The organism is Parasphingomonas caseinilytica, from assembly GCF_036663755.1.
GTDB lineage: Bacteria > Pseudomonadota > Alphaproteobacteria > Sphingomonadales > Sphingomonadaceae > Sphingomonas.
The window spans coordinates 1-57,671 of sequence record NZ_JAXOJL010000011.1 but is presented as its reverse complement, the minus strand read 5'-3'; the positions used below and the strand labels follow the sequence as shown (position 1 = coordinate 57,671).

General features: G+C 63.2%; 45 protein-coding genes and 4 pseudogenes. 33 read left to right on the top strand and 16 right to left on the bottom strand.

Going from position 1 to position 57,671, the window contains the following annotated elements:
* Positions 1–94: 94 nt before the first annotated feature.
* The 9 genes and pseudogenes from U1738_RS18815 to U1738_RS18775 all read left to right on the top strand — a co-directional run.
* Entirely contained in the window at positions 95–1,138 is a 1,044-nt protein-coding gene (locus tag U1738_RS18815) for a cytochrome P450 (RefSeq protein ID WP_332790569.1), read from the top strand.
* Complete coding sequence (locus U1738_RS18810; protein WP_332790568.1) at positions 1,138–2,628, top strand: bifunctional 3-(3-hydroxy-phenyl)propionate/3-hydroxycinnamic acid hydroxylase; 1,491 nt, start codon at positions 1,138–1,140, stop codon at positions 2,626–2,628. The genes U1738_RS18815 and U1738_RS18810 overlap by 1 nt, the downstream gene beginning before the upstream one ends.
* Entirely contained in the window at positions 2,625–3,329 is a 705-nt protein-coding gene (locus U1738_RS18805) for a 3-oxoacid CoA-transferase subunit A (protein WP_332790567.1), read from the top strand. Before U1738_RS18810 ends, U1738_RS18805 begins: the two co-directional genes overlap by 4 nt.
* Positions 3,326–3,973 (top strand): 3-oxoacid CoA-transferase subunit B, encoded by a 648-nt coding sequence (locus U1738_RS18800; RefSeq protein WP_332790566.1) that lies wholly within the window; start codon positions 3,326–3,328, stop codon positions 3,971–3,973. Before U1738_RS18805 ends, U1738_RS18800 begins: the two co-directional genes overlap by 4 nt.
* Positions 3,974–4,171: 198 nt before the next feature.
* Entirely contained in the window at positions 4,172–5,008 is an 837-nt protein-coding gene (locus tag U1738_RS18795; protein ID WP_332790565.1) for a fumarylacetoacetate hydrolase family protein, read from the top strand.
* 36 nt (positions 5,009–5,044) lie between these two features.
* The gene (locus U1738_RS18790) at positions 5,045–7,411 is read left to right on the top strand and encodes a TonB-dependent receptor (RefSeq protein WP_332790564.1); all 2,367 of its coding nucleotides are present in this window, start codon (positions 5,045–5,047) and stop codon (positions 7,409–7,411) included.
* Positions 7,411–8,673 carry an MFS transporter gene (locus U1738_RS18785; protein ID WP_332790563.1) on the top strand — a complete coding sequence of 421 codons (1,263 nt, stop codon included), beginning with the start codon at positions 7,411–7,413 and terminating at the stop codon, positions 8,671–8,673. Before U1738_RS18790 ends, U1738_RS18785 begins: the two co-directional genes overlap by 1 nt.
* Positions 8,670–9,854 (top strand): acyl-CoA dehydrogenase, encoded by a 1,185-nt coding sequence (locus U1738_RS18780; RefSeq protein WP_332790589.1) that lies wholly within the window; start codon positions 8,670–8,672, stop codon positions 9,852–9,854. Before U1738_RS18785 ends, U1738_RS18780 begins: the two co-directional genes overlap by 4 nt.
* A gap of 13 nt (positions 9,855–9,867) precedes the next feature.
* Positions 9,868–10,689: pseudogene (locus U1738_RS18775) on the top strand (thiolase family protein); the annotation flags it as partial.
* A gap of 602 nt (positions 10,690–11,291) precedes the next feature.
* Here the strand turns inward: U1738_RS18775 and U1738_RS18770 are convergent.
* Complete coding sequence (locus U1738_RS18770; protein ID WP_332790562.1) at positions 11,292–11,849, bottom strand: sigma-70 family RNA polymerase sigma factor; 558 nt, start codon at positions 11,847–11,849, stop codon at positions 11,292–11,294.
* A 229-nt stretch (positions 11,850–12,078) separates the two neighbouring features.
* Positions 12,079–13,026, bottom strand: a complete 948-nt coding sequence (locus U1738_RS18765) for a fumarylacetoacetate hydrolase family protein (RefSeq protein WP_332790561.1) — start codon at positions 13,024–13,026, stop codon at positions 12,079–12,081.
* A 282-nt stretch (positions 13,027–13,308) separates the two neighbouring features.
* Between U1738_RS18765 and U1738_RS18760 the strand changes: the two genes are divergently transcribed.
* The 5 genes from U1738_RS18760 to U1738_RS18740 all read left to right on the top strand — a co-directional run bounded on the left by U1738_RS18760 (position 13,309) and on the right by U1738_RS18740 (position 21,754).
* A complete protein-coding gene (locus U1738_RS18760) occupies positions 13,309–14,997 on the top strand; it encodes a bifunctional 3-(3-hydroxy-phenyl)propionate/3-hydroxycinnamic acid hydroxylase (protein ID WP_332790560.1) in 1,689 nt (562 codons plus the stop codon).
* Complete coding sequence (locus tag U1738_RS18755; protein ID WP_332790559.1) at positions 14,994–16,070, top strand: VOC family protein; 1,077 nt, start codon at positions 14,994–14,996, stop codon at positions 16,068–16,070. Before U1738_RS18760 ends, U1738_RS18755 begins: the two co-directional genes overlap by 4 nt.
* Positions 16,071–16,558: 488 nt before the next feature.
* Entirely contained in the window at positions 16,559–17,311 is a 753-nt protein-coding gene (locus U1738_RS18750) for an efflux RND transporter periplasmic adaptor subunit (protein ID WP_332790558.1), read from the top strand.
* Positions 17,308–20,412 (top strand): efflux RND transporter permease subunit, encoded by a 3,105-nt coding sequence (locus U1738_RS18745; protein WP_332790557.1) that lies wholly within the window; start codon positions 17,308–17,310, stop codon positions 20,410–20,412. Before U1738_RS18750 ends, U1738_RS18745 begins: the two co-directional genes overlap by 4 nt.
* On the top strand, positions 20,405–21,754 hold the full coding sequence (locus U1738_RS18740; protein ID WP_332790556.1) for a TolC family outer membrane protein: 1,350 nt from the start codon (positions 20,405–20,407) through the stop codon (positions 21,752–21,754). Before U1738_RS18745 ends, U1738_RS18740 begins: the two co-directional genes overlap by 8 nt.
* Before the next feature lie 23 nt (positions 21,755–21,777).
* Here the strand turns inward: U1738_RS18740 and U1738_RS18735 are convergent, their stop codons facing one another.
* Positions 21,778–22,110 carry a hypothetical protein gene (locus U1738_RS18735; protein ID WP_332790555.1) on the bottom strand — a complete coding sequence of 111 codons (333 nt, stop codon included), beginning with the start codon at positions 22,108–22,110 and terminating at the stop codon, positions 21,778–21,780.
* A gap of 254 nt (positions 22,111–22,364) precedes the next feature.
* On the opposite strand from U1738_RS18735, the pseudogene U1738_RS18730 reads away from it, so the two are divergent.
* A pseudogene (locus tag U1738_RS18730) lies at positions 22,365–23,325 on the top strand (integrase core domain-containing protein); the annotation flags it as partial.
* A gap of 10 nt (positions 23,326–23,335) precedes the next feature.
* On the opposite strand, the gene U1738_RS18725 reads toward U1738_RS18730, so the two are convergent.
* The 3 genes from U1738_RS18725 to U1738_RS18715 are packed head-to-tail and all read right to left on the bottom strand — an operon-like array spanning position 23,336 to position 26,551.
* Positions 23,336–24,862 (bottom strand): class I adenylate-forming enzyme family protein, encoded by a 1,527-nt coding sequence (locus U1738_RS18725; RefSeq protein ID WP_332790554.1) that lies wholly within the window; start codon positions 24,860–24,862, stop codon positions 23,336–23,338.
* Positions 24,859–25,662 carry a crotonase/enoyl-CoA hydratase family protein gene (locus U1738_RS18720; protein WP_332790553.1) on the bottom strand — a complete coding sequence of 268 codons (804 nt, stop codon included), beginning with the start codon at positions 25,660–25,662 and terminating at the stop codon, positions 24,859–24,861. Before U1738_RS18720 ends, U1738_RS18725 begins: the two co-directional genes overlap by 4 nt.
* 4 nt (positions 25,663–25,666) lie before the next feature.
* Positions 25,667–26,551 (bottom strand): fatty acid desaturase family protein, encoded by an 885-nt coding sequence (locus U1738_RS18715; RefSeq protein ID WP_332790552.1) that lies wholly within the window; start codon positions 26,549–26,551, stop codon positions 25,667–25,669.
* 54 nt (positions 26,552–26,605) lie between these two features.
* Here U1738_RS18715 and U1738_RS18710 point away from each other — a divergent pair, with 54 nt between their 5' ends.
* Both U1738_RS18710 and U1738_RS18705 read left to right on the top strand, forming a co-directional pair.
* Positions 26,606–27,397 (top strand): hypothetical protein, encoded by a 792-nt coding sequence (locus tag U1738_RS18710; RefSeq protein WP_332790551.1) that lies wholly within the window; start codon positions 26,606–26,608, stop codon positions 27,395–27,397.
* A 602-nt stretch (positions 27,398–27,999) separates the two neighbouring features.
* Positions 28,000–28,161: a hypothetical protein gene (locus U1738_RS18705; protein ID WP_332790550.1), complete on the top strand. Its 162-nt coding sequence runs from the start codon at positions 28,000–28,002 to the stop codon at positions 28,159–28,161.
* 494 nt (positions 28,162–28,655) lie between these two features.
* Here the strand turns inward: U1738_RS18705 and U1738_RS18700 are convergent, their stop codons facing one another.
* The gene (locus U1738_RS18700; RefSeq protein ID WP_332790549.1) at positions 28,656–30,266 is read right to left on the bottom strand and encodes a tyrosine-type recombinase/integrase; all 1,611 of its coding nucleotides are present in this window, start codon (positions 30,264–30,266) and stop codon (positions 28,656–28,658) included.
* 274 nt (positions 30,267–30,540) lie between these two features.
* On the opposite strand from U1738_RS18700, the pseudogene U1738_RS18695 reads away from it, so the two are divergent.
* Positions 30,541–30,747 (top strand): annotated as a pseudogene (locus U1738_RS18695) (response regulator); the annotation flags it as partial.
* A gap of 166 nt (positions 30,748–30,913) precedes the next feature.
* Here the strand turns inward: U1738_RS18695 and U1738_RS18690 are convergent.
* A complete protein-coding gene (locus U1738_RS18690) occupies positions 30,914–31,921 on the bottom strand; it encodes a class 1 fructose-bisphosphatase (protein WP_332790548.1) in 1,008 nt (335 codons plus the stop codon).
* Positions 31,918–32,910 carry a LacI family DNA-binding transcriptional regulator gene (locus U1738_RS18685; RefSeq protein WP_332790547.1) on the bottom strand — a complete coding sequence of 331 codons (993 nt, stop codon included), beginning with the start codon at positions 32,908–32,910 and terminating at the stop codon, positions 31,918–31,920. Before U1738_RS18685 ends, U1738_RS18690 begins: the two co-directional genes overlap by 4 nt.
* A 159-nt stretch (positions 32,911–33,069) precedes the next feature.
* Here U1738_RS18685 and ptsP point away from each other — a divergent pair, with 159 nt between their 5' ends.
* Genes ptsP through U1738_RS18665 form a run of 4 tightly spaced genes read left to right on the top strand, consistent with a single transcriptional unit; the run spans position 33,070 to position 39,637 of the window.
* Positions 33,070–35,580 (top strand): phosphoenolpyruvate--protein phosphotransferase, encoded by a 2,511-nt coding sequence (ptsP, locus tag U1738_RS18680; RefSeq protein WP_332790546.1) that lies wholly within the window; start codon positions 33,070–33,072, stop codon positions 35,578–35,580.
* On the top strand, positions 35,580–36,551 hold the full coding sequence (gene pfkB / locus U1738_RS18675) for a 1-phosphofructokinase (RefSeq protein WP_332790545.1): 972 nt from the start codon (positions 35,580–35,582) through the stop codon (positions 36,549–36,551). Before ptsP ends, pfkB begins: the two co-directional genes overlap by 1 nt.
* Entirely contained in the window at positions 36,548–38,227 is a 1,680-nt protein-coding gene (locus tag U1738_RS18670; RefSeq protein WP_332790544.1) for a PTS fructose transporter subunit IIC, read from the top strand. The genes pfkB and U1738_RS18670 overlap by 4 nt, the downstream gene beginning before the upstream one ends.
* Positions 38,228–38,272: 45 nt before the next feature.
* Complete coding sequence (locus U1738_RS18665) at positions 38,273–39,637, top strand: carbohydrate porin (protein WP_332790543.1); 1,365 nt, start codon at positions 38,273–38,275, stop codon at positions 39,635–39,637.
* A gap of 259 nt (positions 39,638–39,896) precedes the next feature.
* Here the strand turns inward: U1738_RS18665 and U1738_RS18660 are convergent, their stop codons facing one another.
* From U1738_RS18660 to U1738_RS18650, 3 genes are read right to left on the bottom strand one after another with little or no spacing between them, the layout of a single operon-like run.
* Complete coding sequence (locus U1738_RS18660; protein WP_332790542.1) at positions 39,897–41,048, bottom strand: ROK family protein; 1,152 nt, start codon at positions 41,046–41,048, stop codon at positions 39,897–39,899.
* Entirely contained in the window at positions 41,045–42,304 is a 1,260-nt protein-coding gene (locus tag U1738_RS18655) for an MFS transporter (RefSeq protein ID WP_332790541.1), read from the bottom strand. Before U1738_RS18655 ends, U1738_RS18660 begins: the two co-directional genes overlap by 4 nt.
* Complete coding sequence (locus U1738_RS18650) at positions 42,205–43,062, bottom strand: DUF6528 family protein (protein WP_332790540.1); 858 nt, start codon at positions 43,060–43,062, stop codon at positions 42,205–42,207. Before U1738_RS18650 ends, U1738_RS18655 begins: the two co-directional genes overlap by 100 nt.
* A 156-nt stretch (positions 43,063–43,218) precedes the next feature.
* Here U1738_RS18650 and U1738_RS18645 point away from each other — a divergent pair, with 156 nt between their 5' ends.
* Both U1738_RS18645 and U1738_RS18640 read left to right on the top strand, forming a co-directional pair.
* Positions 43,219–45,876: a TonB-dependent receptor gene (locus U1738_RS18645; protein WP_332790539.1), complete on the top strand. Its 2,658-nt coding sequence runs from the start codon at positions 43,219–43,221 to the stop codon at positions 45,874–45,876.
* 265 nt (positions 45,877–46,141) lie between these two features.
* On the top strand, positions 46,142–46,315 hold the full coding sequence (locus U1738_RS18640) for a hypothetical protein (protein WP_332790538.1): 174 nt from the start codon (positions 46,142–46,144) through the stop codon (positions 46,313–46,315).
* A 40-nt stretch (positions 46,316–46,355) separates the two neighbouring features.
* Here U1738_RS18640 and U1738_RS18635 read toward each other — a convergent pair whose 3' ends face one another.
* On the bottom strand, positions 46,356–47,249 hold the full coding sequence (locus U1738_RS18635) for a glycoside hydrolase family protein (protein WP_332790537.1): 894 nt from the start codon (positions 47,247–47,249) through the stop codon (positions 46,356–46,358).
* Positions 47,250–47,251: 2 nt separating this feature from the next.
* On the bottom strand, positions 47,252–48,019 hold the full coding sequence (locus U1738_RS18630; RefSeq protein ID WP_332790536.1) for an SDR family NAD(P)-dependent oxidoreductase: 768 nt from the start codon (positions 48,017–48,019) through the stop codon (positions 47,252–47,254).
* A gap of 339 nt (positions 48,020–48,358) precedes the next feature.
* Here U1738_RS18630 and U1738_RS18625 point away from each other — a divergent pair, with 339 nt between their 5' ends.
* The 5 genes from U1738_RS18625 to U1738_RS18605 all read left to right on the top strand — a co-directional run bounded on the left by U1738_RS18625 (position 48,359) and on the right by U1738_RS18605 (position 52,486).
* Complete coding sequence (locus tag U1738_RS18625; protein ID WP_332790535.1) at positions 48,359–49,555, top strand: DUF2252 family protein; 1,197 nt, start codon at positions 48,359–48,361, stop codon at positions 49,553–49,555.
* A 298-nt stretch (positions 49,556–49,853) separates the two neighbouring features.
* Complete coding sequence (locus U1738_RS18620) at positions 49,854–50,768, top strand: alpha/beta hydrolase (RefSeq protein ID WP_332790534.1); 915 nt, start codon at positions 49,854–49,856, stop codon at positions 50,766–50,768.
* A 189-nt stretch (positions 50,769–50,957) separates the two neighbouring features.
* Positions 50,958–51,218: a hypothetical protein gene (locus U1738_RS18615; RefSeq protein ID WP_332790533.1), complete on the top strand. Its 261-nt coding sequence runs from the start codon at positions 50,958–50,960 to the stop codon at positions 51,216–51,218.
* The gene (locus U1738_RS18610) at positions 51,185–51,469 is read left to right on the top strand and encodes a PEPxxWA-CTERM sorting domain-containing protein (protein ID WP_332790588.1); all 285 of its coding nucleotides are present in this window, start codon (positions 51,185–51,187) and stop codon (positions 51,467–51,469) included. Before U1738_RS18615 ends, U1738_RS18610 begins: the two co-directional genes overlap by 34 nt.
* 141 nt (positions 51,470–51,610) lie before the next feature.
* Complete coding sequence (locus U1738_RS18605) at positions 51,611–52,486, top strand: ATP-grasp fold amidoligase family protein (protein WP_332790532.1); 876 nt, start codon at positions 51,611–51,613, stop codon at positions 52,484–52,486.
* Positions 52,487–52,501: 15 nt separating this feature from the next.
* On the opposite strand, the gene U1738_RS18600 is transcribed toward U1738_RS18605, so the two are convergent.
* The gene (locus U1738_RS18600) at positions 52,502–53,095 is read right to left on the bottom strand and encodes a DUF1989 domain-containing protein (protein ID WP_332790531.1); all 594 of its coding nucleotides are present in this window, start codon (positions 53,093–53,095) and stop codon (positions 52,502–52,504) included.
* Positions 53,092–53,799 (bottom strand): guanitoxin biosynthesis heme-dependent pre-guanitoxin N-hydroxylase GntA, encoded by a 708-nt coding sequence (gene gntA / locus U1738_RS18595; RefSeq protein ID WP_332790530.1) that lies wholly within the window; start codon positions 53,797–53,799, stop codon positions 53,092–53,094. Before gntA ends, U1738_RS18600 begins: the two co-directional genes overlap by 4 nt.
* A gap of 376 nt (positions 53,800–54,175) precedes the next feature.
* On the opposite strand from gntA, the gene U1738_RS18590 reads away from it, so the two are divergent.
* The 4 genes and pseudogenes from U1738_RS18590 to U1738_RS18575 form a co-directional block, all read left to right on the top strand.
* Positions 54,176–54,982 (top strand): hypothetical protein, encoded by an 807-nt coding sequence (locus tag U1738_RS18590; RefSeq protein ID WP_332790529.1) that lies wholly within the window; start codon positions 54,176–54,178, stop codon positions 54,980–54,982.
* Entirely contained in the window at positions 54,979–55,845 is an 867-nt protein-coding gene (locus U1738_RS18585) for a metallophosphoesterase family protein (RefSeq protein ID WP_332790528.1), read from the top strand. Before U1738_RS18590 ends, U1738_RS18585 begins: the two co-directional genes overlap by 4 nt.
* Entirely contained in the window at positions 55,845–56,213 is a 369-nt protein-coding gene (locus U1738_RS18580) for a hypothetical protein (RefSeq protein WP_332790527.1), read from the top strand. The genes U1738_RS18585 and U1738_RS18580 overlap by 1 nt, the downstream gene beginning before the upstream one ends.
* Positions 56,214–56,713: 500 nt before the next feature.
* Positions 56,714–57,671 (top strand): annotated as a pseudogene (locus U1738_RS18575) (hypothetical protein); the annotation flags it as partial.

Genomic DNA, 57,671 nt, shown 5'->3' with positions numbered 1-57,671 from the left:
TTCGGATCGCGCTATCGTAAATCCTTACCCGCTATATCGGGATCTGCGAGAAGCGGGGCCCGTCGTATTTCTGCCAAAGCATGACTTGTACGCCTTGTCCCGATACGACGATGTCCGCGACGCGCTCCGTGATCACGCGACCTTCTCGTCAGCGGCAGGGGTTGGTGCGGATGATGCCGCCGCGCGTCAGGCGATCGGAACGTTGATCGCTAGCGACCCGCCCGAACATGACAAGCTGCGCAAGGTAATGATGGTGCCGCTGTCGCCGAGTTCGGTGTCGAAACTGCGTGAGGTGATCGCCCGTACCGCAGACGATGTCGTCGAACGGCTGGTCGAACGCGGCACGTTCGAGATGGTGACCGACGCTGCGCAGGCGCTGCCCCTTGCGGTCGTGTCGCATCTCGTGGGGCTACCCGAAGAGGGGCGCGAGAACATGCTTCGCTGGGCAGCGGCCACGTTCGACGTGCTGGGACCAGCGAATGACCGCGCGGCCGAAGCGCGGCCACATGTCATGGCGATGCGGGCCTACGCGGCGTCGGTCGCCAAGCGCGGGCTCGTAACGCCGGGCGGCTGGGCGGACCGGCTGCTCGACCTTGCGGATGCTGGCGAGATCGAGCCGGAGCGGGTGCCTTCGTTGTTCCGTGACTTCATGGCGCCTTCACTCGACACAACGATTTTGGCTACCGCGTCGCTGTTCTGGCTACTTGGTGAACATCCCGATCAATGGGAGCTTCTGCACGACGACCTGTCGCTGCTCCGAGGCGCGATCAACGAGGCGGTGCGCATCGAGTCTCCAATCCGCGGTTTCACGCGGCTAGCGTCGAAGGACGTAACGGTCGACGGCAGCCCCATCCCGGCCGGCGCGCGCGTGCTGATGCTGTATGCTTCCGCCAATCGCGATGAACGTAAATGGGACGACCCGGATCGCTTCGATATCCGGCGACGCAACGCGGATCAGCTCGGCTTCGGATTTGGTGTCCACAGCTGCGCTGGAATGCATCTCGCACGGTTGGAAATGGAATGCCTGATGACCGCTTTCCTGACGCGCGTACGGCGTTTCACCGTTTCGTCGCCGCAATGGGCGCTCAACAACACGTTACGCGGGCTCGCCAGCCTGCAAGTCTCCGTGGAGGTATAATGGAAGCGCACGATTTGGACTGCGACGTGCTCGTCGTGGGCCTTGGGCCGGTTGGCGCGGTAATGGCTGCCTTGCTTGGCCAGACTGGTCGTAACGTTATAGCGATAGATCCGCAACGCGACGTGTATCCATTGCCGCGGGCGGCGCATATCGATCACGAGATCATGCGGCTGTTTCAGGCGCTGGATATCATCGACGACATCGCGCCGCATGTCCGCGTAGCGCCCAATTATGAGTTTCGTACAGCGGACGGGCGGACGCTGATGCGAATGGAACGCGAAGGCGTTATGGGCGCGTCGGGCTGGCCGGTCGGCTTCAACTTCTATCAACCCGGCGTCGAGCGTGCAGTCCGCAAGCGGCTCGATGCATTGCCCGTGGTCAAGTCGATGTTCGGATCAAAATTCGTCAGCATCGAAGCAATAGATGCCGACGCGCTGACGACGTTGATCGCCAGCGAGGATGTCGGCGAGCGCCGCATCCGGTCCCGGTTGGTCATCGGTTGTGACGGTGCATGGAGCCCGGTGCGCGAAGCGTGCGGCATCGGGCTCGACGATTACGGGTTCGACGAGCCTTGGCTGGTGCTCGATGCACTGGTCGACGACGAGACGTTGTTCCCACCAATGAACTTGCAACTTTGCGATCCGCAGCGGCCCACGACCTACGTCCACATGGGGCCGGGCCGGTTGCGATGGGAGTTCATGCTTAAGCCCGGCGAGGATCCGGACACCATGCGTACGGCCGCGAGCTTAGACGCGTTGCTGGCCCCATGGCGCAAGGCCGGCACCATCACTGTCGAGCGTACCGCGGTGTATCGCTTCCACGGGCTGGTGGCGCGCGAATGGCGACAGGGACGTGTTCTGCTGGCGGGGGACGCGGCGCATCAGATGCCCCCGTTCATGGGACAGGGGCTGTGCTCGGGTCTGCGCGACGCAGCCAACCTTGCCTGGAAGATCGATGCCGCGCTGTCGTCAGCCGATCTGTCTCTGCTCGACAGCTACCAGGCCGAACGCGACGCGCATGTCCGTTATGTCATCGAGCGTGCAATCGAGATGGGCCGTGTCGTATGCACGCTCGATCCGGCGCGTGCAGCGATACGCGATGCCGAGATGCTGGCAAACCCGAAGATCGGGGCTCCGGTCCCCTTCCCTGCGATCCGCGGGCTGACGCTGGACGGAAGCAACGCGGCGGGTACGATCTTTCCGCAGACCGTCGTCGAGGGCGAGGGGCGGCTCGACGACATTCTGGGCGACGGCGCGTGGCTGATCCACGTCGGAGGTGCCGCAGCGCCAGCGCTCGCCGACTTGCGTATCGTCGACGCGACCCACGATCTGCCGCCCGGCACTTCCAAGGCCGTTACAGCCTGGCTTGGCGTCATTGGTAGCGACGCGGTGCTCGTCCGGCCCGATCGCTACGTGTTTGGCACGGGGGCGGCCACCGCATTGGCGCATAACTGGCAACGAGCCCTGTCTCTCGAAAGTCTTACAGCGTGATCAACAAGGTTCAGACCGACGCCCGCGCTGCGGTGGCCATCATCAAGGACGGCGATACCGTCCTAGTCGGCGGGTTCGGCGAGGCGGGCAATCCGACCGAACTCGTTCATGCGCTGCTCGATCACGGCGCGCGAAACCTCACGCTCGTCAACAACAATGCGGGCAATGGGGAAGTCGGCCTCGCGTTGTTGCTTCGAGAGCGGCGAGTTTCAAAGATAATCTGCTCGTTTCCGCGCAGCTCGCACAGCCATGTCTTCGATACGCTTTACCGTGCCGGCGAGATCGAGTTGGAACTGGTACCGCAAGGTACGCTGGCCGAACGCCTTCGCGCGGCCGGCGCGGGCATACCGGCCTTCTATACGCCCACCGCGGCCGGCACTACGCTGGCGGACGGCAAGGAGACGCGAGAGTTCGGCGGGCGGACCTATGTGCTGGAACAGGCACTCCACGGCGATGTCGCACTCGTCAAGGCGGAGGAAGCGGATCGCTGGGGTAATCTGATCTATCGCAAAGCCGCGCGCAATTTCGGGCCCGTGATGGCGACGGCAGCGCGCTCCACTATCGCGCAGGTCCGCAAAGTCGTGCCGCTGGGCGATCTCGATCCGGAGACAATCGTCACGCCCTCGATTTTTACCACCCATGTCGTGTGCGTGCCCGATCCGATCTCCGAACGTGATTTCTTGGAAGGATTGTCGGCATGACGATCGGCTGGTCGATGGACGACATCGCTGCGCGTGCGGCGCGCGACATTCCGGAGGGCGCCTTCGTAAATCTCGGCATAGGTCAGCCCGAGAAGGTCGCCGATCACATTCCCGCCGGTATCGAAATCGTGCTGCACAGCGAGAACGGCATTCTGGGCATGGGGCCGCGCCCCGCTGCGGACGCCGAAGACATGGAACTCATCAACGCGGGCAAAAAACCGGTAACGCTCGTGGCAGGCGGCGCGTTCTTCCACCACGCGGATAGCTTCGCGATGATCCGGGGCGGGCATGTAGACATTTGTCTGCTGGGCGCTTTCGAAGTCGCGGCGAACGGCGATCTCGCCAACTGGACGACCGGCGCAGGCGGCGTGCCGGCCGTCGGCGGTGCGATGGATCTGGCGGCGGGTGCCAAGAGCGTTCGCGTTATTATGACGCACACGACGCGCAATGGCGGCCCAAAGCTGCTAGAAAGTCTGACGTTACCCGCGACCGGGCGCGGGATAGTGGGACGGATCTACACCGATCTGGGTGTTCTAGAGCCGACCGGCGACGCGTTCAGGCTGATCGAGCTCGCCCCCGGAGTCGATTTCGCAAGGATCACAGCCGCAACGGCAGCGCGCATCGTCCCGCCAGGCGGACGGTGACGATGCCCGCATTGTCCGCTCCTGTCCCGAGTGCCAGCTTGTGTGGACCAGCCGGCGTCAGTCTCGGCGGAGCGGAAAGGAGCTTGGGATGATGCGCGCATGCACTCCGTCGCCAGCGACGATCGCTCCCGCTGGTGATTGCGGCACTTTTCACCATCAGGCTTCGGCCAGCGCTGCGGCGCGTTCCAAGGACGTAACATGAAGCTCGTTAGCTTTCTTCACAAGGGCAACGCATCTTGGGGCATCTGGCGCGACGACGGTATTGTCGACATGGCCAGCGATGCCTACCCCACGCTGAAATCCGCGCTCGCCGATCTGGCGGGAGCAACCGCGACGAGCGGTGGCCCGGCGATCGATCCCGGCAGTGTCACGCTCCTAGCCCCCGTCCCCGATCCTGGCCGGATCCTTTGCGTCGGATTGAACTACAAGACGCACATCACTGAAACTGGTCGCGAGCCGCCGAAATATCCGATGATGTTTCCGCGGTACCCAGATAGCCTGGTGGCGTCCGGACAGGCGATGATCCGGCCCAAGGCCTCTCAGAATTTCGATTTCGAAGGCGAACTCGCGTTCGTTATTGGCAAAGGCGGGCGCCATATCGCGGCCGCTAACGCACTCGATCACGTCGCGGGGTTCGCCTGCCTCAACGACGGCTCCATCCGCGACTGGCAGCGCCACACCACGCAGTTTCTGACCGGCAAAACGTTCTGGCGTTCCGGCGCATTCGGCCCGTGGTTGGTGACGCCCGACGAGACCGGGCCGATCGGCGCGCTGACGCTTGTCACTCGGCTGAACGGACAGGAAATGCAGCGGGCCAAGCTCGACGACCTGTTGTTCGGCGTCCCCGAACTTGTCGCCTACCTTTCCACGATCATGCCGCTGCAGCCAGGCGACGTCGTTGCCACGGGCACGACGGGCGGCGTCGGCCTGTTCCGGGATCCGCCGCTGTGGATGAAGCCCGGCGACACGGTCGAGGTGGAGATCGAAAAGCTCGGTACGCTGACTAACAGCATCGAGGACGAAACTACCGTCTGATGACGGACAAATAATAAAACAACGAGAGGGGATGACATGACGAGAATGACCGCCCGGGCGGCGGCGCTGGCAGGCGCCGCAGCTCAACTGATCTGCGCGTCCAGCGCACTCGCTCAGCAGGCCGACGCAACGGCCGCTGCGACCAGCGCGCCGGCAGCGCCGACGGAGGCCGCCGCTGCGCAGGCGACGCCGGGCGATACCGCGACTGGCGACATCATCGTCACTGCCAACCGCCGGGCGGAAAACCTGCAGAAGGTGGCGATCGCCGTCACGGCCATTCCAGAGGAGATTATCCGCGCACAAAATCTGGCCGACACCCGTGATCTGTCTCGGCTCGTACCTGCGCTGCAGTTCGTCGGGGGCGCCACGACCAAGCTGGTGAACTTCTCCGTTCGCGGTGTCGGCACCTTTGTTTTCTCAGACGGCTTCGACCAAAGCGTGGGCATTGCCTTTGACGGGGTGCCGCTTGCGCGATCCGGTGGCAGCATTGCTGACCTTGTCGACATAGCGCAGGTCGAAGTGCTGGAGGGACCACAGGGCATGCTGTTCGGCAAGAACGCATCCGCCGGGCTCGTCAACATCGTGACGCGTAAGCCGATCCTGGGCGTAGCCGGGGGAGACGCGCGCATCGCTTATGGTAGCTTCAACGAATTGCAGATGAACGGCACCGTCAACCTGCCGCTCGGGAACAACGCCGCAATTCGCGCTTCCGCCTGGCGTTTCCGGCACGACGGCTTCGTCGATGCCCCCGTTCTAGGCCGCAAGCTCGGCAAGAAGGACAGCTATGGCGGACGGGTCAGGCTGCGTTGGCAGCCGACATCGTCCACCGACATAAACCTGACAGGCGAATGGACCGGCGCCGATCAGGATCCGGCGGTGACGACCTTACGTGTCTTTGCCACTGATGCCCTTGGCGTGCGAACATTCGAAACCGCAGCGGGAACACCGATCGGACCCAAGAATCTTAATACGACTTCGCCGGTCGATCTATTCAACAAGTCCAGCTCGCAGGCCTATACGCTGGCGGTCGATCAGGACGTTGCGGACCACACGCTGAGTTCCGTAACCTCGTATCGCAAGATCAATGTCAACGAGAATTTCGATCCCGAAAGCTCCAACGCTCCGCTCTATAAATCCTTCCAAGGAGATGACGTTCGTTATCGTCAATTCAGTCAGGAGCTGCGGCTTACGTCCCCTGCGACCCAGCGGCTGCGCTATGTCCTGGGCGCAATTTATTTCCGGCTCGACCTCGACGACTATTTCTATTCGACGCTGGTCGGCGCGACGCCTGTACCGTCATCCGTCGGAATAACGACCGATCTCAGCTCGATCCATTATGCGGTATTCGGCGAAGCGACGTTCGACCTGACAAAGAGCTTTCGTCTGGTCGCCGGCGGCCGCGCCTCGCATGACAAGGTGTCTGGCAATTTTTCGCGTGCGCTCGTGGCGCCTTACAATCCGCCGACCCCTTTTCCCGGCGTAAACAGCCCCGGCGCGTCGTTCGGACCCTTTGCGTACAGCGCCAGGACGACGGCCAACGAACCAAGCTATCGCTTTGGCGTACAGTTCGATGCGGCGCCCGACGTGATGCTCTACGCGACGGCGTCCCGCGGCTACAAGGCTCCGGGCTTGGACTTTCAGTTCACTGCTTCAGCTGCCGCAGCGGCGTTGACCGGGCTGGTCGTCGATCCGGAGATCGCGACCAATTACGAGATTGGCGTGCGCTCGAGGTTCCTCGATAGAAAGGTGACTCTGAACCTCACGGCCTTCCTTGAGCGGTTCCGTGATTTCCAGGTCGCAACCCGCCTACCCACAACTGCCCCGGCGTTTGCGACGCAGAACGCCAATGAATTGCGATCCTCGGGTGTAGAGGGAACGCTCGATATTCGTCCGGGGGGCGGCTTCTCGTTTAATGCGGCAGCTGCGTATATCCATGCGCGGTTCACCGACTTTACCGATGCCGCCTGTTATCCGCGTGAGCCCACCGCGCCAATCGGCACATCGCCGACGCCTGGGCTTTGCATCAACGGCACGCAGAGCCTCAATGGCGAACCGCTTAACAATTCGCCGAAGTTCACCACCAACATGACCGCTCGCCAAGAGGTCAGCCTCGCGGGTGGTGAAAAGCTTTTCGGCCAAGCCAATTATCGCTATCAGGGCAAACAGGTATTCAACGCGGTCGCTGACCCGTTCGAGCGGCAAAAGGCCTATTCGGTCGTCAACATTGCCGCCGGCATCCGCACCGCCGATGATCGGTTCGGCCTCAGCTTCTACGGCAAGAACATCTTCAAGGCGAACTTCGTGTATCGAACGGTCGCCCAGTTAAGCGGCGCGTACTACTCGCAGACGGTCGCCTATGATGCACAGCGGACGTGGGGGCTGGCGCTCGACGCTAAGTTCTGATGATCGACGACCGGATTGATGGCGGCCGCGCCGCATGGAGGGTGGCAGTCGGCGCTGCCATCGGTCTGGTGGTTGCCTTCGGCCCGGCTTTCATCGCGAGCTTCGGAATGTATGTGAAACCGATCTCAACTGAGTTCGGCTGGTCACGCACGCAGGTTAGCGCGATCTATTCCCTTGTGTCGATCATTGGTGCGATCGGAACGCCTTTCCTTGGGTTTCTGCTCGATCGGCGTGGCTCACGTCCGGTCATTCTGGTCGCTAGTATTGCGTTACCCTGCGCGTTGCTAATTCTGCCGCTGCTCCCGGCAAGCTATCCGATGTTCTTGGCGGCAGGTGCGGTGCTGGGGTTGGTTTCGATCATTTCGTCACCTGCCCCTTACGTCAGCCTGTTGCCACAGTGGTTCTCTGCGAGGTTGGGCAGGGCGGTGGCGATCGGGATGTTCGGGTCGGGCCTCGGGCAATTCGGGCTGGCGATGATACATGGGCATCTCCTGACGGCCTTACCGTGGCGGTTTGCGTGGGCGATCGTCGCTGGCATCGTCGCGGTAGTCGGCGTGACAAGCGCCCTGGTCGCGGCGCGCGATCGCCCTGCCATCCTGGCCGCACGCCGAGCTGGGCGGATGAACGATATCATCGGCGTCCCGCTAGGCGTCGCGTTGCGCACCGCGACCTTCTGGACGGCGGCAGTCGCCTTTTTCCTGGTCCAGCTTGTCACCGCGGCGATGCTGACCCATCTCGCCCCGCTGTTGAGTGACCGAGGCTGGGGCATATCTGATGCCGCGTGGCTTGTAGGGCTGATCGGGATCTTTTCGCTCGTCGGCCGCGCAATGTCAGGCGCTGTGCTCGACAAGTACGGCTTCGGCTTGTTGGGCGTAATAATCTTTCCGATGCAGGCGGTCGGCTGCCTTATCCTCGCTAGCGGCGCGGGCGGTATGGCGCCGTTATGCGCGGCGGCATGTATCGGCCTCGCCTATGGAGTGGAGGCGGACATGCTGCCGTGGATGCTCCGCAGAACGTTTGGACTACGGTGCTTCGGGCGATTGTACGGCATCGCATTCGGCGTCGTTCAGCTCGGGTCGGTGCTAGGGCCGCTCATCATGGGCGTGTCGTTCGACCGGTCGGGAAGTTACGCCTCAGGGCTCGTTCTGCTAGCTGTCCTATCAATTCTAGCGGCAGTGCTCGTGTGGATCGCGTCAAGGGCGCTGCCTTCCGTGGCAAACACGATAACCGATTTCCAGATCAGAGAAGAGAAACTGATATGAGCGGCATGGGACAGTTCGACTGGAAAGATCCGTTCTTATTCGATGAGCAGCTGAGCGACGACGAGCGCATGGTGCGCGACACCGCTAAGTCCTTTGCGCAGGACAAGCTGGCGCCGCGGATCGTCGAGGCGTTCCAGCACGAGCACACCGATCCCGAGATATTCCGGGAAATGGGTGCGCTTGGCCTGCTCGGCCCCACCATCCCGGAAAAATATGGCGGCGTCGGCGCAAGCTATGTCGCCTACGGTCTCGTCGCCCGTGAAGTGGAGCGGATCGACAGCGGCTATCGCTCGATGATGAGCGTCCAGTCGAGCTTGGTCATGTATCCGATCAACGCGTTCGGCTCCACCGCGCAGAAGCACAGATATCTGCCGAAGCTGGCGAGCGGCGAATGGATTGGCTGCTTCGGCCTGACGGAACCCGACGCGGGCTCCGACCCAGGCGGGATGACGACGCGCGCGCGTAAGACCGATGACGGCTATGTTCTCTCCGGTGCCAAGACCTGGATTTCGAACAGCCCGATCGCGGACGTCTTCGTGATCTGGGCAAAGAGCGACGAACACGGCGGCGGCATCCGCGGCTTTATCCTCGAAAAGGGGATGAAGGGCCTCTCGGCACCAAAGATCGAAGGCAAGCTGAGCTTGCGAGCGTCGGTCACGGGCATGATCATGATGGATGATGTCGAGGTCGGCGAGGATGCGCTGCTCCCCGACGTGCAGGGCTTGAAGGGCCCATTCGGCTGTCTCAATCGCGCGCGCTATGGGATTAGCTGGGGCGTGCTGGGCGCCGCCGAATTCTGCTTTCACGCCGCGCGCCAGTACGGCCTCGACCGCAACCAGTTTGGCACGCCGCTCGCCGGGCGCCAGCTGTTCCAGAAGAAGCTGGCGGACATGGAGACCGAGATCGCTCTCGGGCTACAGGCATCTCTGAGGGTCGGCCGGTTGATGGACGAAGGCCGGTTCGCGCCCGAGATGGTCTCGATCGTGAAACGCAACAATGTCGGCAAGGCTCTCGATATCGCGCGAATGAGCCGCGACATGCACGGCGGCAACGGCATCGCGGGCGAATATCACGTCATGCGCCACGCGATGAACCTCGAGACGGTGAACACTTACGAAGGCGCGCACGACGTCCACGCTCTGATCCTAGGTCGCGCGATCACCGGCATTGCCGCGTTCTGATGAAGGAAGAATGATGCGTGAAGCTGCAATCATAGCCACAGCCCGCACCCCGATCGGCAAGGCCTATCGGGGTGCGTTCAACGCGACAGAGGCACCGGTACTCGCCGGCCATGTCATGAACGCGGTGGTGGAACGCGCCGGGATCGACCCCGCCCGGATCGACGATGTGTTCTGGGGCGTCGGCAATCAATGGGGCACGCAGGGCGGCAACGCGGGTCGCATGAGCATCTTTGCAGGTGGTCTACCACACAGCATCCCTGCGTTTACGTTCGATCGCAAATGCGGGTTTGGCCTGACCGCGGTCGCGCTGGCCGCGCGATCGATCATAGCGGGCGATATCGACGTAGCACTTGCCGGCGGGATGGAGTCGATCAGCCTTACCGTTACTAAGGACGCGCCGCGATACGTCAATCAGAGCGTCATCGATGAGGTTGCCGCCGCTTATATACCAATGATCGAAACTGCTGAAATCGTTGCCGACCATTACAGCATCACGCGTGAGGCGCAGGATGCCTATGCCGCGCAAAGCCAGCAGCGCGCCGCAACAGGGTTAACGAACGGTGCCTTTCGCGAGGAGATCGCACCGATCACCGTCGTAAAGGCTCTCTTCGATAAGGATTGCAACCGCACTGGTAGCGAGACCGTCACTTTAAAGCAGGACGAGGGCATTCGCCCGGGCACTACGATTGAGGCGTTAAGTGGTCTTAAAACGGTTTGGGCCGGGGGAGAATTTAGTGGCTCAGGCACCAGCGTCACCGCCGGCAACGCCAGCCAATTGTCCGACGGCGCCGCAGCGCAGATTGTCATGGATCGTGCGACCGCAGAGGCCGAGGGTTCATAAACCCAGGTTGCGCTTTAGGTGGCTGAACACGCGCTCGATCCGCTGTCTTTGACGCCGCGCCCGCCGGTAGATGTGGATCGGCGTTCAAAGCGGGACCCCGTTAGCTTTGCCAAGCTATCGATCCTGCGCTGAATTCCCACCGAGGGGAGATCCCGATCGGCACCGATCGGGCCCCCTTCATAACCTTATTTTTCTAACGATTATATGCGGTTGCCTCGCTCAGGACGGGGTCCTGATTTGGGTGTCGATTCACACCCTTGCGCCTCAACCAGACCAGCCGAGACGCTTAGCGTACGTTTTCGAACATCCTCTCACCGGTCCCCTTTTACGAACGGGTCGCCTGCTTTCAGGATACTGGAGTCTGCTTGGAACTGCAATGACAGCGTGTGCTCGCCTCAGCCCTGTGCCATAGTCATGCGGCTTGGGCACGGCTTGAACACCATCCTTGGCCCGCATGTGCGGTCGAATGCTGGGTCCCTGATTTCCGTCGGGCGGCCCGCGAAATACAAGACCTTGCTACCGCTTGTCGGTGCGGGGAATACCTGAGGAGTGGTGACGGTAGGGAGCGGGATCGACGCACGCTTCTGCCTCGCATCTCAGCCGATCGTCCGACAGTCGGAGGCTTTCCACTTCTGGTAGGTCGATCGGCCTGATCTATCGGTCACTTGGCCCGGTCTCGCATTGCGTTCGGCAACATCGGCGTATGGGCGCTTGGGCGGCACATCCGAGAAATACGCGATCACGCTGGCGCGGCCGCGCGCCACCCTGCTGTTCAAGGTCCCCGACTCGATCCCGAGATGGCGAGCGGCATCCGCATAGTTAAGTCCGTGATGGATAACGAGTATCAGCGCTTGCTTTTGAGATTCCGGCAACGTTGACAGCGCGGCCTCGAGGTCGCTTTCGTGAATTGAGTCTTCCTGAGACGGCCGGGCGATTAGCAGTTTCTCGTGAATGTCCGGGTTCCATTCGATGTGACGACAGCTGCGTCGGATTCCGGACAGAAAATGGTTTCGCGCGATTCGAAAAATCCATGCCCGGAAGTTGGTGCCGTGTTCGAAACGATGTCGGTTCGACCAAGCCCTGACGAGGGTATCCTGTGCGAGATCGTCGCCCATGGTCTCGTTCTTCGCCAAGTGACGCGAAAAACGCCGCAATGATGTAGAGATGGACTAAAGTTGCAGTGCAAAATCGGGATCCGGATCTATCGCCCGGCTGACCCCATCGAAGCTCGGTGTCATGTTCATACAGGCTCACCATTCAACGGCGCGCATCCACGAATGTGAATCTCGCGCCTCTGCAAGGATCCGGTCCATCCTCAAGAAAAAACGTCCCCGAGAGTTACAAACTTATCGTGGGACGCTCGACCGGAAGTCTTGTCTCCCTTCACGATATCGTCACATTCTGCTGGCCGAGGTTGATTACTCCATCGTCGCTGGCGATCGTCGCGGTCATCAGGTCGCCGACCTTAAGATAGGGTCGATTACGCTGCCGTTTCAGGAACACCTCCCACAGCTTCTTTTCAGGCAGCAGCGCGCTCGCGATGCGGCGGACCATCGGCGACGGAACCGACAGTGCACAACCGTGCGGGGTGCCGGTCAGCAGGATGTCGCCAGGCACGATGTCGGAAAACGTCGACAGCTCGGCGATCGTCGGTGCTGGCTTGTGGACCAGATTGGCCGTGGTGTCCCGTTGCCGCACCTCGCCATTCACCGACAGCGATAGCGACAGCGCGTCGATATAGGCAAACTCGTCGCGCTCGGGGATTGCGATGTATGGGCCGAACGGGCAGAAGCCGCGATAGCTCTTGCCCTTGAACCACTGGGTTTCGCTCAGCTGAACATCGCGTGCGGTTACGTCGTTCGCCATCACGAAGCCGAACACATGATCGGCCAACGTCTCGCGGGTAACCTTGAGCGGCGCATCGATCGTCGTGCCGAAGACGAGTCCCAGCTCGATCTCGTAATCGAGTAGTTTGACGTTTGTCGGCGTCGTTACGCTGCCGTTCGGATCGTTGACGGTACAATCGCTCTTGTCGAAGAACAGATTATACCCCTTCGCATCCGGATCGAGCCCGGATTCGATCATGTGCTGCCGATAGTTGGCTCCTTGGCACAAGATGCGGCACGGCGCAGTTATCGGCGAAACCAGAGTTACCGCGGACAGCGGGATCGCCGCCGAACGACCTATCGCACCGCGACGATCATCCTCGCCGCGCTCGATCAGATCCCGAGTGGTCGGGTACTCGCCGTGCAGCGGGACCACCGACTGGTTCTCGATCACGCCCCATCGCAGTGTGCGGTCGTGTCTGAAGCGGGCGATATGCATTACCATCTGTGCGATCCTCACGATTCCGGAATTGGATGAACTCAAGCATGACCGAATGGTCATGAGTTCGGTTTGCGTCAAGTCGACGCGTAGGCAAATCGCGGGGCGCTCGATCGCGCTCTCAGGGCGACGCCTCTGATGGTGTAGTCAAAAGCTGATCTCGTTGCAGTAAGATCCAGGTGGGCGAGAGCGCCAGTATCGACGAACCCTCGCCTTGATCTTCGATCTCAACAATGACTATACGGTCATGTTAGACAGCGATTCTCGACGATGGAGGGAAGCATTTTCGTGGCAACGCGTACGGTCTCCCGCCTTGCACAGCCCCAGCCAGCCGATGGACTGCACCTTGCGCGTGACGGTGGGGTCGAAGTGCTTGTTGTCGGCTACGGCCCGGTTGGCGCGGTGTTAGCCAATATGCTAGCGCGCTACGGCGTGCGCACGCTCGTCATCGACCGGTTCGCGGGCATCTTCGCGCAACCGCGCGCGATCTCGCTCGACAACGACGCGCTGCGCATCCTGCAGAATATCGGCCTGTCCGAGGCCGATTTCGAGACGATGGCGATCCCGTATGTGCGGCTCCAGTCGCCACTGTGCGGACTGTTCGGGCGGATGAACACGCTGGGGCCGCTCAACGGGCATCCAAAGCTCGTGACGTTTCACCAGCCAGGCCTGGAGCGGGCGTTGCGCGATCGGCTGGCGGATGCCGAAACCGTCGCTGTCGCCGATGGCGTCGAACTGGTCTCGCTCGAACAGCATGCGACCGGTGTCGTCGCGCGGGTGCGATCGACGGCGGGCGAAGAGGTCGTCTGTGCGCGCTATGTGGTGGCGGCCGACGGCGCGAACTCGATCGTCCGGAAGGCGATGGGGCTGGATTTCGAAGGGCGTAGTTTCGAGCAGGACTGGCTGATCGTCGATGCAACCGGGTCCGCCGCGCCGATCGACCACGTCGAATTCCTGTGCGATCCGCGACGGCCGACCCCGCACATGATGGCGCCCGGCGGACGGGAGCGCTGGGAGTTCATGCTGCGACCGGGCGAGTCCGCGACGGATGCGCTGGACGACGCGAACGTCGCCAAGCTGCTCGCGCCCTGGTCGGCGCTGCAAGACCTGACGATCGAGCGCAAGGCTGTCTATCGGTTCGCGGCTCGCACGGCGGCGCGGTTCAGCAAGGATCGCGTCTTCCTCGTCGGCGATGCCGCGCACATCACGCCGCCCTTCGCCGGGCAGGGGCTGGTCGCGGGGCTGCGCGATGTAGCCAATCTAGCGTGGAAGCTGTCCTGGGTCATCCAGGGCAAGGCATCGCCATCCATCCTCGAAAGCTATGACGAGGAGCGACGCCCCCATGCCAAGGCGATGATCGCGTTCGCGCTGTTCACCGGGCGGTTGGTGATGCCGACCAACCGTGCGGCCGCGCTGCTGATCCACGGCGCGATGCGGCTGGGCCGCATGCTGCCGTCTGTCCGCCGCTACTTCGACGAATCCGGCATAAAGCCGATCAACCGGTTCCGCCGCGGCCTGTTCGCGCGAGGCGTCGCGGCCAATCGCCGGCTCGCCGGGGACCTGCTGCCCCAAAGTTGGCTTCGCGATGACGCGGGAACCGTGCGGCTCAGCGATGATGTCCTAGGTGTGGGCTTCCGGCTAATCGGCGGCGGGGTCGATCCGCAGGCATTTCTCAGCGCCAATTCGGCGAACGCGCTGGCCAAGATCGGTGGAAGATCGTTCCAGATCCGCTTTCGCGGTCAGCGCTTGCCGAGCGTGCCGACGACCGAACGTTGGGAGGACATCGAGGGCGCGCTGATCCCGGGATCGATCCCGCTCGGTTGGGTCGTCCTTGTCCGCCCTGACCGGATGATCGTTCAGGCCGGCCTCGCAGAGCATGTCGACGATATGATCCGCGAGGCGGTCGTTCTGCTCGGCTGTTCAACGACCGAACCGACCGTTCAACTCCGAAACCCCAGCCGCGCCGCGATCGCATGACCATCACCCTGACCACTGCCGAGCCGGCGCGCCATCCATCCCCCACCGTCAAGGCGAGGGCGCTCTCCTACCTCATCTTTGACAGGGCCGATCTCGATCTGACAAGTAAGTTCCTTGTCGATTTCGGCCTTCATGTCGCCGACCGAAGGCCCGATGCGCTCTTCATGCGGGGGTCGGCGGCGGCGCCTTTCTGTTATGTCGCGGTGCAGGCGAAGCGGTCGGCATTTCGAGGCCTTGGGCTTGCGGTCAAATCGCGCGCCGATCTCGAAGCGCTTACCGCGATCGGCGGCGCGTCGGGCATCGAACCCATTGCCTGGCCGGGTGGCGGCGAGATGGTCCGGCTGATCGACCCTTCAGGGTTCGAGGTGCACGCGGTGTTCGGGGCCGCGCCCGCGCTGCCCATCGCCCACCGGGCGCCGACGGTATTCAACCAGGCGGAGGAACGCCCGCGCGTCGACGCGACCCAGCGGTTCCCGCTGGTGCCGCCCCAGGTCCTGCGGCTGGGGCACCTCGTCCTGGAACTCGCCGCATTCCAGGCGACGGCGGGCTGGTACACCCGGCATTTCGGATTCATTCCCTCGGACGTCCAGTTGCTCGACGACGGATCGCCCGCGGTCGCGTTCATGCGGCTCGATCTGGGCGACGAGCCCGCCGATCATCACACCCTCGCGCTCGCGCAGGGGATCGCCGCGACCTACAGCCACAGCGCCTATGAGGTCGTCGACGCGGACGCGATCGGGGTCGGCCAGCGGATGCTGCGCGAAAGCGGCTGGCGCCATGCCTGGGGCATCGGACGGCACGTGCTGGGAAGCCAGCTGTTCGATTATTGGTACGACCCGTTCGGCGACAAGCACGAACATTACACCGATGGCGACGTCTTCACTGCCGCCAAGCCGACCGGCTATCACGCGCTATCGCGCGACGGCATGGCGCAATGGGGCGAGAAGATGCCCAAGAGCTTCGTCAAGCCCAAGATCACCGGCAAGCTGGTCGTGTCCGCGATCCGTAACCTGGTCGGCAACACCGATGTGACGGTCGCCAAGCTCCGTCAGCTTGCTGGCCTGCTCAAATAGTCGTGAACTTAGTGGCCGATATCGTCTGCCTCGCACCCGCTCATGTGAGTGAGCTCTGGAGCGGGAGCGTGATCTGCCAGGGGCTTCGCCGCGGTAAGCCATCTCTCGCCAATGTCATTCAAGCATCGATGATTACATCGGTCCCCGCCGGACACATGAGACCCGCATGAACCGCCGACTGTCATTTCTGGGACCTCTCCTGTCGCTCGCAGGATGCGGTGGACATGAAGCACCGGCGGAGCCGCCCCGACTGGTCGAGACGATGCAGGTGGCATCGCCTGGAGGCGGCACCGTCGCGTTCTACCCTGGCCAGGTCGTCTCGCGTTACGAGGGTCGACTGGGATTCCGAGTGGCTGGAACGCTCGTCGCCAAGCTAGTCGATGTCGGCGCGACGGTGATGGCCGGCCAGCCGCTGGCGCGGCTTGATCCCGCCGATGCTCGGTTGAACGTGGACAGCGCCGCGGCGCAGACCTCGGCTGCCGCGAGCAATGCCAATCAGCAGGCGGTCGATCTGGCACGCGCGCGCGCTGCTGGCCGAAGGGTTCATCTCGCAGGCCGAATTCGATCGCCAGCGCGTCGGCGTCGATCAGGCGCATGCGCAGCTCCGCTCGTCGCGGGCGCAGCAGGCGGGGGCCCGCCACCAACTCGACTATACCATATTACGCGCCGAGCGCGGTGGCGTCGTCACCGCGTTCGAGGGCGATGTCGGCCAGGTCGTGCCGGCGGGGCAGCCCGTCGTCATCGTCGCCGATACCACCGCGCCTGAAGCGGCGATTAGCGTTCCCGAGGGCGATGTCGCCGGGTTCCGTCACGCCGTGCTTCGCGTCCGTATTTGGTCGCAGGTCGGGCCTGGTTATGTTGGTCATATCCGCACATTGTCGCCCGCGGCGAACCAGCAGACGCGGACCTTCGACGCCCGCGTCGCGTTCGATCCCGGACGCAGCGGCGCGCCGATCGGGTCGACGGCGGAGGTCGCCTCGACCAGTGCGATCGCGGCATCGGCGCTGCGCGTGCCGGTGGGGGCGCTGACCGAACGCGATGGCCGACCTGCGGTCTGGATCGTGTCGGGCGCTCCGGCGCGCGTGACGCCGCGCCCGGTCGCCATCGTCCAGGTCCAGCAGAACGCCGTCCTGCTCTCGGGCGATCTTCGGCCCGGCGAGCGTATCGTCACTGCTGGCGTGCATCTGCTCCATCCCGGTGATGTGGTGCGGGTAGCGCCGGTCGCGGGCGATCCCCGGTGAAGGGTCCCAATCTATCGGCATGGGCGCTGGCCCATGCCGGTATCATGCGCTTCGTTATCGTGCTCTCGGCCGTTGCCGGGCTATATTGCTACCTGTCGCTGGGTCGGCAGGAGGATCCGGACTATACCGTCAAGAACATGCTGGTATCCGCGGCGTGGCCGGGGGCGAGCGCGCGCGAGATCACCGACCAGGTCGCTCAGCCGATCGAGCGCGCGATCCAGAGCCTGCCCGAGGTCGATTATATCCGAACCAACGCCCAGCCGGGGCAGGTCATCATCAACGTCAAGCTGCGCGACACGGTGCCGCCATCGTCAGTCGCGACCACCTGGACCAAGGTTCGCCAGAAGGTAACGGATCAGCGAAGCGCGCTGCCCGACGGCGTACAGGGCCCGCAGTTCAACGATGACTTCGGCGACACATACGGCAATGTGTATGCGCTGACCGGGGACGGCTTCAACCTACCGCAGCTCAAGGAATATTCGGACACGCTTCGCGACAAGCTGCTCCAGCTGCCCGACGTGGCTCGCGTGGAATATGAAGGCGCTCCCGAAGAGCGTATCTATATCGAATATAGTTCGGCCAAACTGGCCGGCATGGGCGTCGATCCGCGCGGCATCGTCGAGACGCTGCAAAATACTAACGCGGTCACCTCCGCAGGCGTTATCGACGCCGGGTCCGAACGCGTCCGTATAGCTGTGACCGGCGCCTTTGATTCGGTCGAAGCGATCCGCAACATCGGGATTGCGGCCGGCGGGCGCATCGTTCGCCTGGGCGACGCCGCCACGGTCACGCGTGCTATGGCCGATCCCCCCAGTTTTCTGATGCGGTTCGACGGGCGGGACGCGGTCGGTCTGCTGGTCAGCCTGCGCAAGGGCGGCAACAGCGATCGGCTAGGCACGCAGATCGACGCGCGGATCACCGAGTATCAGCATCAGGTGCCGCTCGGCGTCTTGATCCACACAGTCGCCAACCAGCCGCGCGTCGTGAAGGCGGCGATCGGCGAATTCACCCGGTCGCTCGCCGAGGCGGTGGCGATCGTGCTCGCGGTCAGCTTCCTCGCGCTGGGCTGGCGGTCGGGTATCGTCGTGGCGCTGTGCATCCCGATCGTGCTCGCGCTCACCTTCGGAGCGATGTTCATGCTCGATATCCCGCTGCACCGGGTCTCACTAGGCGCGCTGATCATCGCGCTCGGTTTGCTGGTCGACGATGCGATCATCGTCGTCGAACAGATTGAGACGCATCTTCAATCGGGATGGGATCGCGCCAGGGCCGTCACGTCGGCCTATCTCATCACAGCGCGGCCGATGCTGATCGGAACGCTCATCACCGCCATCGGCTTCATGCCGATCGCGCTCGCCAAGTCGAGTTCGGGCGAATACGCCAAGGCGATCTTCGAGGTCGTCGCGATCTCGCTTGGCTTCTCGTGGCTGGTCGCGGTGTTCGTCACGCCGTTCATCGCCAACCGCCTGCTGCCCGACGGCAAGGCCAAGGCGGCTGCCACTGATGGCGAAAACGCGGGCGAGGCGAGCGGGGAGGCGGTCTACGATGGCCCCTTCTATCGCCGCTTCCGCGGCTGGGTTGGCTGGGCCCTCGATCACCGCTGGCTGGTAATCGGGGTTACGGCCGCGATGTTCATCCTGTCGATCGGGCTGTTCGCGGTCGGCGTACCCAAGCAGTTCTTCCCGACCTCCGATCGCCCCGAACTGGTCGTCGATCTGCGGCTCAGTCAGAATGCGAGCTGGTCAGCGACATCGGCGTCCGCGCACCGGATGGAAACCGCGCTGCGCAACGATCCCGATATCGTCTCCATCACGTCCTATGTCGGGGGCGGCACCCCACGTTTCTACCTCTCGATGGATGTGCAGACGCCCAGTCTGTCACTTGCGCAGCTGGTGGTCTTCACCAAGGGCGGTGAGGCGCGGACGCGGGTCCACGACCGGATCCAGCATCTGCTCGATACGCGATTCTCCGAGGTGCGTGGTCGGATCAGCACGCTGGAACTCGGCCCTGCGGTCGGCCAGCCGCTCAAGATCCGCGTGTCGGGCGAGGACTTCGCGACGATCGCGCCCATCGCCGACCGGATCGAGGCGCTTATGCGGTCCGATCCTCGCGTCCGCGGCGCGAACAAGGACTATGGCGAGCGACTGAAGACCGTCCGCGCCGAGCTGGATCAGGACAAGGCACGGGCGCTGGGCGTGACGACGCTGGCGGTCGAGCAGAGCCTGGCCGGCGCGATCGAAGGAACGCCGATCACTCGCTTTCGCGATGGCGATCGCTCGATCCAGGTTGTCGCCCGGCTCCAGCCCGGTGAGCGTAATAGCCTCGATAGGCTGGGTGATGCGCAGATTCCGACGGCGTCGGGCCGCTCCGTTCCGCTGGCTGATGTGGCCCGTCTCGTGCCCGCGTTCGAGTCGGCAGAACTCAACCGGCGGTCGGGCCGACCTACGATCACGGTCCAGGCCGATGTCGTCGGTGGCCAGCCCGCAGATCTGGTCGCGCACTGGAAGCGTCAGCTGGACGCGTTGCGCAAACAGCTGCCCGCCAACGCCTCGATCACGGTCGGTGGCGTGGTCGAGGAAAGCGCGATCTCGTCCAACTCTGTCTGTGCGCAGATTCCGGCGGCGTTCCTGCTGATCATCGCCTTGCTCGTCATCCAGCTTCGCGGGACCAAGAAGATGCTACTCGTGCTGCTCACTGGGCCGCTCGCGCTGATCGGGGTCGCGATGATGCTTGCGATCTTCCGAATTCCCTTCGGTTTCGTTGCAATGCTGGGCGCGCTTGCGCTGTTCGGGCTGGTGATCCGCAACGCGGTCATCCTCGTGTCGCAGATCGAGCTGCTCGAAGCGGAGGGCACGTCCTCCTTTGAGGCGGTGATCGAGGCGGCGGTGCATCGTTTCCGTCCAATCATGCTGACCGCGCTTGCCGCGATCCTCGCGATGATCCCGCTCACCCGCTCGATCTTCTGGGGTCCGATGGCCTGGGCGATCATGGGCGGGCTGCTGATCGCGACGCAGCTGACCCTGTTCTTCCTGCCCGCGGTCTATGCCGCCGGCTATCGCCTCAGACGCCATGCCGATCAACCGGAGGCCGCCCGTGCCTGACTCTCGCCACGCAGCCCTCGCGCTGATCGTTTCCGCGCTGGTGTCGGGGCCGGCGTCCGCGCAGAGCCTTGGCGCGGCCTATCGCGCTGCACTGACGCGCGACCCCGAATGGCTTAGCGCGCGTGAGGATGCAGCGGCGTCGGGCGAGGGCGATGCGCAGGCCCGCGCGCTGTTCCTGCCCAAGGTCGCCGCGATCGGCGGCGGCGGATACAGCCAGACGAAGGTTGACGTAACCCTGCCGCCGCCGGTCCAGAACATTGATAGGCTAAGCCGCTCGGGCGGCGCGGTCTATGGCCTCGTGACCGCGCAACAGCCGCTGTTGAACGGCCAAGCCTCGGCACAGGCGCGGCAGCTGCGCGCTGGCGTCAAGGCGGGCGCTGCGCAACTGGAGGGCACCCGGCAACAGCTCATGCTACGGGTTGCGGAGGCTTATTTCAGCGTGCTGGCCGCGCGCGAAGAGCGCGATTCGTTCGCGGCGCAGGAAGCGTCGGCGCGGCGCGAACAGCGCGCCGCGCAGGCACGCTTCGACGTCGGGCGCGCGAAGATCACCGACGTCCGCGAGGCGCAGGCGCGGGGCGACGGCGCGGCTGCCCAGCGCATCGAGGCCGATGGCCGGGTTGATACCGCGACCGCGCGATACGCGGAATTGACTGGGCTCGACGGATCGTCTGTGGTGCCGCTGCGCCCCGACATCGTGCCGGTCCTGCCCGCCGGGTCGCTCACCGACTGGCAGCGGCGGGGCGAGACGGCATCGCCGGCGGTGACCGCCCGGGGTTATGCGGCCGACGCGGCGAGCGCGCATGTCGGCGAATATAGCTGGAAATCACGTGTGAGGGTCGACGCGATGGCTGGTGCCGCTAGCGTCCGGTTTCCCAGGATCGGCGAGAATCTCGCCTCGATCGATCGAATCGGAGGCTATTCCGTCGGTGTCCGGCTGCAGGTGCCGCTCTACACCGGCGGGGCACTTGAATCGCAGCGTCGGCAGGCAGCCGCGCAGGCGCGAAGCGCACGCGAGCAAGTCGACATGGCGCGGCGCGACGTACGCCTCAACGTGCAGCAAGCCTGGACCGTGCAATCGGGTAGCGTCGCCGGGATCGCCGCGCTGCGCACTGCGGTCGCATCGGCGCGGTTGCAGGAAAAGGCGGCGATTACCGGCCGTGAGGTCGGCGTGCGGACACAAAGCGATGTGTTGATGGCTCAGGCCCAGGTGATAGAGAGCGAGCGCCGGCTAGGGGACGCGCTGCGTGGCTATGAACGCAGCCGCCTTTCGCTCTACGCGGCGGCGGGCGAGCTGGACGAGCAGCGACTGAATGATATCGACCGCGATCTGGTGCGGCCCTAATATCTCGGGTCGCGACCTTGCGATTATCTATCTATCGCGGCCAAGTCACCACCGTGTAATTTCCCAAAGTGGCTCGCCAGATACAGCGAAATCGCTAACGCGCCCAACCCAGCCGCCCCGACATTAGACAACGAGCTCGCATTAAACTGCCCGATATGAAATAACAGCGCCCACCCGGCAGCAAGGTTAGCGAATGCCCATAAGACATTCGTTGTTGAACGGGACAGACCGATGCCGGGCGGTTTGGCAAATGGAGTTTGGAAAGGCCTTCCCGTCAATCCCGACACTAGATGAGGGATCGCATTCGCGAGAAATGCTCCTGCCAGAAACCAAAAAAAATAGGTAAAAATCAACATTGATGTTCTCCGTCACAACGGTGATACAGGTCGTAGTGCCTTTACAGCAGCAGGTAGGTTGAAAACCGGGCGGTCCGTATGCTGATGGATATTTTCTTTTAAATTGATTCTTTTTTGCCTTTCTAAAGCGGAAACGAGCTGAGCCATGCCTCATCGGGCTTTAGCTACACCAAGCAAGAAAATTAATACATTAGCGGCTTCAGCGTAGCTAGGTGTTTGATCCCATGGTTTGATGGTGTGATCCTTTCGTTGGAATGGAAGGAAGCCATAGGGAACAGGTACGTCATGGGAGCGCCACGACCACGCACGCTGTCAGAACAGCAATACAGCGATCGCAAGGTCCTTTCTTGGCGCTGAGCCGGGAGCTGGGGATTAACCCAAAGACAACGGCGAAGTGGCGCAAGCGGGTAACGGTCGAGGACCTGAAAACCGGGCCGCAGGCCCGCATTCCCCGATCTTGACCGATGCCGAGGAGGCAGCAGTGGTGGCATTCCGGAGTTACACATCCCTGCCACTGGATGACTGCCTCTATGCATTAAAACCGTCGATCCCTCGTTGGACCCGCTCAGCGCTGCACCGCTGCCTGCAGCTCCACGGCGTGTCCCGTCTGCTTGATGTCGAAGGCGATAAGCCCAGGCACCAGCGTTTCAGAGCTACCCCATCGGCTTCTTCCACGTCGATATCGCCGAGGTTCAAACTGCCGAAGGCAAGCTATATCTGTTCGTCGGCATCGACTGCACGAGTAAGCTTGCGGTCACCCAGCTCGTTGATAAGGCCGACAGGTGGACGGCGTGGAAGTTCCTCGAACAAGTGCTGAAGGCGGTGCCATACCGGATCCACACATCCTTGCCGACAACGGCATCCAGTTCGCCGAGTAACCGCGCACCAGTAAAACTGCCTGTCACGCCAGGTGCGTTTCGACATGTTCTCCGAGGCAAACGACATCAAGCACCGGCTCACCAAGCCGAATCACCCCTGGACCAGCGGTCAGGTCGAGCGGATGAACCGCATCATAAGAGAGGCGACCGTCAAGCGCTTCCATGATGAAAACCACGATCAGCTGCGATCGCATCTTGGCGACTTCATCGCGGCCCACAATTTCGCCCGTCTGCTCAAGACGCTCAGTGGCCTCACGCCTTACGAATATATCGCCAAGATCTGGTCGTCAGCTAGACAGGTTCATCACCGATCCCGATCCACCAGATGCCGGGACTAAAACCTAGTATCACGCACCCAGCCCTTCTCGGAGCGCTTTACGGTTTAGCTTGCCGACCACCGTCTTCGGAAGCTCGGCCGTGAAGACGATCCGATTGGGCTTTTTATAGGAGGCGATCTGCGCGGCGACGTGGTCCACCAACGCGGCGGCGTCGATCTCCTGCTCTGGCCGGACAACGACGAAGGCGACGATCGCCTCGACCCATTTGTCGTCGGGCGTACCTACGACCGCTGCCTCGGCCACCGCCGGATGGGACAGCAGCGCATCCTCCACCTCGCGCGGATAAACGTTGTAGCCGCCCGTTATGATCATGTCCGACGTACGATCGAGCAAGTGCAGATAGCCGTCCTGGTCGATCCGTCCGATGTCGCGCGTACGGACCCAGCCATCGGCGAAGGTCTCGGTCGAGAGGTCGCACGCGTTGAAATAGTCGATCGCAGACGACGCCATGCGGACAATGATTTCACCCGGTCCGTCCGCCGCATCATGACCGTTTTCGTCGAGCAACCGGATATCGACATCGACCGCGGGGCGCCCGCACGCGCCCAATCGCTCCGGCTCGTGATCCTCCGGGCGCAGCACGGCGATGCACAACGGCGCCTCGGTCTGTCCGTAATACTGCCAGAACCGATCCTGCCCCAGCCGGGCCATCGCGCGCGCGATCAACGGGCGCGGCATGGGCGATGCTCCATAGATGATGTGGCGCAGCGATGTGATTTCGGTGTGGTCGAGCGCGGGATGATCGAGCAGCATCTGCAGCATGGTCGGCACCAGGTTGATCGCGGTAACCCGGTGAGCTTGGATCTCAGCCAAATAGGCATCGGGTGCGAACCCCGGCAGCACGACGCTACACGCACCGCGCAGCCAGAAGGGCAGCACGAACGTGCCGCTGGCGTGGATCAACGATGCCGCGTGCAGCATCCGGTCGTCCGGCTGGATCGGGAACAGGTTAAGCAGCACGTTCCGGCAAATTGCCGCATAGGAAGCCTGAGTGTGCTGCGCTGCCTTGAGCACGCCGGTCGTTCCTGACGTAAATAGCGTCAGGACTACGTCGGCCTGGTCGATCGCGACCAGCGGCGGCACAGGATCCAGCATTACGGCCAGCGCGCCGATGTCCGGTCCCCCCGCCAGCGCCGCCCCCAGGCCGAGCGGTGAAAGACCCGGAACCGCCTCGATCAACTCGGCTGCGCGGCCGGCGTGACTGTCGCCGAACAGCAGGAATTCGCATTGGGTCTCCACAACCATGCGCTCATGTTCGTCAGGCGACAGGCGGGCGTTCAGCGGTACCTTGTTCAAACCCGCCTTGGAAACGGCGAAATCAATGGGGATGCTGTCGGCACCGTTTTCGAGCAGCACAGCCACCCGCGCGCCCTTATTCGTTCCCGAACGGATTAGCGCCTGGGCAAGGCGGTTCGCGCGATCGTTAACCTCGGCAAACGTGTAGGCTCGTTCGCCCACGATCATCGCGGTCCGCGCGGCATGCGCGCGGGCGCCACGTTCGATGAGGTCGCGATACGTTGGAGCGGCGGCGATCACTCGTCGCTCTCGAACACGCCGTGACGGCCTGCCCCTGCGGTGAAGCGGCGGGCGCCGGCTTTACCCTCCGCCTCTACGATCGGCACCCCAGACGCGCCCTCCCGTTTGAGCGCCTCGTCGAGCGGCAAGCTCCACTGTGCGAATGCCGATTGGCGATCGACCAGCATGCATTGCTGCGGAAAGGCCGCGATCTGCCGCGCGAGTTGTTCGGCCGCTTCGCGCGCGGTACCATCGGGGACGATCTGGTTCGCAAGCCCGAACGACAGCGCTTCCTGAGCACCGATCGCTCGCCCGGTCAGGATCATGTCGAGCGCGCGGGCCTGACCGATGATGCGCGGCAGCCGGACCGTCCCGCCATCTATCAGCGGCACCCCCCACCGCCGGCAGAAGACACCAAACGTTGCGCTGTCCTCAGCCACGCGAAGATCGGCGAGCAGAGCCAGTTCCAGCCCCCCAGCTACGGCATAGCCCGCGACCGCGGCGATCAGCGGCTTAGACAAGGCGATCCGGGTCGGCCCCATCGGCCCGGTCCCGCCGCCAGCGCGATCGAGCGCGAGCGATCGTTCGGGGTCCTCCACCGCCGACAGGTCCGCGCCGGCGCAGAAGATGCCGTGCTCACCCCAAAGAACCGCGACGCGCTGCTCTTCGTCCGCGTCGAACGCAAGCAGCGCGGCGCGCAGGCCGTCCGCCATCGCCCGGTCGACCGCATTGCGGTGCCGTGGCCGCGACATGATGATGGTTGTCACCGGCCCGTCGCGCTCGACCCGCACGCTCCGGCTGGAATCTGCCTGATCGGTCATATCTTCAGGCGGACCGGTGGGTCGCGCGGCGTACCACGTCGCCATAGCCGTGTGACAGCGAGTCGAACCCATCGTAGAAACCGCGGGATTTAAGCAGGCGATGCATCCGCGCGAGCCGGTAAGGCGGAACACCCGCTGCGACATGATGCTCGACATGATAATTCACGTGGTTTGGGGCGACCAGCAGGCGCTCCCACCAGGATACCATCGTGGTTGCGGTGTTCATACGCGGGTCCGAGTCGCCGCGATCGGGCACGACTCCGTGTTCCCCGATCTGCCGGAGGCGCGCGATCACAGGATAGGCGAAGATCTGCGCTGCCCACCACAGCCCGTACGCCCACCAGCCGCCCGCCAGCGCAAGCACGACGAACAAACCGATGTGGAAGGCGATCCACGCCCATTGATTGGTGATCGTGAAGCGCGCGAGCGACTGGACGAGATCGCGCCAGCCGGTGCGGCCGGTCACGTCGCGCAACAGCTTGCGGCGCAGCGCCTGAGCAGTGATCGGGTAGCTGGCGACGAAGCCGAGATCGGGATCGTTGGTTGTTCCGGCATGGCGATGATGAGCCAGATGGTAAGTGCGATACCCCGTGAGCGAAAGGTTGATCGGCGTTCCCGCTAGCCATTGCCCGACAATCTCGTTCGTGCGCCGGCTGGTGAAGAGCGCGTGGTGTGCGCAATCATGCACTAGGATGCCGAGCCCGAGCTGGCGCGCGGCGATGATCGGGATCGCCGCGAGGATCGTCAGCGGGTTGGGCCAGATGATCGTGACGGTGAAGGCACCGGCGATCATCCCCCAATTCACCGCAAACGCCCACCACGCTCGCAGATCCGATCGGCGCGTTAATGCGGCGAGTTCGTCCCTTGCAAGAAAATCGGTTACCTTCATGCTGGCGATCCTTCCGCGACGCTAGTAACACGATAGAGCAGCATGAGTCAAAATATGTTATATGACTGGCGCACACCGGTGACGCCAAAATCGCTGGCCCTGTGGTTCCTGTCGACCGCGGCGCCCGCGCCGCTGCGCGCCGGCACGCTGATCGACCGTGCCCACATTTTCGACATTGAACCCGCGGCAATGCGCGTCGCGCTGGGGCGGCTGGTGCGGGAAGGCCTCGCTGATCAGACCGAACGAGGAGTGTATTCGCTGGGGCCAAAAGCTGCGGCGTTACACATCAAGGCGCGCCAGTGGCCGCAGGTGGAGGATGGTGTGCGGCCTTGGAACGGGGCTTGGATCGTCGTGCTGACGCACCATTTGGGCCGCATCAACCGACCGCGACTGCAGGCGGGCAAGCGAGCGTTGCGGCTCACCGGCTTTGCCGAAGCGGATACCGGCGCATGGGTGCGGCCGGACAATCTGCGCCGCGATACGGTATCGCTGGCCGACGAACTTGCGGGGTTGGGGCTCGACAGGCAGGCGACAATACTCGCCGGATGCGTAACACAGCCCGCCGACGATGCGCGTTTCCGGGCATTGTGGTCACCCGACCTGATTGAGAACGGCTATTTATTCTGGATCGACGAACTGAAAGCCAGCCAAGCCAGGACCGCGGGGATGCCGATCCCCGAGGCGGCGCGCGAAACCTTCCTCCTCGGGCAATCAGTCATCCGCGTCATCAACTCGGACCCGCTGCTGCCTGACGAACTCGTCGATACAGACCTGCGCGGAACACTCGTGAACGCAATGGTCCGCTACAACGCCACGGCCCTGCACCACTGGAGCAACTTCGGATAAGGCTGCCGGTGCTCCGAGGTTATGTCGCGACGAGCATCTCCGTTCGCCTTGCCGAGCTGGGACCAGCGCCACCGCGAAAACCTGAGCGCAATAGCCGCCGATATCTTTGCAACGGAGGTGCGGACAGTCGCCGATCAATATGAGCGCAAGTCTGAAGTCGGCCTGTGATAGCCCGCGTGACCGTCTAACTGTGGGTTGAATGCCTTCGTACCCTATTTAAACTTATGTATTTCCCGGCATCTGGTGCATCGGATTGTCGATGAACCGGTCTGCCTCTGTACAGATCTTGGCGATTTATTCGGAGGGTGTGAGGCCGCTGAGCGTCTTGAGCCGGCGGGCAAAGTTAGCCGCTGAACAGGGTGGCGGTCTTGCCTGACTGTCTGGTTCGTCGGAAGCCGGGACGCATATCTTCAGGTGTTTGTCCGCGAGGGCGTCCCGGCGGCGGTACCGGGAGCAGTGTGGAACCGGCTAGCGAAGTATCCTGGGAACTAGGACCCCTGAGAGTCCCGATAAGGGACTTTATGCCGCGCTGCACAAAAACCTCGTCATATTCGTCAAATCGGCGCGTTATAATCTGCCCGGACGATTCGGGTGGCGTTATGATGAAGATCTTACTCGTTGCGTTGGCGGTCATTTTGGCTGTGGCGATTTTCTTCTTTATCGGGGCGGTTCAGCGAGAGCTGAATGAGCGCGCTAGAGCGACGCGGCGACGCAAGCGGGCGCAGGACTTGATCTATTTTGAAGAGGCGGGCGAGATCGAGTAGATTTCAGGCTCGCTACCGGTTCCTGACTGTTTCACGCACTGCGCGCCGCTTTGGGGGATTGATGCCTAGTAAATTTATGCTGACTCCAGCTACCCCATTTCGAAGATGGACCAAGGCCGATTGGTTGAGCCGAACCGTTTCGGCATTAGCAGCGATCACCTTGGCCTTTGCAAAGCAGATCCGAAATCTGGCGCCGTTAGCGTCTATGAATACGGACAGCTGGCACTGCCGCACCTTGGTCATAGACTCGTCCGCGACGTGCTGCGTATCAGGACCGTTGCACAGGAATCCGCCACCGATGAGCCCACAACTGCAAAGCCCGCTGGGATCACCGAGAAGGGTAGAAGTGCATTCTGCAAGGCGTTGCTTCCCGATTGAATTCCGCTGCCATTAGGGCGCTAATTCCATCAAAAAAGAATTAGAGCCGATATCTGACGCCGATCAGGGGTCTATATCCGCGCGGATTGAAACTATCGGTTAAACAATCCTGTTGATCATTTAGGACACGGACGACCCGCTGGTGTAGCCTTCGGCTTGGCCTTGACGACAATATTCCCGGCCAAAGCGGAGGCTATTTTTCGCCCGACACGATTTGCCGCTTTGCGCGCCGGATCATGCTCGATGTGCGCGTAAATCATCGTCGAACGCATATTGGCGTGACCAAGTATCGCGCCAGTGAGCGCCAGCGGCTCGCCTGTTCCTGTGGCAGTCGCCCCCATCGTATGTCTGAGAGTGTGAGGCGTCACCCCGGGTAAATCCGCCTTTTTTATGATCTTTGGCCAGATTGTTTTTGTACCTTGAAAGTAAGCATTTTCGGCGCGATCAGATGGGAAAACATAATCGCTGTCTTTCGATTGACCAATTCCTCTAAGAATCGCCGCCGCAGCGGAAGCGAGCGGCCGTATCGACTTGCCTGTTTTAGTATCTTCGAGAACCAGCAAACTGCGTTCGAGATCGACCTCACTCCACTTTAACGCGGCGATTTCGTCGCGCCGGCATCCGGTCAACACCCATAAGCGGGTGATGTTGAGCGCTTTAGGGTCGATTCCTTCCACCTCTAAATCGTCACAGGCTTTGCCGAGCTTTGAGACTTCATGCAGCGTCAGGAAACGATCACGGCGATTGTCAGTCTTCTGAACCACCGCCTTCTCGCACGGATTTTTTTCAACGATATCGCGCCGGCAGGCGAAGCTAAACACGGCCGACAGGTCTCTAAAAACCTTGCGCGCAGCGCCTTCTCCGCCCTTCACGACGATCCGCTTGCGATGTCCGACTTTAATGTCGCTTGCCGACTTCCCATTTGCGACGTCGCGGAAAAAGCGCTCGATTTCTCCTGTTCCAACTTCGCTGACCCGCTTGTGGCCTAGCAGAGGGACAACATGATGCCTCAGGCGCGCGACAGTGTATTGTTTGGTTAGCGCCTTCATCGGCATCCCCTGCCGCTTGCCGCGTTGGATGAAACACCCTTCTTGCTCATAAAGTTCGACAAGGGCATCAATCCGCATCTCTCGGCGCTTGGCCTGCCGTTCGCTGGCAGGGTCTTCGCCTACCGTTGCTGCGGCGAGCAGTTGTCGTGCCCTCTTGCGGGCGTCCTCGAGCGTTAGAGTGCCGAAGCGGCCGACCGTCATGAAGCGCTCTGGCGCTAAACGTCCTCCCCCTTGTGCCCTATATCGAACGATGAAGGTCTTGGTGCCTGTCGTCTCAATCCGAATGCCAAAGCCGGAAAGCCGACTATCCCAAAGTGCGTAGCGATTGGTGCGGACTGTTGCCGCATTAATGGCAGTCTTCGTCAGCTGAATCGTCGAAGTTTTACCCATCTCAACCTCGCTTTTGGTCCGCACCTGGTCCACACCGAAGTCGGAAATGGCCGGATATCTGTCGGCACCTTCTAGCGTAATACTGTCGTCTAAACCACTGAAATATATAGGACTATAGCGCACAATAGCGTACGATCGGATGTTAAGAAAAAGGGCTTTGGCAACTTTGCCAAGGTTGGGGTCGAGGGTTCGAATCCCTTCGCCCGCTCCAGTTTTTACAAGCAGTTTCAGTTGCTTAGCGACGTGACCCGAAAGGGCCGCGAAGCTGCGTTCGGCGTTGGTGTCCACTTGGTGTCCACCGTTTCGTGGCGTGGACACTGACAGATTGGCGAATTTTTTACCGGCGGTCCGACGGCTGGCTCTGAGGCAGCGGTTCTCGGATTGGCATGATCGATTGTGAGTCGCAGCGACCGCTTCGTCCGGACTCCTCGATCAGAGTGAGAGTTGGCCGGGAAGGCCCGTGATGGATCGAGGATTTGCGGGAGAGGCTCACAGCCGACCCATCGCGGAGACCCGCGATGTTCCCTGCGCGTAGCAGCTTCCGCACCGCCTCCTGGACGCCAGTGACCCAAAGGGCATGAACGGTCGGCAGCTTGCCGACGCGGCGAGGGTCGACCGACCTCGCCTGAAGGTGCTCTTCATCACCGGCTATGCCGAGAACGCGGTAATCGGCAACGGGCAGCTGGAGGCCGGGATGCATGTGCTGACCAAGCCGTTCGCCATGGACGCGCTGGCCAATCGCGTCCGCGAGTTGATCGCTGAACAGTGATCGGGAGGCTGATGGTGCATTTGAAGGTTCATCTCTGCCATTCAGCCAGGTTGGAGGCTTCTCCCGGGCTGATCCAGTTCGTCATGATCAACCCTCCATTACGGCGTTGATCGTCGAGCGGCCGCTTCCGATCTGTGATCAACACCCACGGCGGGCGTGGTGGTGGTTAGCGTCCAACGGACTCTGCAACCGCCTCCACCTCACCGCGATCGCCCAGCACCACGCCGGTGCGCTGATGCAGCCCCTGGGGACCGAGATCGAGGAGCCGGGTGGCGGCATCGGTGGCGAGACCGCCAGCCTGTTCGATGAGCAAGGCCATTGGATTGGCTTCGTACATCAGCCGCAGGCGCGCCGTGCCCGCCGGACGCGAATCGGCCGGATAGAGGAACACGCCGCCGCGTTTCAGGATGCGATGCACATCGGCCACCATCGATCCCGTCCAGCGCATCGTGTAATCGCGGCCGAGCGGCCCGGCGGTGCCGGCGATGCGATCGTCGATGTAGCGGGCGATGCCGGCGTCCCACTGGCGGCGGTTGGACATGTTGATCGCGAATTCGGGGGTGCCCTGCGGTATCCGCATCGGGCCATCGGTCATCCGCCATGACCCCACTTCTCGATCGAGGGTGAATTCGTACACGCCGGTGCCGACGGTCAGCACCAGCAAAGTCTGCGGGCCGTAGAGTGCGTAGCCCGCCGCGACCTGGGCGGTGCCGGGCTGGAGGAAATCCTGTTCCGTCACCTCGCGGCCGGCCGCTGCGACCGGGGCGGCCAGCACGGAAAAGATCGTGCCGACCGACAGGCACACGTCGATGTTGCTCGATCCGTCGATCGGATCGAACAGCAGCAGATATTCGCCCTTGGGATAGCGATTGGGGATGAGGTGGATGGTCTCCATTTCCTCCGACGCCATCGCCGCCAGATGGCCGCCCCATTCGTTGGCGTCCAGCAGCAGTTCGTTGGCGATCACGTCTAGCTTCTTCTGGACCTCGCCCTGCACATTCTCCTGGCCCAGGCTGCCCAGCACCTCGCCCAGGGCGCCCTTGGAGACCGCATGGCCGATGACCTTGCAGGCGCGGGCGACGGTTTCGATCAGCAGGCGCAGTTCGGGGGATAGCGCGTTTTCCCGCCGCTGTTGCTCGATCAGGAAGCGGGTCAGGGTCTTGGTCTGCGTCATGGGAGAGACTCCGAACCGCTCGATCCGCCGATCACCATCCGGCCGGCCAGCACGACCTTGCGGACGGGGGCATCGGGGTGGGCGATCCGGTCGAACAACATCGTCATGGCGGTACGCCCGATCTCTTCCACCGGTTGCTGGATGACGGAGAGTCCGCCGGAGACGAACTCCATCCAGTCTTCCCGGTCGAAACCGGTCAGTGCGATGTCGTGTGGAACCGACAGACCCAGGGCGCGGACGGCGCGCAGGACCGCCATCAGCATCACGCCGTTACTGGCGACCAGCGCTTGCGGGCGCACGGATCGGGAGAGCAGGGCCGCGACGCTCCGGGCCGCCGCGCCCGGCCCGTGCGGCACGGCGATCGCCTCTGCCTGAACGCCCAGACGCCGCGCGGCCTGTTCGAAGCCGAGGCGGCGTTCGATACCGGTGGTGCTTGCCGCGCCGAACAGCCCGGCGATGCGGGTGAAGCCGCAGCCGTGCAGATGATCGACAAGCTCGGCGGCCATGGTTTCGTTGTCGAGCACGACGCTGTCGTGTTCGATGCCCTTTGCGGTGCGGTCGATCAGCACCATCGGGAAATCGGACGTGGTGCGGGCGGCGCTTTCCAGCCCCTGCCGCGTGGGCGCCAGGATGATGCCCGTAACCCGTTCCTCCTGCATCAGTTGCAGATACATCGCCTCCTTCGCAGGATCTTCGTCGGTGTTGCACAGGATGACGCGCATCCCGCGCTCATAGGCGATATCCTCCACCACCCTGGAAACGGCGGTGAAGAACGGGTTGCGAATGTCGGCGACGATCAGGCCGATCGTGTTGGTATGGCGCGACCGCAGCCGTCGGGCGGCGAGGTTCGGACGATAGCCGACCGTGCGGACGGCCTCCAGGACGCGGTCGTGCATGGCGGGATCGACGGCGCGGCCGGATAGCACCCGCGACACCGTGGCCGCCGATACGTTCGCAACCCGCGCGACATCCTTGATTCCGACGCTCATGGGGAAACGTTTTCTCCTCTCCGCCCGGATCCTGCACCCTTGGCAAGCCGAATTGCCAGAGATTCAAGCCTTTGTGCAAGAGGGATTGACAAATTATCGGGAAAACGTTTTCTCACGACAGGGCGAAGACACAAGTCGCCGGATGAGAGGCATGAATTGATGCTCCAAGAAGTTTCGGCCGCAATCGCCTTCGAGGATATGGTGCGCATCGACGCCCACGCCACGGACAAGGCCGATGCGATCCGTCAGGTCGGCCGGTTGCTGGTCGATGCGGGATGCGTGGCACCCGGGTACGAAGACAGCATGCTGGCGCGCGAAGCCGTCGCCAATACCTATCTGGGCAGCGGCGTGGCGATACCTCACGGCATGGGCGAGGATCGTGGGCTGGTCCGGCGTGACGGAATCGCGGTGCTGCAATTCGTGGAGGGGATCGAATGGAATCCCGGCCAGATCACCCATTTGGTGGTCGGCATCGCCGCCAATTCGGACAGCCATATCACCATCCTGCGTCGCCTGACCCGGCTGATCCAGGACGAGGCGCGGCTGCAATCGCTGGCGACCACCAGAGATGCGCGCGTGATCGCCGAGGCACTGCACGGCGATGCACCACAAGCCGAAGCGCGCGAGGCGGCGCAGGATCTGGCCGAAACCGCCGAATGGACGGTGGATTATCCCGTCGGCCTGCATGCGCGCCCGGCCTCGGCCTGGGTCGCGGCGGCCAAGGCAAGCCCCGTCGCGCTGCGCGTGCGCCATGGAAACGACATGGCCGATCCGCGCAACCTGATCGCGCTGTTGCAACTGGGCTTGCGGGCCGGCGATCGCGTTACGCTGTCCGCGGCCGGCACGGATGCCGTGGCGGAAGTGAAGGCGTTCCACGACGTCGTCACGCGCCTCACCTCGCGCGAACAGGCGGATGCCGCCCGGGCCGCGGAAAAGATCGTCACGCCGGCGCAGGGCTGGATGCCCGCCGGCGATCCGCCGATGATCGCTGGCGTCTCGGCCAGTCCGGGTCTGGCGATTGGCACCGTCCACGTCCTCGCTGCGGCGGACCTGACCGTCGCCGATGTCGCGACCGATCTCGCCGCCGGCGGCGCGCTGCTCGACGATGCGCTGGTGCGCACGCGCGCGCGGATGACCGTGCTGATCGACGACACCAGCCGTCGCCTGGGTGTGGCCGAAGCCGCCATCTTCAAGGCGCAGGCCGCGCTGCTCGACGATACCGACCTGATCACCCTGACCTGCCAGATCATGGTGCAAGGGCATGGGGTGGCTTGGTCGTGGCACCAGGCAGTGGAGCGCATGGCGAACCAGCTTGCCGCGCTGGGCAATCCGGTGCTGGCCGCGCGCGCCGCGGATCTGCGGGATCTGGGGCGACGGGTGCTGGTGGAGATCGATCCGGGCATCGGCACGGGCACGCTGGACGACCTGCCGGACGCGCCATGCATCCTGGTGGCCAGCGACCTGTCGCCCTCCGACACCGCCACGCTGGATGTGCAGCGGGTGGTGGGTATCGCCACCGCGCTGGGCGGCCCGACCTCGCACAGCGCCATTCTCGCGCGCACGCTGGGCATCCCCTCGGTCGTTGCGGGTGGCGCGCAACTGCTGTCGCTGGCCGCTGGTGCGACCGCGATCGTGGACGGCGATGCCGGGCGGGTGTGGCTCAACCCCTCGGACGCGGACCTCGCCTCCGCCCGCGCCTGGATCGTCGAACGCGAGGCCGTGCGCGTCGCGCAGGAGGCGGAACGCGGCCGCCCGGCCATCACCACCGACGGCGTTCGGATCGCCATCGCCGCCAACATCAACCGCCCCGATCAGGCGCCCTTCGCCCTATCGCAGGGGGGCGAGGGCGTCGGGCTGATGCGCACCGAATTCCTGTTTCTCGAACAGGGCGACACGCCCGGCGAGGACGAGCAATTCGCCATCTACCGTGGCATGATCGACGCGCTGGAGGGCCGCCCGCTGATCGTCCGCGCCCTCGATATCGGTGGCGACAAGCAGGTGCCGCATCTCGATCTGCCCAAGGAGGAGAATCCCTTCCTGGGGGTGCGCGGCGCGCGCCTGTTGCTGCGCCGGCCCGACCTGCTCGATCCGCAACTGCGCGCTTTGTACCGTGCCGCCGCGCTGGGCGGCGACCTGTCGATCATGTTCCCGATGATCACCTCCGTGCCCGAACTCGTCACGCTGCGCGCGCGCTGCGAGGCGATCCGGGCGGAACTGGACGCGCCGCGCGTGCCGGTGGGCATCATGATCGAGGTGCCGGCGGCCGCCATCGTGGCGCACGCTTTGGCCACGCATGCCGATTTCTTCTCGATCGGCACCAACGACCTGACCCAATATGCGCTGGCGATCGACCGGCAGAACCCCGAACTGGCCAGCGAGGCGGACAGCCTGCACCCCGCCGTCCTGCGCCTGATCGCGATGACGGTGGAGGGCGCCAAAGCGCACGGCCGCTGGGTCGGCGTGTGCGGCGGGTTGGCCGGCGATCCGTTCGGCGCCGCGTTGCTGGTCGGGCTGGGCGTCACCGAACTGTCGATGACCCCGCGCGATATTCCGGCGGTGAAGGCGCGTCTACGCACCGCCGACATCGCCGCGCTCCAAGCGCTGGCAGCCACCGCGCTGGCGGCAGGAACGGCGGCCGAGGTGCGCGCGCTGAACCGGGAGATCCTCTAATGGTGCGCGTCGCCACGCTCACCTTCAACCCGGCGATCGACCAGACGATCGGAGTGGATCGCCTCGTCCGCGGCGAGGTCCACCGCGCCCGCGCCGTGCGGCAGGATCCGGGCGGCAAGGGCGTCAACGTCGCCAGTTGCCTTGCCGACTGGGGGGTGCCGGTCACGGCTTTCGGCGTGCTGGGCGCGGACAATGCCGCGCCGTTCGAGGCTTTGTGCGCCGCCAAGGCGATCACCGACCGCTTCGTCCGCCTGCCCGGTGCCACGCGGATCAACATTAAGATCGTAGACGATGGCGACACCACGGACATCAACATGGACGGTCTGTCGGTGCAGGAAGCGGACGAGGCCCGTGTCGTCGCCGCGGTGGAGGATTTCGCCGGGCCGGATACGCTGATCGTGCTGTCGGGCAGCCTGCCGCCGGGATGCGACACGCATGTCTATGCCCGGATGATCGCGCTTCTCCGCGCGCGATCGGCGCGCGTCCTGCTGGACGTCAGCGGCCCGCCGCTGACGCAGGCTCTAACGGCAACGGTACTGCCCGACATCATCAAGCCCAACCGCCGCGAACTGGCAGCCTGGGCGGGGGAATCGCTGGGCACGATCGAGGACGTGCGGCGCTGCGCCGAACGCCTGCACCGGCGCGGTATCGGCCTCGTCGTCGTGTCGATGGGCGAGGACGGCGCGCTGTTTCTGTCGGACGAGGGCGCTCTGTTCGCCCGTCTGCCGGCGGGCGATCTGGCCAGCACCGTCGGTGCCGGCGATGCGATGGTGGCGGGCATCGCCGCCGCGGTGATCGAGGGTGCCGGGCTGGAGCGGATCGCGCGCCTGGCCACCGCCTTCGCCGTCGCCAAGCTGGGCCGTCCCGGCCCGCATCTGCCGAACGTGACGACCGTCCACGCGCTGAGCGAGGCGGTGACGATTACCATGGCCGGGACAACCGGTCAGGCTGCGCTGGGAGAGGCCCGATGAAACCGATATTTGCGATCGTGGAGGCCGGCGAGACCGGCGTTTCGGCCGTGCTGGCCGGGGAGGCGCTGCGCCGCGCCGCGCAGGAGACGGGCCGGCAGATCAGGATCGAACTGCGCACGCAGCACGGCGTGATCAACCCGGTGGTGCCGGACGACGGCGACCTGTTGCTGTTCGTAGCGCCCGAAGGCCGTCACGACGCGGCCGTGGAATCGCGTCCGCACCGCCGCTTGACGCTGGAGGCGGTGCTCGCCGATCCGGATGCGGCGCTGGCCATGGCCGACGTGCCGGAGGTTACAGCCGCCCGGCACATCGTGGCGATCACCTCCTGCCCCACCGGCATCGCCCACACCTTCATGGCGGCCGAGGGTCTGCAGCAGGGTGCCAAGCAGTTGGGTTATGCCATCCAGGTCGAGACTCAAGGGTCGGTCGGCGCGGGCAACCCGCTGAGTGCGCAGGATATCGCCACCGCCGACATCGTCCTGATCGCCGCGGATCGCGAGGTGGACCGCAGCCGCTTCGCCGGCAAACGCGTGTTCGCCAGCAGCACTAAGCCCGCCATCACCGGGGGTGCGGCGCTTATCGAAAAGGCGCTGGCGGAAGCGACGGTGCAGGGCGGCCAGGCCGGTGGCGCGGACACCGCCGCGCCTGCAGCCGGCCGCGCTGGCCCGTACAAGCATCTGATGACCGGCGTATCGTTCATGCTGCCCTTCGTGGTGGCGGGCGGGCTGCTGATCGCGCTCGCGTTCGCGTTGGGCGGCATCCACGCCAATGAAGATGCGGCGGCGGGCACGCTGGCCCATGCCCTGTTCGAGATCGGGGCCAAGGGCGGGTTCGCGCTGATCGTGCCTGCACTGGCGGGCTATATCGCATTTTCCATCGCCGACCGGCCGGGCATCGCGCCGGGCATGATCGGCGGCATGCTCGCCGCGAATCTGGGCGCGGGCTTTCTGGGCGGTATCGTGTCGGGGTTCATCGCGGGCTATGGCGTGTATGCGCTGAACCGCTTCATCGTGCTGCCCAAGAACCTGACCGGGCTGAAACCCGTGCTGATCCTGCCGCTGCTAGGCACGCTGCTCACCGGCCTGCTGATGATCTATGCCGTCGGCGCGCCGGTCGCCGCGGCGCTGGCTTTCCTGACCGAATGGCTGCGCGCGATGCAGGGGTCGAGCGCGGTGGTGCTCGGCCTCATCCTGGGTTCGATGATGGCGTTCGACATGGGCGGGCCGGTGAACAAGGCCGCTTATGCCTTCTCCGTCGGGCTGATCGCCAGCCAGGTCTATACGCCGATGGCGGCGGTGATGGCGGCGGGCATGACGCCGCCGCTGGGCATCGCTCTTGCCACCCGCCTGTTCGCTAATCGCTTCACGCGCGACGAGCGCGAGGCCGGCAGCGCGGCGGCCGTGCTGGGGTTGGCGTTCGTATCGGAAGGGGCGATCCCCTTCGCAGCGCGCGATCCGTTCCGTGTGATCCCGTCGCTGATGGCCGGTTCGGCCGTCGCGGGCGCGATCTCCATGGCGTTCGGGGCGGAATTGCGCGTGCCGCATGGCGGCATCTTCGTGCTGCCCATCCCGGGCGCGGTCACGCACCTGGGCGGTTATTCGCTGGCCATCGTGGCCGGCACCCTGGTGAGCACCGCGCTGGTGGGGCTGCTCAAGCGCCCGGTGCCAGCGACCTGACCGATCCGCCCTTCAATCGATCACTCTAAGAGAGGATGCCCGACGATGATTGCGAAGAAAAGTCTCGTGGCGCTGGCCGCCGCGGGGATCGGGGGAGTTATGTCTCCAGCCCATGCCCAGGTCGATCCGAAGGCCGTCGCGAAGGCGATCGCCGTCAGCGACCCTGCCCAGGCCACCGTCACACCGGATCACGATCAGCCGCTGGCCGATAAGGGCATCACCCTGTCGCTGAACTATACCGGCGAAGCGGCGGCGAACCCCACCGGCGGCGTGCGCCAGAAGGCGGCTTATGCGGGGCAGATCTATGCTGGCGTGGATCTCGATCTGGCCAGGATCGCGGGTATTTCGGGCGGCGCGGTGCATGTCGCCGTCACCAACCGTCATGGCGAGAATCTGTCGAACATCGCGATCGGCAACAATACGTCGGTGCAGGAAATCTGGGGCACCCAGAACACCCATCTCGCCATCCTGACCTACGAGCAGAAGCTGCTGGATGGCGCGCTGGCGATCGAGGTGGGCAAGAGCCAGGCCAACATCCATTTCCTGAACTCGCCGCTCTACTGTCATTTTCAGTCGAACTCGGCGTGCGGCAATCCCACCTTCGTGTTCAAGAACAGCAATTTCACCTATTTTCCGGCATCCAGCTGGATGGCGAAGGCCATGCTGACCGTGGACAGCAACTGGTTCGCGCATGCCGGCATCTACGAGGTCAATCCCAATCGCAAGCGGCCCAACGATGACGGTTTTAGCCTGAGCTTCAGGGGCGGCACCGGCTTCATCGTGCCGTTCGAGCTTGGCTATAAATCGGATTACACCAATGCGCGCCTGCCGCGCCACCTCATCCTGGGCGGCTGGATCGACCGCGGCGACTATGCCGATCCGCTGCTGGATACCCAAGGCGGTAGCGCCGCGCTGACCGGGCGCCCCGCCCGGACGCTCAAGGGACGTAGCGGTGCTTATGTGCGGTTCGACCAGACGCTGACCCGGCCCGATCCGAATTCGCAGCGCGGGCTGACGGTGTTCGGCGTCGCCATGACCAACCTGTCCGGCCGCATTGAGGAAAGCCGCTTCCTGGAACTGGGACTGGTGCAGAACGGCACCTTCGCCGGACGCGACGCCGATACCGTGGGCTTCGTCATCAACGATCAGCGCTTCAGCGATCTCGCCATCCAGCGGATGAACGCGCTGCGCGTGGCGGCCGGCGGCCAGCCGACCGTGCGCCGCAACCAGATCATGATGGAACTCACCTATGGCGCGCAACTAGGCCGGGCGATCCGTATATCGCCCAATCTGCAATATATTCTGCATCCCGACCAGACCGGCGCCCCGACGCGCGTAACCGATATTCCCGATGCGTTCGTCGTTGGCTTCAAATTCACGATCGATGCGATGAAGCTCTTCAATCGTTAGGGCGAACGGGAGATGCGTTTAAGACCGGCTCTTCGCACATCCCTCTGACAGGCGATATCGCGGCGCATCCTTCCGTCTTATCGCAGCGCATCGCTGGCATTTGGGCCGTTGAGTTTTCAAACTGGATTGAAGCATCGCAGGGCTAGGGCCGATCGACATTCAGGCTGTTCACCCGAAATATGCCGTCACGCCGAAAACAGGTCCGGGGTGACGATGGTTGGAGAGGCGAAAATGCAGCATACCTGAAGGTCGATCGGCCCTAGCTGAAAAAGGCGGCACGCATCGGCAGCATTGCGGCACCGATGGCGGCGGCGTCGCTGCCTATCTTCGAGGGGACGATGCGCGGCACCGGGCGGCGATGCGCGCGGCGTTCAGGATTGGTGAAGCGCATTCGCTCGGCGATGCGCAGGGCCAGCGCCGGCGGCAGCCGTCCGCCAAGTACGATCAGGTCGGGATCGAGCGTCGCCGAGATGGCGGACGCCACTAGGTCGAGTGCTGGCCCACATAATTCGAGCCAGTCGTCGATAACGGAGGCGGCGGGATCGAAATCGCGGAGCATCGCGTGGAGATCGGCAAAGTGCTGGCCGCGCTCCGCTAGATAGTGTCGGAGGTTCTCGAGATTGGGAGATGGCCAACTCGCCGGCAGGATCGAGGCGAACTCGCCGGCATTGCCGTGAACGCCGCGCAACGGTACGCCGCCCGCCACCACCCCGCCGCCGAACCCCGCCGCGAAATAGAGATAGGCGAAATCGCTTACCGATCGACCGGCGCCCAGCATCGCTTCGCCCACCGCGGCCACATTGCCGTCATTGTCGACCCATAAAGGTCCGCCCAGCCGTTCGGCCAGCAGCGTGTCGAGCGGTATCAATGCCCAGGGATCGAGTTGCTCCGGAGGGTTGAGGCGCGCGCCATCGCCGATGAAATAGCCGGTGACGCCGACCCCGATGCCGACCCGGCGGGCCTGGTCGAACCCGGCCCGATCGGTCGCTTCCGCAATCATCCCAGCGATTTGCTCGGCGGCTGGCGCGATGGCGATCTGCTCCAACGCAGCAGAGGCCGATGCGCGAACCGCGCCCGAAAGGTCCATGAGCACCAGCGTCACCGCGTCCGTCATGACCGACAGGCCGACCGAAAAGGCGGCATCCGGTACCAGACGCAACTTGATACTCGGTTTTCCGCGTCCTGCGACCTCCGGAATGCCCTCCACGATCAGGCCGCGGTCGATCAGCGGCTCGATCAGCCGGCCGATCGAATGCGGCGCAAGCGCTGTCGCGCGCGCCAGATCGGCGCGCGAGGCCGCCCCCTGTTTCGACAAGATGGTCAGGATCACTCGCTCGTTCGCGGTCGCGGTGCGGTGGCCGTCGGCGCGGAGGAAGTTGCGCGCAAAGGCGCCGGCAAAACGGGCGGTCATCCGCGCCTTCCGCCTGCTGACGAACGTCCTGTCAAGCGGGGCATGACCAGCAATATCGCGGCTGCCGCACATGCCAAAATCACGCTGGCGATCAGCATATACAATCCATCTGCCGCGAACGTCGTGCCTCGTCCCAGCGTGGCCGTCATCGCCAGGCCCGCCGCACCCAGCGCCAGCTTGCTGGCCATGGTGTAGAGGCCGTAGCTGCGTGCGCCTCTTGCCAGCAGCGGCAGCAGCGCCCAGCCGATCAGATTGGTCATGCCGAGCATCAGGCCGAGCCCCAGCGGTAGCATCCAGCCGCCCAGCCGCAGCAGTGGCACTACGAACATCGCCGCGCCGAGATACCATGCCGCGAGCAGCAGCAACCCGCGCCGTGCGTCGATGAAGCGAAGCGGCAGGAGCGCCGCGGCGGTCCGCCCTGCGGTGAGCAGGATCAGGGTCATGCCGACACCGGCGTGCGAAACGGTGGCGGGCAGGTGCAGGACACCCTTGGCGAAAGCACCAAGCGCCACGATGCCCAGCAGGCTCGCCGTGAGAAAGCGCCAGGGCAGTCCCGGCCCGGCCGCCATCGCGGACGATCGCTGTGCCGCCGGACTCCGCACCAGCAACGGCAACAGCGCCATGCCCCCTAGCAAGGCGGCAGTGGAGAGCCCCCAAAGCAGCCACGCTATCCCTGCAGCGCCATCGATCAGGTGCAACCCAAGGCCGACCGCTGCCGCCGCGGCGCCGGTGCCGAGCGTGCGCCCGCGCGAGAGGCGCGTGGTCGCACGGGCATCTTTGGCCAGTTGAGACAGCAGCGCATTGTGCGGCACGTCATAGGCGGCATAGCCGATACGGAAGACGAAAGTCGCGGCAAGCAACGCGCTCCATCCCAGCGGTGCGGCCAGCACGGTCAGGGGAAAGGCAAGCGCCGCGATGGCAAGGCCGGCACCAGCCAGGCGCGGCGTTCCTTCCGGATGCCGGTCAAGCCACGCGCCGACCGCCAGATCGGCGAGCGCGTTCATTGCCAGCCCGATCAGGAATATCCACCCGGCGAACCCCGGATCCAGCCCGTGCAGTTTGACCAGCGCGTAGATCGTGACCAAGTCGCTGGCTGTCCACAACAGACTCTTGGCCGTATGCGCCACATAATAGGCCGTATGGATGCCGCGTGGACTCACCGCACCCAGCGGACCTTGTAGAGGTGCAGCCCCGGCGTCTCCGTCCGCATCGCAGCGCCGCCGGTACGGCCAGCCACGGTGAAGCCATGCGCCCACCAGCTTTCCTCGGCCTGCACCCAAGCCATGCGCCGCTGCGTCAACGAAACCGCCTTGGCGCGCGGCAAGGCCGCCAGGGGCGCAAACGCTGCGAATGTGCCCGACTCGGGATCGAACCGCCAGACGCTTTCGGCGGTCGTCACGATATAGTCGCCGGTCGCGGCATCGTGTGACAGGTCATGGCCGTCACGCTCCCCCGGCAAGTCGTAGCGATGAGTTTCGACCAGCGAAGGTGCGGCACTGTTCCAGTCCTTTAACGCAAACGTCTGAAGATGGTCGCGTGACAGTGCGAACAGCGTGGCGCGGGTGGCATCCCAGACGACCCCGTGTCCCGATGGCAGATCGAGATGGAATAGCGGCCATTCGCTCCGGGCGATATCATACACTTCCAATCGATCGCCGGCGGCGTGAATCGACAGCGCTACCGCGATGCGACCGTTGGGCAGCAGATCCGCCGAATGCGCCATCGGCGCGGTCGCCCGGAACCGCACCTTGCCCGTCCGTCGGTCGATCAGCACCACTCCGCCGGTGGATGACGTTGCCAATATCGCCCGGTCGCCATCCACCGGCTTGCACTCGTCGATCCTTGTCAGCAACGTTTCACGGTAAGATGCCGGGAGATCGGTCGCCTGAGCGGCGGTCCATCGCCATACTTCCTTCGCCTTGTCGCCGCTATCGACCGCATATTCGCGCACCTGATCGTCGCCGCAGGCGTAGAGCAGCGCCGCGCCGGGTGCCGCATTCGCTGGCCCCATCATGAATATCGCCGAAAAAATTACTAACCGGTACAGCGACATGGTCTTGTTCTCCGTCCTGGCTCCACGATGAATTCCTCTAACGCGCGATTGTGTCACAAATATCTCACTTAAGGTGAATAAATATGTTTGGGACTGATGCATTCACGGGGACGACACATGACGATTCCAAATTCTTCGCAACGCCTGCTGCTATCGTTGCTGGGATCTACGCTTCTTGCCGGGCCAGCGTTCGCTCAGGTCGATCCATCACCTGCTGATGCCGCGCCCCAAGACGAGATCGTCGTAACCGGCGCGCGGCTCCAGTCGGTTCGCGAGATCGCCGCGAAACGCGAGATCGCCGTGATTTCCGACAGCATCAGCGGGGACGAGATCGGGACGCTTCCCGATTTCGGCCTGGGCGAGGCGCTGCAACGGGTTCCCGGCGTCTCAGCAATCCAGAACAATGCGCGGGGCGAGGCGCAATTCCTGTCGATCCGTGGCCTCAACGCAGATTACAATCTGGTGCAAATCGATGGCGTCTCGCTACCAGCCAACGAGATCAATCGTCGCAACGTCTCGCTCGACGTGATCCCTTCGTCGCTCGCCTCGCGGGTCGAGGTGTACAAGACGCGCACCGCGGCCATGGACGGCAATGCGATCGGCGGCACCGCGAACTTGCGCACGCGAAGTGCCTTCGACGGCAATGGCGAGTTGTTCGTCGGCGGGCGCGCCGATATCGGTACCTATGATTACAAGCAGGCGCGCCGGAAGGCCGGGCCGTCGGGCCAGGCCGAGCTGGTCGTGTCGGACACCTTCGGTTCCAACGACCAGTTCGGCTTCGTCGTGTCGGGCAGCTATTTTCGCCGCGATTCTGCCTCGCTCAATTCCGCGACGGACAATTATCTTTATCTCGATCCCAGCACCGGCGCGAGATTGAACCAGCTGACGCAGGACGTGTCGAAGGCCAATGTCGTGCCCGATCGCCGCCGCTGGCTGCATTACGACAATGTCCGCGAACGTTACGGCGTGTTCGGCAAGCTGGAGTTCGACGACCACGAACGGTTCAAGGCTGCGCTCACCGCCGCGGATTTTCGCCATTCCAACGACGAGGAGCGGCAAAGCAACATCGTTATCCTCAGCGGTACGCCGACCAATGTCACCCCGACCAGCGGATCTGTCGCGGTCGCCAACGGTCAGGTCGATCTCGCAGAATTCAACCAGAAACGCCGGATTCGCTATGTGGACGGTCATGCCGAACTGCGCGCGACCGATCGGCTGGTATTCGACGGCGGCGTCAACCTGGCGGTCGCCACCTATCGTCAGGACGCTCGGCTCGCGACCTACCGGATCGCCAACACGAGCAACCTCGCCTACAATTATACGATCGATCCCGGCAGCTTTGCGATGTTCAACCTCGCCAACCCCGCTTTTGCTGCGGATCCGGCCAATTACCGCCAGTTCGAGTTCGGCACCAATTCGGACGACAATCGCGAAGAGGCGCTGACCGGATATGGCAATGCCGCCTGGAACGGCGCGCCGGACGATCGCGGCTTCGGCCTGGCTGTCGGCTACCGCGTCCGCTTCGTCGATCGCCGCTACGATTTCGCGGAAAGCAATTATCAGCCGCGGGCGACGAGCAATTTCCTGTTATCGAGCGTCGCCAGCCCCACCACGATCACCGTCTACAATGGCGGCAGCACGCCGATCCTGCTGGTCGATCCGAGCGCCGCGCAGACATTCTTCGACGCCAACGCATCGGGATACACGCTCAACGCCACCAACGCGGTCCGCAATCAGGCGTCGGACTTCCAGCTAACCGAAGACACTTATGCGGGCTATGTGCAGGCGCGCATCGCCACCGACGCGCTGCGCGCCGATGCCGGTGTCCGCTATGTAGCGACGGATCTGACCACGCGTTCCAACCGGGGCAATGTGCGGGCTGGTGTGACGACGTTCACGCCGATCCAGTCGACGCAATCCTATGGCTATTGGCTGCCCTCGGCGTCGCTCGACTGGGACGCCAGCCGGCAATTGCGGGTGCGGGCGGCGTATAACCGGTCGCTCGGACGGCCGAACTATAGCGACCTCGCCGAACGCGAAACGGTCAGCGATACGCTCGGCATCCGTTCGATCACGCGTGGTAACCCCGACCTGAAACCGCGCCTGTCGGACAATTTCGATCTGTCGGTCGAATATTACGCCAATCGCGATACGTTGTTGTCCGCCGCGCTGTTCCGCAAGGTGATCCGCAACGAGATCATCACCACCGCCAACCAGACGACCGAAACGATCAACGGCGTCTCGACGATCGTTACGACCACCCAGCCGATCAACGCCGGGACCGCCCGGGTGAACGGCATCGAACTGAACGCGGTCGTCGCGCGGATGACGTTTCTGCCCGGCCCGCTCGCCGGTCTTGGCGCGTCCGCCAACGTCACCCTGCTCGATACGGCGCCGCTGTCGGTCGCGATGAACGGCAATCCGGCCAATTTGCGTCAGCTTTCGGCGCTGGTCGAATCCGCCGATGTCGTCGCGAACGCCAAGCTATTCTACACGGTTGGCTCGGTCACCGCGCAGCTGGCCTATAACCATACCTCGCCACTGCTGTTCTCGGTCTCGACCACGGACGCGCTGCAGGACCGGCGTCTAGCCGCCAGCGACGTGATCGATGCTCAGCTCCGCTGGACGTTCAGCCGCCACCTTACCGTCGTGGTCCAGGGCAAGAACCTGACCAACGAACGGCCGCAGCGGGTATTCGGCCCGAATTTCGGCCTGCTCCGCGAGGAACTGAACAATGGTGCCAGCTACTTCATCGGCGCGTTGGTCAAGCTGTGATCCGTCAGGCGTGGGATCGTAGTGTGTAGCGCATAGAGGCAGTCATCGGCGGAGGCGGCGCGTGTTTACGAAAGGCGACGATGACCCCGCTGCCGCCCACGCTGTCAGAGCAAGTGCACCGCTCATTAGAGGGTTGGCGGTTGGCTTCTACGATCCGCAAGGCCTTCGTGACCAACGACCAGCCTACCGCGCCGTTCATACAAACGTCACCACGAGGTCAGGTTTGACTTCGTAACCTATGCACAGGGTAACGAGTGGACGAGCGATGAGCGAAAACCAGGGCGATCTTGTCGGCAGTGCCCTTGTCCTTCTCAGCACGACCCTTTTGCTCGTGGCGGTCCACCGCGCCAGTTCCAGGCATTCGCCGCAGCTCAAGTGGCTGGTCATCCTCAGCGTGGCTCTCTCGATCGCGGGGGTCGCCATCGTCATCTTTACGTGACAGCAGCCGTTTGCGATATCCGGCGGGATCGGTGCGCCATCTACCCGTAACGGCGGATCAGGGCACGGCGCAGGATACGATCCTCCAGCGAGAAATAGAGCGCTATTAGATCACCCTCCATCACTGTCGAAGCAGCGAAGGCGATGTCGGTCGAATCGCGGTGCGTCGGTGGCGGCGGGACCAGCATCGGCTCCAGCCCGCGCCCGGTGACGCGGCTGAAATCCCTGTCGAAGCTGATCCAGCCGATCCGCCAGCGCGCGTCGTGCGTCGCGCCATTGTAGAACATCACCGGATCCTGCCCGTCGATCATCGTCATAGGCCCCGTCGACAGATGCCAGTTATCCCAGCTGTCCTCGCGGATGCCGAACGGATCGGGCAGCACGGTCCACGGGCCTTCGGGGGTCGGGCCGCCGGCCATGCCGATCCGCGATGCCTCATGTGCGGCGTATTCGTAGAACAGCCGCCATTCGCCGGTAGAGGTCTGGGCGAGGGTCGCTTCCTTGATATTGCCCTCGTCGGGCGGCGCCTTCAGCACCAGCTTCGACTTGACCAGGGAATCGAGGTTCGGCCCCTCGGCCATGATCATCGCGCCCTGCGTACGTGCCGCATCGACGCCGGTATAATAGACCAGGAAGCGATCGTCGGGCAGCACGACGACGGTGGGGTCCTCGCATCCGCCCGCATCGTCGGGGTCTGGACCGGGGACGATCGCAAGCTTGTCCTGCATCTCGAAGGTCAGCCCGTCCGAACTGTGCCCGCCGGCGATGATGCCGGTCGGATCGGTCGGCCCGAGCGGCCACGGCACCCCGCGCACCATGATGCGGTATCCACCGCCTTCGCGCCACACGAACGGGCTCATCAGGTCGAAGCCCTTGCCGAGCGGTCCACCGACCAAGGCGACGTCGTCCAGCTGTTCGACAGCGTACGTGACCATGTTCAGGCCCCCTGCGCTACGGTCAGCGACAAGGCGCCGTCGATCGTGACGGTCGTGCCGGTGATATAATCCGCCGCCGGGGAAAGCAGGAATGCGACCAGATCGGCGACCTCGTCCGGCCGCCCGGCCCGCCGCCACGGAATCGCCGCTTCCTTCGCCGCCAGCTCCTGCGGGTGATCGAGTGCGGACTGGTTCATCGGGGTCAGGATCATGCCCGGTGCCACGCCGTTCACTGCGATGCGTTTTGGTGCCAATTCGAGCGCGAGCGTCGCGGTCAATTGCGCGAGGCCGCCCTTGGCCGAATCGTAATCGACACCACCCGGGCGCGGCGCGCGTTCGTGGATCGAGGAGATGTTGACGATCCGTCCGGTCATGCCCTTGGCCTCGATCGCACGGACGAACCGGCGGCATGTCAGGAATGGGCCGTAGAGATCGGACCGGATCACCCGGTCGAACTGGGTGAGTTCCATATCCACCAGGTTGATGCCGCTCATGTTGAGGCCAGCCGAATTCACGAGCAACGTCGAGATGCCGAACGCCTGCTCGACCGTGTCGAACAATTTGCCCACGGCCGTTTCGTCGGCCACATCGGTCTGAACCGCGATTGCCCGGTCCTTGCCGCCAATGGCCGCGCAGATCTTCTCGGCTGCGGCCACATCGCGATAATAGGTGATTGCGACCCGCGCACCGGCCGCCCGCAATTTTGTGGCGCACGCCGCGCCGATACCTGATTCTCCACCGGTTACGATTGCCACCGCGCTATCGAACATATCTTGTTTCCAGTTTCATCGCCGGGGGATCGGCGACGCGCTACCAGATTGATGATGACGCCGAACGAACAGCGACGTGTCGTTGTCTTCATGTTTGGAAGATTGCCCCACTCCCGGTCGAGCAGGGTAACGAAGCATCCTGTCGGCGGCTTTGTCGCCGCGCCTTCGGCGAAGGAACGACGCCTGATCATCGCGGGCACAGCGTAGTCGAGAAAATCGCTACACTTTTGCACGGGCTTGTGAGGCGATTGCCTGCGCGCTTCGGTCCTCGTAGTCGTGACACGATCGTCGATAAGGGGCACGCCGATCCTTTGCCTTCCCCGCTTTGAAAGTCAGCCCATGGCCGTAGCTCCCGACGAACGCTCGGCCGTGCTGGCGCGAAGCCGCGCGCTCAAGATGGCGCGGTCGGTCCACGCTTATGTGCGCGGCAACACGGCGCAGTTCTACGAATGGCTCGACGCGTCCCCCGTTGCCGCCAGCATTCCCAAGGGTCCGGCCGTGTGGATTTGCGGCGATTGTCATCTCGGCAATCTGGGGCCGGTGGCCGATGCCGATCACTGCGTCGATATCCAGATCCGCGATCTCGACCAGACCGTGATCGCCAATCCCGCCTACGACCTCATCCGCCTTGGCCTGTCGCTCGAAACCGCAGCGCGCAGTTCCGATCTGCCGGGCGTGACGACCGCCCAGATGATCGAGGCGATGATCGATGGATATATCCGGGCGCTTACCCCGACCATCGACGACGATCCGCGCGAACCCGATGTCGTACGGTCGGTGAGGCGTGAGGCGATCGGCCGGCGGTGGCGGCATCTGGCGAAGGATCGTCTCGAGGATGTCGCGCCGAACATCCCGCATAACAAGCGCTTCTGGAAGCTCGCACGCGCCGAAAAGGATGCGATCGTCGCGCTGTTCGCCGATGAATCGGTTCGCGCACGGAGCCTGGAGCTGGCCGGCGCGGCAGACGACGGCAGCCTTCGGGTGATCGACGCGGCGTATTGGCGGAAGGGGTGCAGCTCGCTCGGGCGCCTGAGGTTCGCGGTGCTTATCGGCATCTCGAACGGAAAGGCGAAGGATGAACGTCTGGCGCTGGTCGACATCAAGGAGGCAATCCCCTCGGTCGTACCGATCGCCACCAGGACGGCGATGCCGCAAGATTCGGCCGAGCGCGTGCTTGCCGGTGCCAAGGCCCTGTCGCCCAACCTCGGCGACCGGATGATCGCCGCGCGGCTGCTGGGCAAGCCCGTCGTGCTACGCGAACTGGCACCGCAGGACCTCAAGATCGAGGTCGATCAGTTCAGTCGCAAGGAAGCGATCGCCGCCGCGTCCTATCTGTCGTTCGTGGTCGGCGAGGCGCACGCTCGCCAGTTGAGCGACAAGGCCAGACTGGCATGGCGCGACAAGCTGATGGCGCGCGACGGCGAACTCGATGCGTCATCATGGCTGTGGCAAGCGATCGTCGCCATGGCCGGGGCTCATGAAGTCGGTTATCTCGAACATTGCCGCCGCTTCGCTGTGAATGGCGAAAACTTCTAAGCTATAATCTGGGGCGGTATTGGTCTGTGCTGCGAGCATTTTGACCCGATCGCAGACGCCCACGACCGATCGGCGGTCCACGCAAGCCGCCGGCCTTTGGACCAGCGGCTCTCCTTGCCCGCGCCTCGCATCAGGCGAAGTGAACGCGAGCACTCACGTTGGTATTACGGCAAACGAATGGCATGTGGCGCTTTGAGCGGAACTGGGGCGTTTGAGGCTTAGCTGCACAATCAACAGCGTACGACGATGGGAGAGACGATATGAACCGCTGCGGTCAATCCGGGTCATCCGTGCGTGGATGGCAACGATCGTGCTGACGACACGGCGGATCACCGGTCTCATCATCATGGTGATTATAGCAGCCATGGCCGCCGCCGCCGCCCTGACCTCGCCGCCAGGTCTGCTTAGCTTTCTCGACGGTATGGTCGGAGGTGGCCGGGGTACGCACCGGACCGGCACGGGCGTGCCGTTCGGCACCCACGGCCAGGCGCTGGACGTCTGGCAACCGTCCGGTGGACCGCGGAAGAACCTGCCCGTGGTGATCTTCTGGTACGGCGGCGGCTGGGCTCATGGATCGCGCGAGGCCTATGCCTTTGCCGGTCGAGCCTTGGCGAGCCGAGGCTTTGTCGCTGTCATACCCGACTATCGCAAAGTACCGCAGGTGCGCTTTCCCGCATTTCTGCAGGACGGCGCCGAAGCGGTCAGGTGGGCGCGCGATCATGTCGCCGAGTATGGTGGAGACCCCAACCGCATCGCCCTCGCCGGCCATTCGGCGGGGGCCTACACCGTCGCGATGCTGACACTCGATCCGCGCTGGCTGCGCGCCGAGAACGTCGACCCGCATATCATCAAGGCGGCGGTCGGGCTGTGCGGGCCTTACGACTTCTACCCCTTCACGGTACAGCGCGCTGCCGAGGCCATGCGCGGTGCAGCGGATCCGGTGATGACCCAGCCCATCCATTTCGCCCGCGGCGACGCAGCGCCGATGTTGCTGATCTCGGCCGGCGACGACGTGCAGGTTCGCGCCCACAATGCGATCAACCTCACCGCCCGGATCAAGGCGATGGGTGGCAGCGTTCTGCACGAAGACTATCCGGGGCTCAGCCACGAAAACATCGTCATGGCATTGTCCAAGCCGTTCCGGGGCAAGGGGCCGGTTCTGGACCACACCGCGGCATTCCTGAACCGGGAGATGCCGCCAGGCACCAAATAGCTGAGCGGCCGTAGCGAAAAGGATTCCGACAGAATTGTTCGCGCCAAATTATAGTTAACAAAATACGCAGCCATTTTCATCGGCCACCGTATCTCGCCTGCGTGACCACGAAGGTTGCGGATAGAAATCGCGAGAACTGACGAGGCGAATATTTCTCCTCGCTCTCCGATCACAAAGGGCGACCGCGAAATGAACCGTAAAACGATCCTTCTAGCATGCGGAGTTATTGCTGCCACGCTGACCGCAATTCCGGCTGTGGCCGCACCAATTCTGTTTCAACTGAGCGGTGGTAAAAGTGCGACCTTCATGATCGATTCAGCGGCCGTGCCTGACTTTTTCAGTGTGGGCGCCTTTGGCAATCAGATTTCGTTCAATAATGTTTCGGGGATTTTCGGAGTGCCGCAGGAAACGCTGCCATTGGCTTCGGAACGAATATCTTCGCCCAGCTGAATATCGGCGGCACTGCACTCGGTTTCACCCAATATGGCGGGCCGGACCTGTTCACTATCGTCAACGATAAGCCAGTCTTCAACTTCGGGACGTTCAACCTGTCCAGCATCACTTCCGGTCCGGCCCAGATCACGATCGCAGCCGGCACGGTACCCGAACCGACGACGTGGGGCATGATGATCCTCGGTTTTGGCATGATCGGGGCAGCAGTTCGTAGCCGCAAGGTGAGGACGGCGGTTACCTTCGCATAAAGATGGCTACGCAACATTAATCAAAGGCCGCCTCTCGAAAGGGAAGCGGCCTTTTTGTCTTCTCAGTCTCGATCGAATTTTCGATGCGACTGCGTTTGATTCGCAGGTGGAACAACATTTGACCGCTAACGCTATGGCTCGATGTTCAGTGAAACGCCGGCCAATGCCAACGATGATCCTCTTTCGCTTGCGCGGATCAGGCTGACGTATCTCTGGCGACATGGGCGGCTGCCCAATCTATCAAACCCCAAGCTGTTTACCGAGCTCGTCCAAGCTCGCAAATTGCGCGATCGCGACCATCGCATGCCCGGCATGGCCGACAAGGTTGCCGTCAAGAATCTGGTTGCCGATCGGCTCGGCAGCCAATGGGTAATACCCCTGCTTTGGTCCGGCTCTTCTTTGCCAGATCATCCGCAGTGGGAAGGACCGATCGTCGTAAAATCCCGGCATGGCTGCAACCAGAATGCCTTTGTTTCAGATCCATCGGCCGATTGGCAGAATGTTCGGTCGCGATCCGCGAACTGGATGAGGCAAACCTATGGTCGTTGGCTCGACGAGTGGCTGTACACCGAGATACCTCGCGGCCTCCTCGTCGAGCCTCATATCGGCGTCGGGAGTAAGTTGCCGATCGACTATAAATTTTATGTTTTTGATGGAAGGGTCAGCCACGTCCAGGTTCATCTCGATCGTGCTGAAAAGCATCGCTGGACGGCTTTTGACACCAATTGGAAGCCTATTTCCAACGCCGGCCAAGAAATCGCCAGACCCTCGGCGCTCAAGGACATGATCGCCGGAGCGGAGGATCTTGCACGTGGCTTCTCCTTTGCCCGCGTGGACTTCTACCAGCCGTCCCGACAACCCTTATTTGGCGAGATCTGCTTCTATCCCGGGTCCGGGCTCGATCCTTTCGACCCCGCGTCGCTGGACGCGGAACTTGGAGACCTGTGGCTGAATGCTGGTGGCACCAGGCTGGCAGCGAAAGCCGCCAATCCGGCTCTGAACCCGACAGTGGCCTGACCGCCTTTTCCGCTCTCAATTGCCTTCTATACAATAGTGGATCGGCTTGAACGTACCGCCGTTGCTATCCGGTGCCGAGCAGGCGGTCAGGCCGATGATCAGATCCATTTGGGCCCGAAACGCGATGCGATCCCCAGCACGACTTAGCGGAGGCAACACGGTCAGTTTGCCGGTTGTGCCATCAATCGGCACATTCATGAAGCAATTGAACGCAACCGGAATCTGATCCGGCAAAATGCCATATTTCGCCAGCGCTGCCGCCAGATTGCCGAAGCAGCCACGATGTGGCTGGAGCGACGGATAGAAATGGTGAAACGTATCGTACGAACACGGCGTCAGCAGGAAATCGTGCCGCCCCACCGTGTCTTGTTCGATCACCAGCATGGGGCGACTGCGGTTCGAGTATAAAGTGTGCCCTTTCGTCAGATAGAGCGTCTCGGCATAATCGAGAGTGCGGCCGGACGAGATCACATGGCCGGTATCGGTCTGATCGAACGCCAGCATATCCGCGACCTGCTCACCCCGAGGGTCGATCACGAAGAGCAACTCGCCCTTCTTGATGGCGAAAGCCGTGCCGCTGCGTTCCGGGATTTCGATCGTCTCACTCACCCTGGGGCGCCGCTATAGTGAAAAGGGCATTTCCAGTTATCATCGACATGTCTCCCGGAATATTGTGGGGCCGCGCTGGCTGCGCCATGTCGCTCGAGCATAGGGTTTCTCGTGCCCGCCAGGGCCTCGTCGCGAGACATGATTTTCTCTCGCATCGTCTCGTATTTGTTCTGAGCCCGCAGGGTCTCGAACTGGTCATGCAGGTTGAAAATCATTGTAGGATGAGGAAATCTGCGTGCGGGCCGGCTGGCGTTCGGATGTAATCCGACGATGAAAAAAGCCTCGCCGCCAAAGCTAAGCGAAAAATGCGGGCTTTCCGGATCGTTGCTCACCGCATCGTCATACGTCTGGCCACGCCAAACGTCCTTGTCGGAAATCGACTGCACACGCTTCCAGAGTTCCGTCTCGAATGCTGCCTCGGAGAGATTTTCGGGGCCTTCGAATACGACGGCGAAGCTCCGGAAAAGCGATGGCTCCTCTTTATACGCCGAGGCGAAGCGCAACAGACCATCATGGATTCGTAAATCGTCCCATCCGCTATCGATGCGGTTGCATGCCAAGACCTGAAGCGTCCCCTTGGCGAGCGCGGCCTTTGCGCCCACGCATGGAAATGACGGATCAGCGACGTGCGTATGCATCAGCGCTTCGAGTTCTGTCTGGGCGTTGTGTCGCCACCGGTACAAAGGTGTTTCAGGAACGGGCATGGGGATGAAGACTCTCGGCGACATCCGAGCGTTCCAGAAAAGGTAGCTGATCCTAATCAATCCGAGGACCGAGCCGTCGCGTTTTCAAATACCAGCGGTAGCCGCGAGTGGTGACATCCGGCGTACCCATCAAATCGATGACAAGCGGTCAGATGCCTGAGCCAGCGAAAAAGCTGGTCTGAGAATAACGCCGCGTGACACGATGGTGTTCCGCAAACTTGCACCCTCCCGCTCAGCACCCTCTAATACGATCTGTTTCGTGTTGAGACACATGAAGATTTAGGTGGCGCATCTTGCAGCCCGGCCCATGCTAAGCATCCAGTTCAGGGCGGATACAGCCGGGTAACCCGACACTAGACAGTGAATTAGGATCGATATGCCGGATGGTTTTACAAATGGTGCGGCGGCAGCGGACATGGCGCGGATCTTCGCACCGCTTGCCGGTCGTACGCTGGCGAGTGCAACTCTCCATGGGCGTAGCGCGATTGTTGAAAATGCCAATCCAAAGCGGCGATTGATGATGTTTGCGGCACCCGCGTTGGTCATCATTGCCGCGGCCGGTTTGTCCATTGCCTATGTGATCAGCGAAAGTCCGACGGAGCGCACAACTGCCGCACCATCTCGATCGCAGCCAACGCCACAGCAACACTCCGCCCTGCCAAAACGGATATCGACGGAAGTCCCGAACTCGTCCAATCAAATACAGGCGCTGGTGGTGCCGGAAGATGCGTCTTTACCGGATGGGCAAGCCGTCGAGACACCGACACCTCCCGTGACTTTGCGCGCGTCGGTGACAACGCCGTCGGAGCGTGCGACGACCACACCTCGTCCTAATGCGACTGCTAAATCACGGGCCGACGCGAATCCCGCTTTGGCAAGATCGGGCGGTGCCGTGCAAAGGGTTCTGGACCGGCGTGAAGACTTTGCGAATCTGCCCCGTTGCACGCCGGGTAGCACGGAGGACCGCTGCATCTATCAGGACGTCCTGAATGCCGACGCGAGGTTGCGGACGGCCTTCGACAACGCCCAGCGAACCGGGGTCTCGAACGCGCAACTGGCGACGATCAGGGCACGCTGGAACGCGGCACGGCGGGATGCGGACGACGACCCAGATGGTACGATCTGGCAATATAACCAGTTGGCTCGGACTCTGGATCGCATGGCCCGGAGCGAAGGCGAATGACGGATGCCACGGGCTCCGCCCAAGCCGTCACTGTGTCCCGCAGCCCGCCGATGCAGTCCGCACGAGCGACATCGACGGACGGCAGGATCATCTATGCGATCGGCGATGTCCATGGCTGCTACGATCAATTCGTGGCGTTGATGGAGGCGATCGTCGCCGACATCGCGGCAAATCCGGACGACGTGCCGGCATTGCTGATCTTGTGCGGGGATTATGTCGATCGTGGTCCGCGATCGTCCGACGTGCTCGCCGCCCTCGTCTGGCTGTCGCGTCCTGCCCCGGTCGAGATCGTCATGCTTCGCGGCAATCATGAAGAGATGCTGCTCGGCTTTCTGGAACGTCCCGAAGAGCAGCTGACGTGGCTGCAGCGCGAAGGCCAACTGACTCTCGGCTCATACGGCGTACCGATCGCTGCCGATCCCATGGCGATCGAGGAGGCGGATTGCCGGAGGTTGCGCGACGAGCTGAGCGATCGCATGCCGGTCTCCCACCTCGATCTTTTACGCGGATTGCCGGTCAAAAAGACATGCGGCGACTATATCTTTGTCCATGCCGGGTTCCGGCCTGGCGTCGCGATATCGAAGCAATCGGACGATGATTGCCTGTGGATCCGCGAGGAATTCCTGACCCGCGACCACCGGTTCGACAAGGTCGTCGTTCATGGCCATAGCTGGAGTTCAGGCGACCCGGTGATAACCCCCCACCGTATCGGTATCGATACGGGCGTATACGAAACCGGCGTGCTCACCGCCGTCCGCCTCGAAGGGGCGACTATCGAATTTCTGCAGGCGCGCGTTGCCGAAGCGGCTATCGTGCCTCCAGCAACCCCGTCATCGATCGGGCCCAGCCCAGGAGGGCTTTAATGGTACGACTGCGTATGTTCGCCTCGATCTTGTCGATCCTGTCTCTGATCGTCGGCGCTTTGACATTGCTCTATCAGGTCGGTTGGGCAGTGCTGGCCGCAATCGTAGTGGCGGCGGCCTGCCTCGCGATCGTCTGCCCGTTCGATGCGCCCAACCCGCGAGAACGTACCCGGGTGGTGATCGCGTGCTTCGCCTATTTGGCGGCGTTGATGGCTGCCCTGGTTTTTGCCTATGCCGCGCCCGCGCCGAACACGGTGATGATCGCTCTGGTCGCGCTGGGCGTCTTCGGAGTCAGCCTGACCTGTTGGGCGCTGGCAACGCGCAAACGCCGCCGGGTGGCGCGGTCCCGGAGTTATTACGACAATTGATCCTGCGGCACCTGGGATAGACTGCGCAGACGGATCGCTTTGAAGCGAACGCACGACGCGTCGGCAGGCAATGTGGCGCCTGCTGCGCCGACAGTGCCCGAGCGACGCATTTTGAAGGCGGCGCATGCAGCCGTGGCCGCTCGAATGCGCTGACGTGCAGCGCGGATGCATCTACTTGACTGATTTATAACACAATTGTCGCCAGTCCGGTTTTAAGTGACGACGTGCTGGAGGCTTGGGGGTTTAATCTCGCTCCCGTCGCCGCCTACGAAACCATCGAACAACAGTTTGGGGGCTGACAGGGGGATCGTGCGTATGGGATCGCACCGCTTTGACGCATCGTCGTTTTTAGTTCGGCAGCTCTCGCAGGGGCATCCGGTCAGCTTACCAACAACCGTCTCACCGTGTTCATCAAGCGGCGTCGCCGCTTGAAGGATTGGATCGTCGCGACGGGCATCGATCCTCATGTATCAATCCATTCAACCCAGTGAGAATTTAAGATGGTCAGCGCAGACGGCTCGGCGGAAAAGCGCGCGTATCGAGAGTTCGCGAAGAATTGGGCCGGCACGATCTCCGCCGCCCTGATGCTCGCATCATGTGGGGGATCGAGCACTGCGCCGGCAGACGACGCCTCCGTCGTCAGCTCGGGATCGTCCAAGACGCCGGAACCTCAGCCCACGCCAACGCCAACGCCCAGCCCGTCAAATTCTCAGATCGGCGTGAGCGCCGTGCCGCAAATCTACTACGGCACCGAGCGCATCTGGGCCAATCTCGCCTACCGGTCCAGCGAATGGATGAATGTGGTCGGCGGCTATAACAGCGTCGGCAATCCCAATACGGCCGGGCGAATCTATCTGGCGGCCCCGAACGCCGTCTATAGCGGACAGTCCACCACGATCACCTGCACGTGGGAAGGCGCTGGCACCGCTTATCTCGGCGGCATGTCGCAGACCACCTACGGCGATCATACCGCTACGGTCGTGTGGGTACCGCATGGCGTGCCGGGTAAGCACGGGGTGTTGTGGTTCGACCTTTCACAGAGCGACGGCAGCTTCCGCAATTTGGATTGCCGCGAGGCCGGGGTCGTCACCAACGGTCGCCTCGACCAGCGCTACGTCGATGACATGAAGATCTACGGCGTCATCCGTTTCCTCGACTGGTCGAACGCCAACAACAATCTTCCGATCACCTGGGCGACGCGGGCGCTCCCCGGCACCGCGTACGTGACTGCAGACCAACCGCTGGAGGACCAGATCGAGATCGCCAACGCCGCCGGGGCCGACGCGTGGTTCACGGTGCCATGGAATGCCGACGACGATTACGTCCGGCGCATGGCGACGCTGATCCGCGACACGCTCAAGGGCAAGGCGTATTTCGAGACCGGCAACGAGGTGTGGAACTGGGGGTTCAAGGTCACGACGCAGGCGTTGAACGAAGGGCTGGCCGAGAATTTGAGCC

What these genes read in the sequence shown, in the direction of transcription:
- U1738_RS18810 (WP_332790568.1), top strand. Translation starts at nt 1,138, where the DNA reads ATGGAAGCGCACGATTTGGACTGCGACGTGCTCGTCGTGGGCCTTGGG.
- U1738_RS18800 (WP_332790566.1), top strand. Translation starts at nt 3,326, where the DNA reads ATGACGATCGGCTGGTCGATGGACGACATCGCTGCGCGTGCGGCGCGC.
- U1738_RS18795 (WP_332790565.1), top strand. Translation starts at nt 4,172, where the DNA reads ATGAAGCTCGTTAGCTTTCTTCACAAGGGCAACGCATCTTGGGGCATC.
- U1738_RS18790 (WP_332790564.1), top strand. Translation starts at nt 5,045, where the DNA reads ATGACGAGAATGACCGCCCGGGCGGCGGCGCTGGCAGGCGCCGCAGCT.
- U1738_RS18785 (WP_332790563.1), top strand. Translation starts at nt 7,411, where the DNA reads ATGATCGACGACCGGATTGATGGCGGCCGCGCCGCATGGAGGGTGGCA.
- U1738_RS18780 (WP_332790589.1), top strand. Translation starts at nt 8,670, where the DNA reads ATGAGCGGCATGGGACAGTTCGACTGGAAAGATCCGTTCTTATTCGAT.
- U1738_RS18765 (WP_332790561.1), bottom strand. Translation starts at nt 13,026, where the DNA reads ATGGTAATGCATATCGCCCGCTTCAGACACGACCGCACACTGCGATGG.
- U1738_RS18755 (WP_332790559.1), top strand. Translation starts at nt 14,994, where the DNA reads ATGACCATCACCCTGACCACTGCCGAGCCGGCGCGCCATCCATCCCCC.
- U1738_RS18750 (WP_332790558.1), top strand. Translation starts at nt 16,559, where the DNA reads ATGCCAATCAGCAGGCGGTCGATCTGGCACGCGCGCGCGCTGCTGGCC.
- U1738_RS18735 (WP_332790555.1), bottom strand. Translation starts at nt 22,110, where the DNA reads ATGTTGATTTTTACCTATTTTTTTTGGTTTCTGGCAGGAGCATTTCTC.
- U1738_RS18720 (WP_332790553.1), bottom strand. Translation starts at nt 25,662, where the DNA reads ATGACCGATCAGGCAGATTCCAGCCGGAGCGTGCGGGTCGAGCGCGAC.
- U1738_RS18715 (WP_332790552.1), bottom strand. Translation starts at nt 26,551, where the DNA reads ATGAAGGTAACCGATTTTCTTGCAAGGGACGAACTCGCCGCATTAACG.
- U1738_RS18710 (WP_332790551.1), top strand. Translation starts at nt 26,606, where the DNA reads ATGTTATATGACTGGCGCACACCGGTGACGCCAAAATCGCTGGCCCTG.
- U1738_RS18705 (WP_332790550.1), top strand. Translation starts at nt 28,000, where the DNA reads ATGAAGATCTTACTCGTTGCGTTGGCGGTCATTTTGGCTGTGGCGATT.
- U1738_RS18690 (WP_332790548.1), bottom strand. Translation starts at nt 31,921, where the DNA reads ATGACGCAGACCAAGACCCTGACCCGCTTCCTGATCGAGCAACAGCGG.
- U1738_RS18685 (WP_332790547.1), bottom strand. Translation starts at nt 32,910, where the DNA reads ATGAGCGTCGGAATCAAGGATGTCGCGCGGGTTGCGAACGTATCGGCG.
- ptsP (WP_332790546.1), top strand. Translation starts at nt 33,070, where the DNA reads ATGCTCCAAGAAGTTTCGGCCGCAATCGCCTTCGAGGATATGGTGCGC.
- pfkB (WP_332790545.1), top strand. Translation starts at nt 35,580, where the DNA reads ATGGTGCGCGTCGCCACGCTCACCTTCAACCCGGCGATCGACCAGACG.
- U1738_RS18670 (WP_332790544.1), top strand. Translation starts at nt 36,548, where the DNA reads ATGAAACCGATATTTGCGATCGTGGAGGCCGGCGAGACCGGCGTTTCG.
- U1738_RS18665 (WP_332790543.1), top strand. Translation starts at nt 38,273, where the DNA reads ATGATTGCGAAGAAAAGTCTCGTGGCGCTGGCCGCCGCGGGGATCGGG.
- U1738_RS18660 (WP_332790542.1), bottom strand. Translation starts at nt 41,048, where the DNA reads ATGACCGCCCGTTTTGCCGGCGCCTTTGCGCGCAACTTCCTCCGCGCC.
- U1738_RS18650 (WP_332790540.1), bottom strand. Translation starts at nt 43,062, where the DNA reads ATGATGGGGCCAGCGAATGCGGCACCCGGCGCGGCGCTGCTCTACGCC.
- U1738_RS18645 (WP_332790539.1), top strand. Translation starts at nt 43,219, where the DNA reads ATGACGATTCCAAATTCTTCGCAACGCCTGCTGCTATCGTTGCTGGGA.
- U1738_RS18640 (WP_332790538.1), top strand. Translation starts at nt 46,142, where the DNA reads ATGAGCGAAAACCAGGGCGATCTTGTCGGCAGTGCCCTTGTCCTTCTC.
- U1738_RS18635 (WP_332790537.1), bottom strand. Translation starts at nt 47,249, where the DNA reads ATGGTCACGTACGCTGTCGAACAGCTGGACGACGTCGCCTTGGTCGGT.
- U1738_RS18630 (WP_332790536.1), bottom strand. Translation starts at nt 48,019, where the DNA reads ATGTTCGATAGCGCGGTGGCAATCGTAACCGGTGGAGAATCAGGTATC.
- U1738_RS18625 (WP_332790535.1), top strand. Translation starts at nt 48,359, where the DNA reads ATGGCCGTAGCTCCCGACGAACGCTCGGCCGTGCTGGCGCGAAGCCGC.
- U1738_RS18620 (WP_332790534.1), top strand. Translation starts at nt 49,854, where the DNA reads ATGGCAACGATCGTGCTGACGACACGGCGGATCACCGGTCTCATCATC.
- U1738_RS18615 (WP_332790533.1), top strand. Translation starts at nt 50,958, where the DNA reads ATGAACCGTAAAACGATCCTTCTAGCATGCGGAGTTATTGCTGCCACG.
- U1738_RS18605 (WP_332790532.1), top strand. Translation starts at nt 51,611, where the DNA reads ATGTTCAGTGAAACGCCGGCCAATGCCAACGATGATCCTCTTTCGCTT.
- gntA (WP_332790530.1), bottom strand. Translation starts at nt 53,799, where the DNA reads ATGCCCGTTCCTGAAACACCTTTGTACCGGTGGCGACACAACGCCCAG.
- U1738_RS18590 (WP_332790529.1), top strand. Translation starts at nt 54,176, where the DNA reads ATGCCGGATGGTTTTACAAATGGTGCGGCGGCAGCGGACATGGCGCGG.
- U1738_RS18585 (WP_332790528.1), top strand. Translation starts at nt 54,979, where the DNA reads ATGACGGATGCCACGGGCTCCGCCCAAGCCGTCACTGTGTCCCGCAGC.
- U1738_RS18580 (WP_332790527.1), top strand. Translation starts at nt 55,845, where the DNA reads ATGGTACGACTGCGTATGTTCGCCTCGATCTTGTCGATCCTGTCTCTG.